Source organism: Noviherbaspirillum sp. (assembly GCF_036846085.1).
In the GTDB taxonomy this organism is placed as follows: Bacteria; Pseudomonadota; Gammaproteobacteria; order Burkholderiales; family Burkholderiaceae_D; genus Noviherbaspirillum.
On record NZ_DAIUCO010000005.1, the window covers coordinates 1 to 46,695 of the forward strand.

Annotated in this window: 51 protein-coding genes and 1 pseudogene; 26 read left to right on the plus strand and 26 right to left on the minus strand. The window is 59.7% G+C overall.

All coding sequences use genetic code 11. From position 1 onward, the window contains the following. The 3 genes from V7080_RS01115 to V7080_RS01125 all read right to left on the minus strand — a co-directional run. Positions 1-197 (minus strand): hypothetical protein (locus tag V7080_RS01115; RefSeq protein WP_334186549.1); only part of this gene is annotated, 197 nt, incomplete at its 3' end. Between the two features lie 71 nt (positions 198-268). Then, complete coding sequence (locus V7080_RS01120) at positions 269-1,030, minus strand: ABC transporter permease (RefSeq protein WP_334186550.1); 762 nt, start codon at positions 1,028-1,030, stop codon at positions 269-271. Continuing rightward, entirely contained in the window at positions 1,027-1,968 is a 942-nt protein-coding gene (locus V7080_RS01125; protein ID WP_334186551.1) for an ABC transporter ATP-binding protein, read from the minus strand. Before V7080_RS01125 ends, V7080_RS01120 begins: the two co-directional genes overlap by 4 nt. A 206-nt stretch (positions 1,969-2,174) precedes the next feature. Here V7080_RS01125 and V7080_RS01130 point away from each other — a divergent pair, with 206 nt between their 5' ends. Continuing rightward, complete coding sequence (locus V7080_RS01130; protein ID WP_334186552.1) at positions 2,175-2,909, plus strand: outer membrane protein; 735 nt, start codon at positions 2,175-2,177, stop codon at positions 2,907-2,909. A gap of 155 nt (positions 2,910-3,064) precedes the next feature. Then, positions 3,065-3,339: pseudogene (locus tag V7080_RS01135) on the plus strand (alanine--glyoxylate aminotransferase family protein); the annotation flags it as partial. 6 nt (positions 3,340-3,345) lie between these two features. Here V7080_RS01135 and V7080_RS01140 read toward each other — a convergent pair. Next, positions 3,346-4,113 carry a hypothetical protein gene (locus V7080_RS01140; RefSeq protein WP_334186553.1) on the minus strand — a complete coding sequence of 256 codons (768 nt, stop codon included), beginning with the start codon at positions 4,111-4,113 and terminating at the stop codon, positions 3,346-3,348. Then, complete coding sequence (locus V7080_RS01145; protein ID WP_334186554.1) at positions 4,079-4,978, minus strand: hypothetical protein; 900 nt, start codon at positions 4,976-4,978, stop codon at positions 4,079-4,081. The genes V7080_RS01140 and V7080_RS01145 overlap by 35 nt, the downstream gene beginning before the upstream one ends. A 967-nt stretch (positions 4,979-5,945) precedes the next feature. Here V7080_RS01145 and V7080_RS01150 point away from each other — a divergent pair. From V7080_RS01150 to V7080_RS01165, 4 genes are all read left to right on the plus strand, one after another. After that, the gene (locus V7080_RS01150) at positions 5,946-6,269 is read left to right on the plus strand and encodes a hypothetical protein (protein ID WP_334186555.1); all 324 of its coding nucleotides are present in this window, start codon (positions 5,946-5,948) and stop codon (positions 6,267-6,269) included. Continuing rightward, the gene (gene zwf / locus V7080_RS01155; protein ID WP_334186556.1) at positions 6,266-7,735 is read left to right on the plus strand and encodes a glucose-6-phosphate dehydrogenase; all 1,470 of its coding nucleotides are present in this window, start codon (positions 6,266-6,268) and stop codon (positions 7,733-7,735) included. The genes V7080_RS01150 and zwf overlap by 4 nt, the downstream gene beginning before the upstream one ends. Before the next feature lie 170 nt (positions 7,736-7,905). Continuing rightward, a complete protein-coding gene (gene clsB / locus V7080_RS01160; protein ID WP_334186557.1) occupies positions 7,906-9,147 on the plus strand; it encodes a cardiolipin synthase ClsB in 1,242 nt (413 codons plus the stop codon). Next, a complete protein-coding gene (locus V7080_RS01165; protein ID WP_334186558.1) occupies positions 9,144-10,136 on the plus strand; it encodes a lysylphosphatidylglycerol synthase domain-containing protein in 993 nt (330 codons plus the stop codon). Before clsB ends, V7080_RS01165 begins: the two co-directional genes overlap by 4 nt. A 53-nt stretch (positions 10,137-10,189) precedes the next feature. Here the strand turns inward: V7080_RS01165 and V7080_RS01170 are convergent, their stop codons facing one another. Continuing rightward, positions 10,190-10,864 carry an alpha/beta hydrolase gene (locus tag V7080_RS01170; protein ID WP_334186559.1) on the minus strand — a complete coding sequence of 225 codons (675 nt, stop codon included), beginning with the start codon at positions 10,862-10,864 and terminating at the stop codon, positions 10,190-10,192. A 255-nt stretch (positions 10,865-11,119) separates the two neighbouring features. Between V7080_RS01170 and V7080_RS01175 the strand changes: the two genes are divergently transcribed. The 3 genes from V7080_RS01175 to V7080_RS01185 all read left to right on the plus strand — a co-directional run bounded on the left by V7080_RS01175 (position 11,120) and on the right by V7080_RS01185 (position 15,021). After that, on the plus strand, positions 11,120-11,884 hold the full coding sequence (locus V7080_RS01175; RefSeq protein ID WP_334186560.1) for an MHYT domain-containing protein: 765 nt from the start codon (positions 11,120-11,122) through the stop codon (positions 11,882-11,884). Between the two features lie 288 nt (positions 11,885-12,172). Beyond that, positions 12,173-13,708: an HD-GYP domain-containing protein gene (locus V7080_RS01180; RefSeq protein ID WP_334186561.1), complete on the plus strand. Its 1,536-nt coding sequence runs from the start codon at positions 12,173-12,175 to the stop codon at positions 13,706-13,708. Continuing rightward, positions 13,705-15,021, plus strand: coding sequence for a putative bifunctional diguanylate cyclase/phosphodiesterase (locus V7080_RS01185; protein ID WP_334186562.1), 1,317 nt, complete (start codon positions 13,705-13,707; stop codon positions 15,019-15,021). Before V7080_RS01180 ends, V7080_RS01185 begins: the two co-directional genes overlap by 4 nt. 20 nt (positions 15,022-15,041) lie before the next feature. Here V7080_RS01185 and V7080_RS01190 read toward each other — a convergent pair whose 3' ends face one another. The 3 genes from V7080_RS01190 to V7080_RS01200 all read right to left on the minus strand — a co-directional run bounded on the left by V7080_RS01190 (position 15,042) and on the right by V7080_RS01200 (position 17,244). Beyond that, positions 15,042-15,887 carry a DUF817 domain-containing protein gene (locus tag V7080_RS01190; protein ID WP_442947165.1) on the minus strand — a complete coding sequence of 282 codons (846 nt, stop codon included), beginning with the start codon at positions 15,885-15,887 and terminating at the stop codon, positions 15,042-15,044. Between the two features lie 240 nt (positions 15,888-16,127). Then, on the minus strand, positions 16,128-16,619 hold the full coding sequence (locus V7080_RS01195) for a VOC family protein (protein WP_334186563.1): 492 nt from the start codon (positions 16,617-16,619) through the stop codon (positions 16,128-16,130). Between the two features lie 178 nt (positions 16,620-16,797). Then, a complete protein-coding gene (locus V7080_RS01200) occupies positions 16,798-17,244 on the minus strand; it encodes a YybH family protein (protein ID WP_334186564.1) in 447 nt (148 codons plus the stop codon). An 86-nt stretch (positions 17,245-17,330) separates the two neighbouring features. On the opposite strand from V7080_RS01200, the gene V7080_RS01205 reads away from it, so the two are divergent. The 8 genes from V7080_RS01205 to V7080_RS01240 all read left to right on the plus strand — a co-directional run bounded on the left by V7080_RS01205 (position 17,331) and on the right by V7080_RS01240 (position 25,636). Next, entirely contained in the window at positions 17,331-17,996 is a 666-nt protein-coding gene (locus V7080_RS01205) for a TetR/AcrR family transcriptional regulator (protein ID WP_334186565.1), read from the plus strand. A 720-nt stretch (positions 17,997-18,716) separates the two neighbouring features. Then, positions 18,717-19,229 (plus strand): SRPBCC family protein, encoded by a 513-nt coding sequence (locus V7080_RS01210; protein WP_334186566.1) that lies wholly within the window; start codon positions 18,717-18,719, stop codon positions 19,227-19,229. Positions 19,230-19,570: 341 nt separating this feature from the next. Further along, positions 19,571-20,239, plus strand: a complete 669-nt coding sequence (locus tag V7080_RS01215) for a response regulator transcription factor (RefSeq protein ID WP_334186567.1) — start codon at positions 19,571-19,573, stop codon at positions 20,237-20,239. Beyond that, positions 20,236-21,528, plus strand: coding sequence for an ATP-binding protein (locus V7080_RS01220; protein ID WP_334186568.1), 1,293 nt, complete (start codon positions 20,236-20,238; stop codon positions 21,526-21,528). Before V7080_RS01215 ends, V7080_RS01220 begins: the two co-directional genes overlap by 4 nt. Positions 21,529-21,666: 138 nt before the next feature. Next, positions 21,667-23,157: a DegQ family serine endoprotease gene (locus tag V7080_RS01225; RefSeq protein ID WP_334186569.1), complete on the plus strand. Its 1,491-nt coding sequence runs from the start codon at positions 21,667-21,669 to the stop codon at positions 23,155-23,157. A gap of 156 nt (positions 23,158-23,313) precedes the next feature. After that, entirely contained in the window at positions 23,314-24,558 is a 1,245-nt protein-coding gene (locus V7080_RS01230; protein ID WP_334186570.1) for a b-glycosidase, read from the plus strand. Positions 24,559-24,594: 36 nt separating this feature from the next. Further along, positions 24,595-24,924, plus strand: coding sequence for a hypothetical protein (locus tag V7080_RS01235; protein ID WP_334186571.1), 330 nt, complete (start codon positions 24,595-24,597; stop codon positions 24,922-24,924). A gap of 355 nt (positions 24,925-25,279) precedes the next feature. Next, positions 25,280-25,636, plus strand: coding sequence for a hypothetical protein (locus V7080_RS01240; RefSeq protein ID WP_334186572.1), 357 nt, complete (start codon positions 25,280-25,282; stop codon positions 25,634-25,636). A gap of 37 nt (positions 25,637-25,673) precedes the next feature. Here the strand turns inward: V7080_RS01240 and V7080_RS01245 are convergent, their stop codons facing one another. The 5 genes from V7080_RS01245 to V7080_RS01265 form a co-directional block, all read right to left on the minus strand. Further along, on the minus strand, positions 25,674-26,252 hold the full coding sequence (locus V7080_RS01245; protein WP_334186573.1) for a DUF2231 domain-containing protein: 579 nt from the start codon (positions 26,250-26,252) through the stop codon (positions 25,674-25,676). Positions 26,253-26,393: 141 nt separating this feature from the next. Continuing rightward, positions 26,394-27,017, minus strand: a complete 624-nt coding sequence (locus V7080_RS01250; protein ID WP_334186574.1) for a hypothetical protein — start codon at positions 27,015-27,017, stop codon at positions 26,394-26,396. Positions 27,018-27,065: 48 nt separating this feature from the next. Continuing rightward, complete coding sequence (locus V7080_RS01255; RefSeq protein ID WP_334186575.1) at positions 27,066-27,707, minus strand: glutathione S-transferase family protein; 642 nt, start codon at positions 27,705-27,707, stop codon at positions 27,066-27,068. 50 nt (positions 27,708-27,757) lie between these two features. Further along, positions 27,758-28,726 (minus strand): MYG1 family protein, encoded by a 969-nt coding sequence (locus V7080_RS01260; protein WP_334186576.1) that lies wholly within the window; start codon positions 28,724-28,726, stop codon positions 27,758-27,760. Positions 28,727-28,825: 99 nt separating this feature from the next. Beyond that, positions 28,826-29,647 carry a nucleotidyltransferase gene (locus tag V7080_RS01265; protein ID WP_334186577.1) on the minus strand — a complete coding sequence of 274 codons (822 nt, stop codon included), beginning with the start codon at positions 29,645-29,647 and terminating at the stop codon, positions 28,826-28,828. Positions 29,648-29,810: 163 nt separating this feature from the next. Here V7080_RS01265 and V7080_RS01270 point away from each other — a divergent pair, with 163 nt between their 5' ends. Beyond that, entirely contained in the window at positions 29,811-30,575 is a 765-nt protein-coding gene (locus V7080_RS01270) for a metallophosphoesterase family protein (RefSeq protein WP_334186578.1), read from the plus strand. A 61-nt stretch (positions 30,576-30,636) separates the two neighbouring features. Here V7080_RS01270 and V7080_RS01275 read toward each other — a convergent pair whose 3' ends face one another. The 3 genes from V7080_RS01275 to V7080_RS01285 all read right to left on the minus strand — a co-directional run bounded on the left by V7080_RS01275 (position 30,637) and on the right by V7080_RS01285 (position 32,462). Further along, positions 30,637-30,789: a hypothetical protein gene (locus V7080_RS01275; RefSeq protein ID WP_334186579.1), complete on the minus strand. Its 153-nt coding sequence runs from the start codon at positions 30,787-30,789 to the stop codon at positions 30,637-30,639. Positions 30,790-30,922: 133 nt separating this feature from the next. Further along, on the minus strand, positions 30,923-31,462 hold the full coding sequence (gene gloA, locus V7080_RS01280; RefSeq protein WP_334186580.1) for a lactoylglutathione lyase: 540 nt from the start codon (positions 31,460-31,462) through the stop codon (positions 30,923-30,925). A 52-nt stretch (positions 31,463-31,514) separates the two neighbouring features. Beyond that, a complete protein-coding gene (locus V7080_RS01285; RefSeq protein ID WP_334186581.1) occupies positions 31,515-32,462 on the minus strand; it encodes a dihydrodipicolinate synthase family protein in 948 nt (315 codons plus the stop codon). 295 nt (positions 32,463-32,757) lie between these two features. On the opposite strand from V7080_RS01285, the gene V7080_RS01290 reads away from it, so the two are divergent. Next, the gene (locus tag V7080_RS01290; RefSeq protein ID WP_334186582.1) at positions 32,758-33,939 is read left to right on the plus strand and encodes a GGDEF domain-containing protein; all 1,182 of its coding nucleotides are present in this window, start codon (positions 32,758-32,760) and stop codon (positions 33,937-33,939) included. A gap of 313 nt (positions 33,940-34,252) precedes the next feature. Here the strand turns inward: V7080_RS01290 and V7080_RS01295 are convergent, their stop codons facing one another. Beyond that, on the minus strand, positions 34,253-34,972 hold the full coding sequence (locus V7080_RS01295; protein ID WP_334186583.1) for a hypothetical protein: 720 nt from the start codon (positions 34,970-34,972) through the stop codon (positions 34,253-34,255). A 44-nt stretch (positions 34,973-35,016) separates the two neighbouring features. Between V7080_RS01295 and V7080_RS01300 the strand changes: the two genes are divergently transcribed. Further along, a complete protein-coding gene (locus V7080_RS01300) occupies positions 35,017-35,139 on the plus strand; it encodes a hypothetical protein (protein ID WP_334186584.1) in 123 nt (40 codons plus the stop codon). Positions 35,140-35,161: 22 nt separating this feature from the next. Here V7080_RS01300 and V7080_RS01305 read toward each other — a convergent pair whose 3' ends face one another. Both V7080_RS01305 and asd read right to left on the minus strand, forming a co-directional pair. Continuing rightward, positions 35,162-35,578: a secondary thiamine-phosphate synthase enzyme YjbQ gene (locus tag V7080_RS01305; protein WP_334186585.1), complete on the minus strand. Its 417-nt coding sequence runs from the start codon at positions 35,576-35,578 to the stop codon at positions 35,162-35,164. Positions 35,579-35,641: 63 nt separating this feature from the next. Beyond that, on the minus strand, positions 35,642-36,490 hold the full coding sequence (gene asd, locus V7080_RS01310) for an archaetidylserine decarboxylase (RefSeq protein ID WP_334186586.1): 849 nt from the start codon (positions 36,488-36,490) through the stop codon (positions 35,642-35,644). Positions 36,491-36,707: 217 nt separating this feature from the next. On the opposite strand from asd, the gene V7080_RS01315 reads away from it, so the two are divergent. Then, complete coding sequence (locus V7080_RS01315) at positions 36,708-37,454, plus strand: sulfite exporter TauE/SafE family protein (protein ID WP_334186587.1); 747 nt, start codon at positions 36,708-36,710, stop codon at positions 37,452-37,454. A gap of 17 nt (positions 37,455-37,471) precedes the next feature. Here the strand turns inward: V7080_RS01315 and V7080_RS01320 are convergent, their stop codons facing one another. Together V7080_RS01320 and V7080_RS01325 are read right to left on the minus strand one after the other, a co-directional pair. Further along, positions 37,472-38,689, minus strand: a complete 1,218-nt coding sequence (locus V7080_RS01320; protein WP_334186588.1) for a DUF2863 family protein — start codon at positions 38,687-38,689, stop codon at positions 37,472-37,474. 151 nt (positions 38,690-38,840) lie between these two features. Next, positions 38,841-39,074 carry a hypothetical protein gene (locus V7080_RS01325; RefSeq protein ID WP_334186589.1) on the minus strand — a complete coding sequence of 78 codons (234 nt, stop codon included), beginning with the start codon at positions 39,072-39,074 and terminating at the stop codon, positions 38,841-38,843. A gap of 320 nt (positions 39,075-39,394) precedes the next feature. Here V7080_RS01325 and V7080_RS01330 point away from each other — a divergent pair, with 320 nt between their 5' ends. Beyond that, positions 39,395-39,919, plus strand: a complete 525-nt coding sequence (locus tag V7080_RS01330; RefSeq protein ID WP_334186590.1) for a hypothetical protein — start codon at positions 39,395-39,397, stop codon at positions 39,917-39,919. 109 nt (positions 39,920-40,028) lie between these two features. After that, on the plus strand, positions 40,029-40,478 hold the full coding sequence (locus V7080_RS01335) for a DUF2846 domain-containing protein (protein ID WP_334186591.1): 450 nt from the start codon (positions 40,029-40,031) through the stop codon (positions 40,476-40,478). A gap of 351 nt (positions 40,479-40,829) precedes the next feature. On the opposite strand, the gene V7080_RS01340 is transcribed toward V7080_RS01335, so the two are convergent. Both V7080_RS01340 and V7080_RS01345 read right to left on the minus strand, forming a co-directional pair. Next, positions 40,830-41,555, minus strand: coding sequence for a formylglycine-generating enzyme family protein (locus V7080_RS01340; RefSeq protein WP_334186592.1), 726 nt, complete (start codon positions 41,553-41,555; stop codon positions 40,830-40,832). A 143-nt stretch (positions 41,556-41,698) separates the two neighbouring features. Then, positions 41,699-41,893 carry a hypothetical protein gene (locus tag V7080_RS01345; RefSeq protein WP_334186593.1) on the minus strand — a complete coding sequence of 65 codons (195 nt, stop codon included), beginning with the start codon at positions 41,891-41,893 and terminating at the stop codon, positions 41,699-41,701. Between the two features lie 191 nt (positions 41,894-42,084). Here V7080_RS01345 and V7080_RS01350 point away from each other — a divergent pair, with 191 nt between their 5' ends. After that, the gene (locus V7080_RS01350; RefSeq protein WP_334186594.1) at positions 42,085-42,300 is read left to right on the plus strand and encodes a hypothetical protein; all 216 of its coding nucleotides are present in this window, start codon (positions 42,085-42,087) and stop codon (positions 42,298-42,300) included. Between the two features lie 174 nt (positions 42,301-42,474). On the opposite strand, the gene V7080_RS01355 is transcribed toward V7080_RS01350, so the two are convergent. Further along, on the minus strand, positions 42,475-42,819 hold the full coding sequence (locus tag V7080_RS01355; RefSeq protein WP_334186595.1) for a CzcE family metal-binding protein: 345 nt from the start codon (positions 42,817-42,819) through the stop codon (positions 42,475-42,477). 283 nt (positions 42,820-43,102) lie between these two features. On the opposite strand from V7080_RS01355, the gene V7080_RS01360 reads away from it, so the two are divergent. Both V7080_RS01360 and V7080_RS01365 read left to right on the plus strand, forming a co-directional pair. Next, positions 43,103-44,332 carry a nucleoside recognition domain-containing protein gene (locus V7080_RS01360; RefSeq protein WP_334186596.1) on the plus strand — a complete coding sequence of 410 codons (1,230 nt, stop codon included), beginning with the start codon at positions 43,103-43,105 and terminating at the stop codon, positions 44,330-44,332. Between the two features lie 226 nt (positions 44,333-44,558). Next, entirely contained in the window at positions 44,559-44,732 is a 174-nt protein-coding gene (locus V7080_RS01365; RefSeq protein ID WP_334186597.1) for an MAE_28990/MAE_18760 family HEPN-like nuclease, read from the plus strand. A 111-nt stretch (positions 44,733-44,843) separates the two neighbouring features. On the opposite strand, the gene V7080_RS01370 is transcribed toward V7080_RS01365, so the two are convergent. Further along, a complete protein-coding gene (locus V7080_RS01370; RefSeq protein ID WP_334186598.1) occupies positions 44,844-46,595 on the minus strand; it encodes a glutamine--tRNA ligase/YqeY domain fusion protein in 1,752 nt (583 codons plus the stop codon). Positions 46,596-46,695 lie beyond the last annotated feature (100 nt).

Below are 46,695 nucleotides of genomic sequence, written 5' to 3' on the forward strand. Positions count from 1 at the left end.
GAAGCGAAATTTGTCTGAGCCGCAGGCGAGTTTATTTCGCTTCCCGTTTTGACCGTGTCGCTTTTGGGCACCCGCGCAGCGGGCGGCGATAACGGGGTCGCCTTTTTTGCCTTCTTTTTTGGCGAAGCAAAAAAGAAGGTGGCCCGCCGGGGCCAGTCCCGGCTAGTCTCTTCGAAGAGCAGAAAGCGTTGCATCATCGGAGAAATCTTTACCCGTAGCTCTGAATTTTCACCTGCACAGAATCGACAGCGCCACCACCCCAAACAGCTCAAACCTTCAACCGGTACCCCGTCCTGAAAATCCACCATATCCCGCCAAGGCACAACAGCATGAACACTACGGTCATGCCGAGACTGATCGCAACACCGACATCCGATACCCCGTAAAAGCTCCAGCGGAATCCGCTGACGAGATACACCACCGGATTGAAAAGCGTTACCTTTTGCCAGAACGGCGGCAGCATGTTGATCGAGTAAAAACTGCCGCCGAGGAAGGTGAGCGGCGTGACGATCATGATCGGAACGATCTGCAGTTTTTCCCAGCCGTCCGCCCAGATGCCGATGATGAAGCCGAACAGGCTGAAGGTGATCGACGTGAGGATGAGGAAGGCCAACATCCAGAATGGATGGGCAATCGAGTAATCGACAAAGAGCCTTGCGGTGACCAGGATGATCAATCCGAGGATCACCGATTTGGTTGCCGCCGCGCCGACATAACCGATCACGATTTCGAATGCGGAAATCGGCGCTGACAACACCTCGTAGATCGTTCCCGCCCACTTCGGCATGTAGATGCCGAACGACGCATTGGAAATACTTTCCGTCAGCACCGACAGCATGATGAGTCCCGGCACGATGTAGGCGCCGTAGCTGATGCCGTCGATCTGCGCCATGCGTGAGCCGATTGCCGACCCGAATACGATGAAGTAAAGCGAGGTGGAAATCACCGGTGACGCGATGCTCTGCAGCAGCGTACGCCAGGTGCGCGCCATTTCGAAAATATAGATGGCCTTGATCGCGTGGATATTCATGCGCGTTCCCCCTTGCCGTTGCCCTTCACCAGGCTGACGAAGATTTCTTCCAGCGAACTTTCGCTGGTCTGCAGGTCCTTGAAGTGGATGCCGTGCTCGTCGAGTTTCTTCAGCAACTCGGGTATGCCCATGCGTTCTCCCTGCGCATCGAATGTATAGACGAGCTGGCCGCCGTCCGCCGACAGCTCGAGCCGATAGCCGGACAGATCGGCCGGCACCGCCTGCAGCGGCTGCTGCAGGTGCAGGGTGAGCTGTTTTTTGCCCAGCTTCTGCATCAGCACCGCCTTGTCTTCGACCAGCAGGATTTCACCCTTGCTGATCACGCCGATGCGGTCGGCCATTTCTTCCGCCTCTTCGATGTAGTGGGTGGTGAGGATGATGGTCACGCCGCTTTCCCGCAACCGCCGCACCATCTCCCACATATCGCGCCGCAACTCGACATCGACTCCCGCGGTGGGTTCGTCGAGAAACAGGATGTTCGGCTCATGGCTCAATGCCTTGGCGATCATCACGCGACGCTTCATGCCGCCGGATAAGGCCATGATTTTCGAACCGCGCTTGTCCCATAGCGACAAGTCCTTCAGCACCTTTTCCAGGTAGGCGGGGTTCGGCGGCTTGCCAAACAGTCCGCGGCTGAATTTCACCGTATCCCAGACAGTCTCGAAGGCATCCGTCGAAAGTTCCTGCGGCACCAGACCGATCTTGGTGCGCGCGGCACGATAGTCGCGGGCAATGTCATGTCCGTCCGCCGTCACGATGCCGCTGCTGGCGTTGACGATGCCGCAGACGATGCTGATCAGGGTGGTTTTGCCGGCGCCGTTGGGGCCGAGCAGGGCGAAGATTTCGCCGCGCCGGATATCGAGGTTGATGTTCCTGAGCGCCTGGAATCCGGACGCGTAAGTTTTGGTGAGCGATTTAACAGAAATAACCGGTTGCACACGGCTTCCTTGATAAAAGAATAAATGGATGCGGCAAGATATCACCGTTTCAGGGAACGGCGCAGGCAGCATCTTCGCGCCGGATGCCGCCGTTATAATTTTGTCAAATCTCAAAAACTTGCGCTAAATCATTATTTACGCGCTTAGTTCTGGCAAGTTTGGTCGGCGAAGCCTATGCTGAAATCCTAACTTTCAGAGAGAGCATCATGCCTGGAAAACATGCGATCGCGCTGTGTGCCATTTCCACTACCGGGCTGCTCTTCCTGCCCGCGCCGGCGTCGGCGAATGGCATGTTCTCGCTGTATGACAGCACCGCTTCCCTACCCGGCAACCCGGCCTTGCGCCAGGGCGGGACCGGCACCGGCCTGACGCTGCGCGGTGTCGAATGGGGCGGTGATCGCTATAATCCTGCATCTTTTTACAACGTTCGCATCAGCCAGTTCGACAGCCGGCATCCGAATTGGGGCGCGGCGCTCGATTTCAGCCATTACGGCACCGGTTACAGCGCGCTCAGCCGTGGCCTCGCTTCGGAAAATTTCTGGCGCGGCCCGGCTAGCGGCACGGCAATTCCGGAAAGGCAGGCCCAGCGCATGGACATTTCCAGCGGCGTCAACATCCTCAGCCTGAACGGCATCTACCGCTGGCAAAGTCCCCGGCTGGCCGGCGGCCGGCTGCTGCCCTATGCGGGTGCCGGACTGGCTTACCGCTTCTCCCAGGCGGATAGCGCCGCCGACCACGATGCGCACGACTTCAACGATCAGGCTTCCGGATTCGGTTATCAGGTGCTCGGCGGCCTCGAGTACCGGATGACGCAGCGCATGGCCGCCTTCGTGGAAGCCAAGTTCAACAGCGGCACCGGCCGTCTCGGTTTTTCGCATCGCGATCACGATGCATCGCCGAACTCCTTCCGCGCGCTGGCGGGGTTCAATTACCAGTTCTGAACCGGCATGCACGGCCCCTCAATTGCATGCAGGGCTATTAACTTCTGATCAACTGTGTTGACTTTGCCAGCTTCAAAGCAAGAAGCGGAAGCGAGGATGCTATTTGGTGGGGTATTGTCTGAACTGCGGGATGTTCGGCGCACGCCGGGCAAGCATTATGCGCTGGAGCCGTTGCTGTGCACGCGGCTGGCGGCATGTTTGTGCTGGACTGCATCGCCTCGGGCGCGATCTGGTTTGACATGGAAGCCATCGGCGTCAGTGTGCTGATCAACGCACGGCAAAAAGGATTGAGCGCCTCCCCCTGCAGTACGCTCGTGATGCTGAGCGCACTGGCGCTGGAAAGAATCGAATCGACCAGAAGCGCCAGTTTCGCGTGCGACTTGCGCAAGGCGCTGCAGATATGGAGGCGTAGGAAAACGGCGGATTCGCGTTAACGCTAATTGATGTCAGACATATGTCGGTGTCTGAGTCGTTTTGGAGCACCGCGCTCAATGTTAATGTCGGCGATGCTATGTGCTTTTATCGGTACTTTTCTGAGCGCTGCGTAATCGGTTCCGGTTTGTTCTTCACTGTAGGAACTTTCGCTTCTTCGGATTGCTCCGCTATGGCTTTCTTCCTCATTTATGGAATTTAAAAAACTCCAATCAATGGGGAAGGCTGACGAAGATTCGGAGGATGACGTAATTTCTCCTTTGCTCTCAGCGCGTATGCCTCTCAGCACTCCCAGGCTTTGCGCGCATGCGGCGAATTTAACATAGGTAAGGGTGGTGCCAAAACCGATAAGGATGTTGTTAAGAATATTATTAGAACCTTTGCCGCCGCTCGATACCTCCATTTTTGTTAATAAATTTGACATGGTATTGGATATCGCATTCGAACATGCATAAACCCCTTCACGCGCAAGCATTGACCCCACATACCTGCGGTGGATATTGCGGAGTGATTCAGCGAAGCTTTGATCCTTGCGGCCTAATTCGTATCCGAATTCGACTTGTTCTGCCACTTCTTTCAGTTGAGCGGGCGTGGGTGGCGGCAGTCCATGGCCCTGATGGTATTCAATGCGTTTTTTCTTATCAAGCTCGGCGGATTTTTTTGTGCGATCCGTGCCGAGGTCTGCCCAGTTAAGCGATTCGCCAATTGCATTGATGAATGCAAATGCGGTCAGAACACTAATCTTTTGCCCCCAAGTATTCTGATGAGTCAAACTCGATCCATTGAGAATGGCTTGTTGCGCTGCAGTTTGCCCCAGATTGACTGCGGCTGATACCCCCCCCATATTTGACTGCCGACCCCTGTGCTTCCGAATGTGTCAGGGTTGCATCTCCTGACTTCGGGCCTGTAAATATTTCTTGGGCTGCTTCCCGCAGGCCGCCATAAATGGATCCACGGACAACTTCCTTGACCATATTTGTTGCTATCGCCATGAAAAGCGGATTGGAAAGGGATGCTGTTGCAGATAATTTTCCGATCAGACACACGGAAAACGCGCCTACCGGCATGACTGCGGCGCCGCCTGCCATCATCAACCAGTCTCGTGTGGTTTTTTCTTCCAGCTTCTTCCTTTCGGCATCCGGCATCGCATCGAACTTTTCCGACGGTATTCCAAAATGGGCGGCTATTACACTCGATTTTTGCTCTGTACTGAGGTCGCGAAGATCCGTACTATTTATGAGCGTTCTAATCCGGTAAATTGCAGTACCGGCCAAAAGTCCCGTAAGCACGAGCGGCATTGTATAGTTGCCCTCTTCAAGGTTATCGGAGGTGGCCTGAGCAGACCATCGTCCCAACGAATCAGATCCGCCGACAATCGGTAACTGATATAAAAAAGATGCAGCTACTCCGCCGCCATAAGTGACAAAGTTTTTCATGAATTCCAAGCCTTTTTCCGATAGCTCCCTTCCATCGGGGGTGAACAAATCCTTCACTGATGTAGGTATCAGCCACTGCGGTAACTTCAGTACGGAATCTGCTCTGCCGGACACTGCACGCCCTTCCACGAACGCTACTCCTCCCATCGATTCTTGAATGAATGTCGCAAGTTGCCTCACCGCCGCAACCGAGGTGTTCATAACCGCCGATCCGGCTGATTTCACAATGTTGTTATATGCTGCGAGACTGATGTCAATCGATCCATGGTACGCCGCCGAGGCGCCTCTCGCTGCACCGCCTGCTGCAGCATAAATAAGCCTCCGCATCGCCGCCCCGCTCCTCGCAAATTTTGCATGGTGACCTGCAAGCGCAGTCTGCCCGGCGGTTTCTGCATAAGACGTGAGGACTGGTACGCTCGTTGATGCAGTAGATAACAACGGTTCGTTAAGATGCGTAGGAAGAGTCGTGGGATATGAGCGTGATACCGGCGAAGTCATAGTATTGGTTCTTTATTATTGTGGATCAATTTGTTGATTAGTCTGCAAAGATTGCCTCATGTACTCCAGGGTTTTTCGGAAGGCAATAAGGATCGTGGTTCTTATGTTCATCAATCTGGTTCTTGTAGTGCTGCTTAGTCTCTCCTGTTCAAGTTTTCTCAATGAGTCTCCTGGAATGCATGGAGAAAATCATTTGTTAGAGTTAACACGCCATGCGGGTATTAATGTGGTCTTACTCCAAGGTGCGGATCTTGGCTGATCCATATTCAATTTCCGAAATTCATAAAGAGGCAGCGTTTGCTTAGGCCGGCGCAGGAATAACTTATGGCGTTTTTCCGTTCTCGCCCTAGGACGAGTGTCCGAAAACTTTACTTATTTTTTCTTGCGCGGCCGCTCACTAACACTTGCAGGCAAAAAATGCCTAATAGGGAGAAATCTGTATGTGCTGACGACCATGTTGGCTACGCTAGAAAGATCGTCTCTGTGGCAATCCAACAAGAAAAGTTCCTTCGAAACAGTCCAGTTGATATAAGCGCTGGAGCCGTTGCGGTGTGCCATGGTGATGTCATGACAGGCGCCGGTTCTCTGCGGGCGATCGAGGTGTTGGGGCCGAGCAGCTGGTGCAGCTGAACGATCTGTTCGACGTGGCAGCGCCTCACGTCTGGACGACTTGGCTGTCCGGCACATCGTGTCGGCCTTTGATCAGCAGGGCCTGATCGTACGTGGCGACGTCGAGGTAGCGGAGAAATTCAACGAAATTCGGGCTGCGCAGGCGCTAATCGAATATTTCGGGCTGCGGGTGCGTGTCTTGAGGATGGATGCGTTGCACTGTAAAAAATTGCTGGCGCTCGCGTTGGAAAGGCAAGCTGACGCCCTGGTGCAGGTCAAGTGCAACCGGCCGACGCTGCTTGCCGCGCTTGTTTTGTCCTTCGTTTGCTTTAAACTGGCGCGGACTTCATCAACACCGGCCGCCGCGCCAGCGACATTTCCATGACCACAACTGCAACATCCTCCGCTCCGTCTCTTCCGCTCGACATGATCATTTTCGGCGGCGCCGGCGACCTTTCGGTCCGCAAGCTGCTGCCGGCGTTGTACATGGCGCATCTGCACGGCAACCTGCCACCTTCAACTCGCATCATTGCCACCGGACGTCATGATTACGATCGCGCCGGTTATCTCGAATTCGTGCAGTCGAAGTCGCAGCCGTTCATCAACGAGCGGAATTTCGAGCAGAAAGCGTGGGATGAATTTCTCCGGATGCTGGAGTATGTATGCCTCGATGCGACGGATACTGCGGGTTTCGCCGCGCTGGCCAAATTGTCGCGGCAAGGCGTGCAGCGCGCCTTCTATCTTGCCACCGCGCCGAGCCTCTTCACCACTATTTGCGAAAATCTCGCCGCCAGCGATCTGATCGACGGCAACAGCCGCGTAGTGCTCGAAAAGCCGCTCGGTCACGACCTGAACTCGGCGCGCGAGATCAATGCCGCAGTGGGCAAGCATTTCAGCGAATCGCAGATTTATCGGATCGACCACTATCTCGGCAAGGAGACCGTGCAGAACCTGATGGTGCTGCGCTTCGGCAATGGCATTCTCGAGCCCCTATGGCGTGCGCCGAATATCGTCAGTGTCCAGATCACCGTTGCGGAAACCGTCGGCGTCGGCAGCCGTGCCGGGTTTTACGACGAGACCGGGGCCTTGCGCGACATGGTGCAGAACCATCTGCTGCAATTGCTTTGCATTATCGCCATGGAGCCGCCGGTATCACTTGATCCGGATGCAGTCCGCGACGAAAAGCTGAAGGTCATACGGTCGTTGCGCCGCATGACGCTCGGCGACATCGCGCGCGACACCGTGCGTGGCCAGTACACGGCCGGCGCCGCCGCCGGCGAGGTCGTCAAGGCGTACCGCGACGAGGCCGGCGTGCCACCGGACAGCCGCACCGAGACCTTCGTCGCGCTGCGCACCTATGTCGACAACTGGCGCTGGGCCAATGTGCCGTTCTTCTTGCGTACCGGCAAGCGCATGCAGAAGCAGCTGTCGCAGATCGTCATTGAATTCGCCGATCCGCCCTTGTCGATTTTTCCCGACGCACCGCGCAGCCGAGCCAATCGTCTCGTGATCCGGCTTCAGCCTGAGGAATCGGTGCAATTGCAGTTGATGGCGAAGCAGCCGGGCAGCGGCATGCACATGCTGCCAGTCAATCTGAACCTCGACCTGCAATCGGCATTTTCGCAGCGGCGCGCCGAAGCCTACGAACGCCTGCTGATCGACGTGGTGCGCGGGCGGCTTACGCACTTCATGCGGCGTGACGAACTCGAAGCGGCATGGTCGTGGGCGGACCCGATCCTGGCAGGATGGAAAGAACTCGGTGAAAAGCCGCAGCTGTATACCGCCGGCAGCTGGGGACCGGATTCATCGGGGGCATTGCTCGCCCGGCAGGGATTTTCCTGGATTGAATAATCCGTCTTTGTTTGTCAGTGGCAAGGCCTGAAAAAGCGCAGTGGTTGAGCGACTGCAACGCGCTTCCGTCAATACGCGACATACTTGTCCACGAACACGCCTGCGGCAGACGACGGCAATCCGGCCGTCGTTGAATTGTTGCCCGCAGGTCAAGGACAAGGAAGCCCGCAGTGAAACAACGTTGGACCAGCGGCAACAAGATCACCCTGCTTGAAAACGGAGAACAGTTTTTTCCACGGGTATTTGAGGTGATCGCCGCCGCACGGCAGGAAGTGGTGCTGGAAACCTTCATCCTTTACGAGGACAAGGTCGGCATGGCGCTGCATGCGGCATTGCTCGCGGCGGCGGTCAATGGCGCGCGGGTCGATGTGACAGTGGACGCGTTCGGCTCGCCGGACCTGTCGGATGAATACATTGCCTCGCTGACCGCAGCCGGCGTGAAGATACATGTATTCGATCCGGCGCCGAAGCTTTTCCGCCGCATCAACTACTTTCGCCGCATGCACCGCAAGATCGTGGTGGTGGACGGGGTGCGAGGCTTCGTCGGTGGCATCAATTACTCGGCCGATCACCTGGGCGACTTCGGGCCGGAGGCGAAGCAGGATTACTCGATCGAAATCGAAGGACCGATCGTCGCGCAAATCCGCAAGTTCGCTTACGATGCCATCGCCGAAGGCAATCCCGCGCGGCGCTGGTATCAGCGCCTTCGCACATCGATAGCATCCGGCGTTCCCAAGGAGCCGGCGGTGGCGGGTTTGGCGGACGCCATGTTCGTCTTTCGCGACAATCGCCAGCACAAGCGCGATATCGAACGGCATTACCGCGTCGCCATCCGCCTTGCGCGCCGGCGCGTCATCATCGCCAATGCCTATTTCTTTCCGGGCTACGCCTTCCTCAGGGATTTGCGCAAGGCGGCCCGGCGCGGCGTCGAGGTGACACTCATCCTGCAGGGCAATCCCGACATGCGCATCGTGCAGATCGCGGCCGCCATGCTGTACCACCACCTGCTGCGCGCCGGCGTGCGCATCTACGAGTACTGCGACCGGCCGCTGCACGGCAAGGTGGCGCTGGTGGACGAGGAATGGTCGACCGTCGGATCGAGCAATCTCGATCCGCTGAGCCTGACACTCAACCTGGAAGCGAACGTGATGATCCGCGATCGCACATTCAACCAGCAGTTGGCCGACAACCTGCAGAAGCTGATGCGGCACAGTTGCAAGAAGATCGAGACTGCCGACCTCCAGGAATCCAGCACATTGCGCCAGTTGCGCAGCTTTATTTTATTTCCGCTGCTGCGGCGGTTTCCGGCATGGGCCGGCTGGCTGCCTGCCCATGCGCCGAAGCTGACGCCGCTCCAGGCCGAGCAGATTCGCAACGGGGCCGACAGGCTGGACGAAAAGGCGTGGTCGTGAACGACTCATCCGACGCGGCGCGACGTCCCGCTGGCAACGGATTGACGTCGAGGCCCTGGTGGCCGTGGGTAAAGCGCGCGGTGAAAATCGCGTTCTTCGGCGTCGTCGCCTATCTCCTCGTGACACAGGCACGTTCAGTGGAATGGGAGGAGGTCGTTGCCGCAATCGGCCGTCGATCGGCCCAGGGATTGTGGCTGGCGGCCGCCCTTGCGGCGGCGAGCCATGCACTCTATAGCTGCTTCGATCTGCTTGGCCGGCACGTCACCGGCCATTCGCTGACAACGCGGCAGGTGGTCACCGTTACCTTCATCAGTTACACCTTCAATCTCAACATGGGCTCGCTGATCGGCGGCGTCGCGTTCCGCTATCGCCTGTATTCGCGGCTGGGACTGGAAGCCGACGTCATCACCCGCGTGCTTGGCATGAGCATGCTGACCAATTGGCTCGGATATTTGCTGATCGCCGGCCTGGTCTTCTGGTGGTGGCCGATTGCGCCGCCGCCTGACTGGAAACTGGATACCACCGGATTGCGGGTGCTGGGCGCCGGCCTGTTCGCGGTCGCCATCGCCTACATGCTGCTGTGCACGTTTTCCCGCCGGCGCACCTGGACGATACGGGGGCATGACATCACGCTTCCGTCGTTAAAGCTTGCGCTGGTGCAGCTGGCGATGTCCTCCGTCAACTGGATGCTGATAGGCGGCATCGTCTACATGCTGCTGGAACAGAAAATCGCCTATCCGACGGTGCTCGGCGTGCTGCTGGTCGCCGCCATCGCCGGTGTGATCACCCATGTACCGGCAGGCCTCGGCGTCATCGAGACGGTATTCGTCACATTGCTGTCGCATGAGATGCCAAGACATGAATTGCTGGCGGCCCTGCTTGCCTATCGCGCCCTCTACTACCTGATCCCGCTGGTCTTGGCCACGCTGGTGTATTTCGTGGTGGAAGCCCGTGCCAAGCGGAAGCAAGCGGGCAGCGGCGCACGTTGAATCGCGCCGCCTGCCGCTGCGGTGCGGCGGCAGGCCGGCGATATCGGCGATACTCAAATCCGTCCGAGAAACCAATTCACTGCGAACTGCGCCACTTCCCCCGGAATGGTGTGACCGCCGTCGAACTCGTCATACATCACTTCATATTCCGCACGCCGCAGCCGCGCTACGATTTTCCTGCTGCACGGTTCGATCGGAAGGACTTCGTCCCGGTTGCCGTGCGAGATAAATACCTTCGGCTGCCCACGCGGTGTAATCGGCGCGATGAATCCGGGCGAGAAGGCGATGACGTGGGTGAATAAATCCCCGTTCGCCAATCCCAGGGTCAGCGCATACGACGCGCCGTCGGAAAAGCCGCCGATCGCCAGGCGGCCCGGGTCCACCGCATAGTGGGCAAAGACATGCTTCAGCGCCTGATCCACCATGGTCACGTCCACGCCGTATGCCCGGTTGGCTATCACATCCCAGGTATGGGAAGTGGAAGCGGGAGCGATCAGGATCAGGCCGTTGTCGTCCGCAAGGTGTTGCAACACATCCAGTCCATGCCGGGAATGACCGCCCGCGCCGTGCAGCAGCAGCACCAGCGGCGCCGGGACAACGGGGTCATAGCGTGGCGGTACATAAAAATAGCTATCGCGCGCTCCGCCGACATCGAGTTTCTGCAAACCCGGCGTGGCCGGGCCGTCGGGTTGGGAAGGGCGCGCCTGCAAGCGTGCATCAATGGACATTGCCGGCTCCGGAATGATCAAAAGACATTAGAGCGTCGTTTCGCATCGTGTTCCCCGGGCGCGCCCTGAGCAGACCGGTTCTGGCACGGCTGCCGCCCAAGGGATGACGGCATGTTATGCAAATGAAAACCTTAGTGCCACTTAATCGTGGCGATTGAAATATGTCATGGACAATGTGTTGATTAAAATATTCCTATGGGCAATAATTGCGTCACGTTAAGTTTTTGTCTTGGACAATATAATTAAAGGAAAAGCATGGAACCCGTCGCCGGTCAAATATTGACGCCCGAGTACAGGGAAAACCTGGTCGCTTTGTCGTACGTGATATCCGTTCTTGGTTCGTTTGCGGCACTGCAGTGCGCACGGTGGATGATCCGCCCCGACGGGCGGACCGACTGGGCGATGGTGGCAGGCGCGGCCGTGTCGCTCGGCGGGGTGGGGATATGGGCCATGCATTTCATCGGCATGCTTGCCTATCGGGTCGGTGTGAATGTCAGCTATGAGGTTATTCCCACGGTCGCGTCACTGGTTGCCGCGATCGGCTTGTCCGGCCTGGCACTCTACCTTACCGGCGGACGCGGCAAATTCCGGATTTCCGGATGGCTGGCCGGAAGCTTCCTGGCAGGCCTCGGTGTTGCTGCAATGCATTACATCGGCATGTACGCGATGAACATGCGGGCGACCATGTCGCTGGATGCCTTCACCGTCGCGCTGTCGGTACTGATCGCGGTCGGCGCAGCTTCCGCCGCACTGTGGATGGCGTTCAACCTGTCCCGGTGGACTTACCGGCTGATCGCAGCGTTTGTCATGGGCGTCGCGGTCTGCATGATGCACTACGTCGGCATGACCGCCGCGACGCTCATCTGCACCAGCGCCGAACCGGCGGGCTTTTTGACACTGCGTGCATGGCGCATGGAGTTCTGGGTGGTGCTTGTTTCGATTGTCGTTTTGAGCTACGTGTTCTGGATTTCCACGTCACGCCTGGTGGACAAGGCGCTGACGACGCCCTCGCCAACCTGAAACCATGACCTGAAACCGGCTTTTTGCCTTCCTGCCGGCATTCCGCATGCCGGCAGCGTCGCGTCTCCAGACGCTTCAAACCCTTCTTCCACCTTGTTGCAAATCGCCATCTTGCGATCGGTTCACGGTTCCGGTGCGTATATAATTGCCGACAGGCTTTGCATTTCCTTTCAGACATGTTTCTGGTTGAGCCATCAACCGTCCTGACAGACCGTAGAGCCACACCTATCATTGGTTGCGCCACGCTCCTCTTGCTGCCGGAGTTAGTGTTGCTTTTTGGCGATGCACATGTTGAAACCGGGTCAACCTTTAAGAAAACCACTGGCATACGATGTCTGCCTGCCGGTGTACGACCTGCGCGTGGGGATGTTCGTATCCGACGTGGACTGCGGCTGGAAAAAAACGCCGTTCATGCTCGAAGGCGTCCTGATCACCGAAAAGCGGCAGATCGAGATCCTTCAAAAGGTCGCCCGGTATGTCAATGTCGACCCGACCCGCAGCCAGGATGCCGCACTCAAGGAATACCTCGATCGCATTCTCAGCAGCGGTAAATATTTCGGCCTGCAGGAGGTCGACACGCTCGGCGGCATGACAATCGCCGAAAAAAATCTGCCTCCCGGCGTCAGTGATCCATCCCTCGCAGTCCACATTGCCGTCGCAGCCGGCGAAGCGTCATCACCGGCATCTTCTTCCGGCTTCAGCATGGGTCGCGAATCCGCCAAGGCCGAAACGTCATGGTGGAAACGCTTTATACCCGGCACGCGGCCGAAAGTAACAGCGCCATCGCGCGAGGCGTTGCCGCCGCCGCCCAGGCCCGCATATGTGCCGCCGGAGATACCGCTGGTGTCCTATCCGCAGCCGGAATTCAACTGGCTTGCCGTTCCGGCGTCGCTGGATGCCTGCAAGACCACGGTGCGGCTGCTGGACGACATCACGACCGGCATCTCATTGCGCCATACCACCGACATACGCAAGGTGGAACGGGCGGCCGAATCCCTGGCCCTGCACATGATCGCCCACCCGAGCGCGATGATGTGGGCGGCGAAAATCCACCAGACCGACAACCGGCTTTACCAGCGTAGCCTGGAGGCCGGCATCTACCTGACAGCGATGGGGCGGCATCTCGGTTTCGGCCGCGAGCCGCTCGCGGACCTCGCGATGATCGGCATACTGCTCGATCTCGGCAAGACGCAGCTCACGCCGTCCCTGCTGGAAAAGCAGGGACGCTACAACAACAGCGAAATGCAGCGCGCCCGCCAGCACGTGGATCTCGGCGTCGCCATGCTGTCCGAGTCGGAATCCGACATGCTTCCGCCCGCCGTGCTGCGTGCCATCGCCGAACATCATGAGCAGGTCGATGGCAAGGGTTATCCGAAGGGCCTGTCTGCGCCGGAAATATCCATCTACGGCCGCATGGCCGCCGTGGTCGATGGCTATGTCGCGATGATCAACCCGCGTCCCTATGCCGAAACCTATTCACCCTTCGACGCCATCAAGCAGCTTTTCGCAGGTGCCGACAATCGATGGTTCGGTCCGCTCATCGAGCAGTTCGTGCAATCGATCGGCGTCTTTCCGATCGGATCGCTGGTCGAACTGAACAGCGGCCATGTCGCCATCGTCATCCAGCACAATCCGCTGCGGCGGCTGGAACCGCGCATATTGCTGGTGACCCACAAGGACAAAACCCGCCGCACGCCACCGATGCAGATCGACATGTTCAAGCACAATGCGCGCAGCAAGCGCCGTAACCTGCAGATACGTAAAGGACTGACTGACGGTAGCTACGGAATCGACGCGCGCGACTTCTATTTCGGTACGCAATGACATTGCGCCAGCGTTATCTCAAATGGCGCCAGGCGAATTCGGTTGCCGACGCAGTTGCGCTCATGCCGAAGGCGTTCGTCGTTCGGCTGGACGCAAACATCGAACAGCGAAACCCGTCGGCGACGATTGCCCTGCTCGCGATATCGCTCGCCCGCAGCGACCGGCTGGAAGCCATTCTCGACGAGGCCGGCAGCGCGGCCGTGCAGGAAGAGTTATTGCGGCGGGTCCGGTCCGTGCTCAGGGAAAACGACTATGTCGCCGTGGCTTCCAGCGATGAAGTATGGGTCGCATTGACACAGCTCTCGTCGCCCGCGATCGCGGACCTTGCGGCAACCAACCTGATCCGCACGCTGGAAAAGCCGATTCCCGATTGCGACCCGGTGGTGACGGTGCGTCCCGTGATTGGTGTCGCACTGTGCGGCCACATCGGTGGCTCCGCGACGCGCATGCTGAAGGCCGCGCTCGGCGCGCAGCAGGAAGCCCGTGCTGCCAACCGCCGCTACTGCGTCGCCGCGACCGGAACGGAAATCGGCGAGCTGAGCCGCACCGTCATGGTGGCCCTGCAATCGGCGTTGGCGCAAAACCGGCTGTCGCTGGTGTACCAGCCCAAGGTGGATTTGCAAACCGGACAGGTGGCCGGGGTCGAAGCGCTGGTACGCTGGCCGGCGGATGCGCGTTCCGGCTGGACGCCCACCCTGCTGGTCGATACTGCCGAAAAATACGGCATGATCGGCGAACTGACCCGTTTCGTTCTTCATACCGCGCTCAGGGAATATGTGACGGTACTTGCGGCGGCGGGTGTCGGCATACTGTGGGTCAATCTGTCCGCATCCATGCTGAACGAACCCGGACTCCCCGCCTTGTTGCAGCAGGCCGCCAATGTGTGGGGGGTGGGGTGTGACCAGATCGGACTGGAAGTGACCGAGAGCACCCTGCTCAACGACGCCGAGCTGTCCATCAAGACCCTGCATGCGCTCGCCAAACTGGGATTCAGCCTGGCGATCGACGATTTCGGTACGGGCTATTCGTCGCTGCTCTACCTCAGGCGTTTTCCGTTGGTCGAACTCAAGATCGACAAGTTGTTTGTCGAACACATGGCCTCGTCGGTGGTCGATGCCCAGATCGTCCGGGCGGTCATCGATCTTGCGCATAACTTCAAGCTCAAGGTGGTGGCGGAGGGGGCCGAGGATGAGGCGACCCTCGCCATCCTGCGGCAGATGGGGTGCGACCAGGTGCAGGGCTATGTGTATTCGAGACCGCTTCCGGCCGATGAACTGGCCAGATGGGTAAACCGGCGAACAGCTCCGGATTGATCGCGCTGGTCGAATGCGCTTCACGGCGCCAGTTGTATCCGTGCCTTGATGTGCTTGAGCTCCACCACGATGATGAAGGTCATCATCGTCAACAGCGACCATGAACTCCATTTTCCTACATGCACAAGCGCCCACGCGCCGATCTGGTTCGGGTAACGCCAGGCGCCAAGGAAGGTCGACAGGTTTTCCGCGATCCAGATGAAGAAGCCGATCAGCACGAATGCCAGCACCAGCGGCATCCTGCGGTCGCGGTCGAGCGGGCGAAATACCACCATCGTGCGCGCATACAATCCGCAGGCAAGCGCGATCAGATACCAGCGATAGTCGCCGATGAAGTGATGGGTGTAAAAGTTTGCGTAGATCACGACCGCCAGCGCGCCTGCCATCCAGTATGGCGGATGCCGCTCGATCCGCAGGTCGAACAGGCGCCATGCCTGTATGACGTAGCTCGCCACCGCCGCATGCATGAAGCCGGCATAGAGCGGCACACCCAGTATCTTGGTGTAGGCGAATTCCGGATATGACCATGATCCCATCGACGTCTTGTACACCTCGAGCGCGATGCCGATGGCGTGGAACACGAGGATGGCCTTGAACTCGTCCATCGTTTCCAGCCTGGCATGGAGCATCCATGCCTGAATGCCGATCGCGATGAGCAGCAGCAGGTCATAGCGGGGAATGCCGTAGCCCTTGAGCTTGTGGGACAGGAAGAGGGCGCAGAAAAACAGGCCGGCGAACAGGCATGCACGCGCCTCCTTGATCCCGAACATCAGAAATTCCGCGAGAAAGCGGCGAAACCCTTCACGCTTGCTCGGGGCAGGTGCCAGCAAACGCTCGTCGATGCGCCGAACCAGCGCGGTCAGCACCGGCGCTCCCGCAGCACCTGCATTCGGTTCGAATGAATGAAAAATGGTTCAAGGATATGGGACACGCTTCCCCGCTGCACAATGTCGATCGACAAGTCCGGCTTTTGGCACATGGTGTGCACGCCGGAACGTCGCCACTATAGGCGAATTATCCTGGTTTGTGCAACGCAGGGAGGAGAGCGGAGGTCGATCGGCGGCGAACCGGAAGCGAGGTCCCGGTTCGGCCGGAACAGCAGGCCTTCAGGCGGTCGCGTCGGTGCACATCTGCGTCATCGGCTGCTGCATCGCCTGCATGATTTCTTCCGGCGTCACGTCGCGCACATGCGTGGCGACTGACCATTGATGGCCGAACGGATCTTCCAGCCTGCCGTAGCGATCACCCCAGAATGTTTCATCGATCGCCATCACTACTTTCGCACCGGCATCGACCGCGCGCTGGAACAGCGCATCGGCGTTCTCCACATAGAGATGGATGGTGACCGGCGATCCCTTGAGCGCCTTGGGCCCGAACGAACCCCACTCCGGAAACTCGTCCACCAGCATGATCGGGGAATCGCCGATACGGATCATCGCATGCATGAGTTTGTCCTGCGGACCGGGCAGGCGGTCGATTTCCACCGCGCCGAAAGCCTTCTTGTAAAACTCGATTGCGTCGGCCGCGCCGTCGCATACCAGGTGCGGCGCGACAGTATGCATGCCTTCCGGCACCGGCTTGACTTGGGCTTGTGTCATTTGCTATCTCCTCGTAGTGTAAGAGCGCCAGACAAAATGCCTCTGGCTGCGTTGCGTCTCCTTGTCGTACGTCAGTACTGCCTGCGTCGACGCGCCTTGCCAGAGAGCGCGAAGCTGGCGCTTCGCTCATTTTGTTAGACGCTCTCAATAACCCGGGTTTGCAGGCAGGTGCCGCAAATCAGGGCTGCAGTTCAAACAGCGCTTTTCCACTTTCCATATCGAATGGCGCCGAAAAATGCTCATGCACGACCAGCCATTTGCCGCCGCGCTTGCGGTAGCCGGTACTCATCCGCATCCACGACGCCTTTTCCCCGCCGTCTTCCATCTTCTCGCCGCACCGGATGAGTCCATGTGCAAAGGCGACATCATCGCCCGCGGTAATGTTCAACTCGGGCGCTTCAAAAATCATCGGTCCCGGGCACATCGCCATGCAAGCGGTCCAATGCTGCTTGTAGGCATCGACCCCAATGAATCGCAACTGAGAAACGGCATCGTAGGCGACGATATCCGGCGCGTAATGCGCTGCGACACCTTCAACGTCGCGCGTCTGCGCCGCTTTAAGCCACGCAGCGATCAGTTCCCGGATTTCCGCTTCGGCCACCATATTTGAAGAATTGGCATTCATTGCTTTACTCCTTGGTAAGAAGTGTGGATATTGTGTACAGTGTCCATATTAGTACAGCTTGTGTACGTCGTCCACAATTAAAATCGATGAAGAATCCAGGGGTTGCAACAGTTCAAGAAGAGTCCCGGCCGCCGCGCCGCAGCACTTATCGTCACGGGGACTTGTACCGGGCGCTGCTGGAAGCAGGCGTGGAACTGGCGCGCACCGGCGGGCCGGATGCTGTGGTACTGCGGGAAGTGACCCGCCAGGCAGGCGTCGTTCCGAATGCGGCCTACCGCCATTTCGCCGACCGGCAGGCATTGCTCGAAGCGGTGTGCGATGCCGCGCAGGCACGGCTTGCCCTGGCAATCGAAACTGAGCTCGCCGCCTTGCCGAAGAAGAAGGACCCGGTGAAGGCGGCGCATGGGCGCCTGCGCGCCATTGGTGCGGCCTATGTGAAGTTTGCGCGCGCCGAACCCGGATTGTTCCGTACCGCATTCTCGGTGCCGCCCAATCTCGACCAATCCGCAAGTCCGGCCAAGGCAGGAAGCAGCGGCCTGTCGCCGTTTCAGCATTTGTCTGCGGCACTCGACGCCATGGCCGATGCCGGCGCGCTTCCGGCGGAACGGCGCAAGGGCGCGGAGTTTCTCGCCTGGTCGGCGGTGCACGGGTTGGCCATGCTGCTGCTCGACGGACCGCTGCGCCAACTCGACGATGCGCATGCGGCAGCCACCAGGGAACGTCTGCTCGATATGGTCGTGCAAGGACTGTAACTGCGCGCCCGATCAGGGTGCGCAACAATATATTCATCCGCTGACCCGCAGGCATAGTGCTTCGGGCTGCTTCACGGCGTCAATGTGCTCAGCGATAAAAGCATGTCCCGCTAGCGCAACCCGGGATTTTCCGGCGGCAGTCAGCCGTGGTTTCAAACCAGTCCGGATAGCATTTCCTCCATGCATCTTCCTGAATGACATCAACAGGCAGCAGTGCAGTCCGCTTTGATAGCTATCAAAAGCGGCACGATGCAATGCGCGGAACGCGTACCGGCACGGCGGCTCTTATTGATCTGAGAGTTTGAAATGCGGCTCGGGTCCGTCGCCGTCATGCCGCGCATCACTGCGAATGACTCTGCCTGCAGTGAATGCGCATGCGCAGGCGGACTGCAATCCAGCGACCACTGTGTACCTTCGGCAAAGGAAAACGAATATGGAAGGCATCAAAGCGACGATTAAAGGAAAGGGCGTGGACAGTTCGGTCGAGTTCTCCGTCGAGGAACTGATTGCACGCCACCAGGGAAACCCTGGGCGGAAATGAACGACGATGACCGGGATACGGCAATGAAAGACTACGCCTTATCGCTCTATTCCCGGCAGAGTGGCCAGGTAAGCGATGACGACCTGCGGGTCGATCTCGAACGCGGGACGTTCTCGAACACACGCGGATCGGACGTTTAAGCCATCGCGAGCAATCCCGCCAGTACAAGGAAATGCATCATGCCAAGAATTCAGCAATCAGTGGAAGTCAATCTTCCGGTACATGTCATTTACAACCAGCTTACCCGGTTCGAGGACTACCCGCGCTTCATGCGGGATGTCGAACTGGTGCAGCAGCTCGACGACACCCACCTGCACTGGAAAGCGAAAATGGCGGACCGGGACATGGAATGGGACGCGGAAATCACCGAACAGATACCGGACCAGTGCATCGCCTGGCACAACATGAGCGGTCCGAAAAATGCGGGGCGCATCGAGGTGCAGCCGGCCGGAGCGGATACATCCCGCGTGACGATGACCATGGATGCGGAACAGGGCCAGGTGCCGGGATCCTCCGCCGGCGGCGGAGACAACGAGATGTCGCAGCGGCTGGCCGATAACCTGACGCGCCTGAAGGAATTCATTGAAACCCGCGGCTCGGAAACCGGCGAATGGCGTGGCGAAATCCATGACGCGCAAGCGACCGGTGCCGATGGCGATCCGGTAGGCAAGCCGTCCACCGACGACCGCTGAAGCATCCCGGCGCAGTCCTCGAAATACATCGATAAGAAAAAGGCGCTGCGCAGCAATTGCTGCCCATAAACTTGCAGTTCCAAGGCGGCAAGGCATCCGCATTCCTGGGCGCTTGAAGGAACTGCCGCGCAGGCCGAGCGTCATTACATACAAGAAAGCGCTCCGGCATCATTCCGCCATCCGGCTTCGCTCTACCTTTTGTGCGAGTCCGGTAATGCAACATCCGGCCAGCCGCAGACGTCATGACGGCACGGTCCGGGTCGGCATCAATGGAGCATTCCAACCCATGCGATCGGGTAAAGGCCCTGTGCCCGTCTTGCCAAACTGCCGGGAGATACGACATGCGTGTGCTTCTCGTGGAAGATGATGCGATGATCGGCGAAGGCGTTCGCACTTCGCTCCGCCAGGACGGTTATGCGGTGGACTGGGTACGAAACGGCCAGCTCGCCGATACGGCATTGATGAACGAGCACTTCGACATCGTTCTGCTCGATCTCGGGCTGCCCGGCAAGGATGGCTTGCAGGTGTTGCGGAGCATGCGGGCACGGAAGAAGAAAACGCCGGTCATCGTAATCACCGCAAGAGACGATGTCGAAGACCGCATCAAGGGCCTCGATGCGGGCGCGGACGACTATGTCATCAAGCCGTTCGACCTCGACGAGCTGTCCGCCCGTATCCGCTCCGGGCTGCGCCGCAGCGCCGGTCATGCCGAACCCGAGATGGAAGTGATGGGCGTACGGCTGAACCCCGCTACCAGGGCGGTATCGCGAAACGGCCAGCCGATCCAGCTTTCGGCACGCGAGTATGCGATCGTCGAAGCGCTGATGCTGCGGCCGGGGCAGATCCTGTCCCGCGCGCAGATCGAGGAAAGAATGTACGGCTGGGGCGACGAGGTCGGCAGCAATACCGTCGAGGTCTATATCCATGCGATCCGGCGCAAGCTCGGGGCGGAATTTATCCAGAACGTGCGCGGCGTCGGCTACTTCATTCCCAAGCAGGACAGCGCATGACGTCGATCCGCGTCAGGCTGTCGGTCTATCTGCTTCTTGCCGCGATGTTCACCGCGATGGTCGTCGGCGTGTTCACCTATCGGCAAACCCTGAAGCAGAACGAGGATCTCTTCGATTACCAGTTGCGCCAGATCGCGCTGTCATTGCGGGACCATGGCTTCGCAGAACGTCCCGCATCCACCTCCGGCGACAGGCCCGATGTGGTCGTGCAAATCTGGACCATGCGGGGCACCATCGCCTACCTGTCCGACCCGAGCAATCCCGTGCCGGACCGGGCAACGCCGGGCTTCACCGATATGGATTCGAAAGGTCGGCGCTGGCGTGTCTATGCACTGGCGGGAGAGGATCGCGTCATCCAGGTGGCGCAACCCTTCGAGCAGCGGCGCGACCTTGCCGCGCGGGCGGCATTGCGCAGCCTGCTGCCGCTGCTGGCCTTCGCGCCTGTGATGGCGATCCTGATCTGGTGGCTGGTCGGGCAATCGCTGTCGACGCTGACCCGCCTGTCGAATGAATTGCGGCAACGCGATGCGGCATCGCTGAGCCAGGTATCCGTCGGTGATGTGCCGGCAGAAATCTCGCCCCTGGTGGCCTCGCTCAACATGCTGCTCGACAAGCTGAAGCGGGCGCTGTCGACCCAGCGCGCATTCGTCGCCGACGCAGCGCATGAGCTGCGTTCGCCGCTTACCGCGTTGAAGCTGCAGCTGCAACTGCTGGAGCGCGCGCCGGACAACGCTCACCGTGCAAGTGCGTTCAGCGAGCTCAACCAGGGTGTCGACCGGGCCACCCACCTGATCGAGCAGCTGCTTGCGGCGGCGCGCACCGATCCCGGCGATACCGCGGTCGCGCGCCTGCCGATCGACCTGGCCGAGCTGCTCCGCCGCGCGATCGGCGATGTGTTCGCCATGGCACAGGCGAAGGCGATCGACATTGAACTCGACGCACCGGAGCAGGCGATCATCGAAGCGGACGCAACGGCGCTGCGCATCCTTGCGCGCAACCTGCTGGACAACGCCATCCGCTACACGCCGCGCGGGGGCAGGGTGCTCCTCTCGATATCGCCATCCGGCGACGGCATGCTGCTCATCGTCGATGATTCCGGCCCCGGCATTCCTGCACCGGAAAGGGAACGCGTGTTTGATCGTTTCTATCGCCGCGAAGTCGATGGACAGACCGGCACCGGCCTCGGCCTGTCCATCGTCAGGAACATCGTCGACCAGCACCGCGGCCGCATCGACCTTGCCGACTCGCCGCTCGGCGGGCTTCGGGTGGTTGTTCTGTTTCGACCGTAACGCCGCCTTGCCCGGCCAATAACAATGCTTTCATGGCAACGCAATCCGTCTTCATGCATTAAGTCTGGTTTAATTTTCGGTCCCTAATCTCACCTCCGTACCGAGTTATCGGCTCATTGATGGGAAAAGGAAATCGACATGAAACTCAAATCACTGACGTTGGCCCTCATCGCTACTGGCGCCATTGCCACTGGAACTGCGAATGCAGTGGGATGGAGCCCGGCGACGTGGTTTAAGCACACCGCCGCATCGGCGGAAAGCGCGTCCGGCGCGTCGGCGCCATCGGCAACCAGCGCATCAGGCGCCCCAATACCGGCGACCGCCGTGCCCAACTATCGCGCCATCGTGGAACAGTACGGCCCGGCGGTGGTCGGCATCCGGACGGAAGGCACTTCCAAAACCGGCAGCAGGGGCATCCCGGAAGGACTTGAAAATCATCCTTTCTTCGAACAATTCGGCGGCATGCCGGGATTCAGGGGACAGATGCCGCGCGGCGACGCGCCGGTACGCGGGCAGGGTTCCGGATTCATCGTCAGCAAGGATGGCCTTATTCTCACCAATGCCCACGTCGTGCAAGGTGCGGATGAAGTCAGTGTCAAGCTGAGCGACCGGCGCGAATACAAGGCCAAGGTGCTTGGCAGCGATCCGGTCACCGACGTCGCGGTACTCAAGATCGATGCGGACAATTTGCCGGTGGTCAATCTAGGTGACCCGGCGAAGCTTGGTGTCGGTGACTACGTTTTGGCCATCGGCTCGCCCTTCGGGTTCGAGCAGAGCGCCACCGCGGGCATCGTCAGCGCGAAGGGCCGCTCGCTGCCGGGCGACGGGCATGTGCCGTTCATCCAGACCGACGTCGCGGTGAATCCCGGCAACTCGGGTGGCCCGCTGTTCGACACCAGCGGTGCGGTCGTGGGCATCAACTCGCAAATCTACAGCCGCACCGGCGGCTACCAGGGCGTGTCGTTCGCCATCCCGATCAACGTCGCCCTGCAGATCAAGGACCAGATCGTATCCACCGGCAAGGTGATCCATCCGCGCCTTGGCGTGACGATCCAGGAACTCAACCAGACGCTGGCGGAATCGTTCAAGCTGAAGCAGCCCGACGGCGCGCTGGTATCGTCCGTCGCCCCGGGTAGCGCAGCGGCCAAGGCCGGCCTGGAGCCGGGCGATGTGATCCTTCGATACAACGGCCGGCCGATCGCCAGCTCGACGGACCTGCCCGCCATGGTCTCGCTCGGAAAGCCCGGCGACAAGGTGTCGCTCGGCGTATGGCGCGGCGGCAAGCAGGTCGAACTATCGACGGTACTTGGCACGGCAACCGACACGCTGGCGTCCGGAGATACTGCGGAGAAAGACCTGCAGCAAGGCCGGCTGGGACTGGCGGTTCGTCCGCTGACGCCAGAGGAGAAGAGCGCGGGCGCCGCCGTTTCCGGCGTGCTGGTGGAGCGCAGCACCGGGCCGGCGGCCAAGGCCGGCATCGAAGCGGGCGACATCATCCTGTCGGTGAACGGCACCCCGGTGAAGTCGGTCGGGGAGCTGAAGTCAATGGTGGAGAAACAGGATAAGCAGCTTGCGATACTGGTGCAGCGGGGGGATACCAAACTCTTCGTTCCGGTCACGGTCGGCTGATCCTGCATTGCACATTGCCGGACAATCGCGGGCAGGGCGATCATCGCCCTGCCCGCGATTGTCCGCCCGTTCGCGTCGTTGCGTTGTCCGCCGGCATGCCGGCCCTTGCCCGCCAGCATTGCAGGAACCACCCTGCCGCCATGGCGTCATAACACAATGACAAACCGCTCCGGCATCTTCCCCACCTTCTTCCTCTCCGGCTTCGAGTGCTCCACCTTCCTGTGGAAGGAAGGACAGCGCCGCGATCTCTGCGAAGAGACACAGCATCGACGCCACGCGCTTGAGGATTACCAAATACTGCGCAGCCTCGGCATCGCAGTCGCTCGCGAAGGCATTCCCTGGCCGATGGTGGATCGCGGCGGCCGTTATGATTTTTCATCCATCGACCCGATGATTGCCGCGATGCGCGAAACCAAGGTGATGCCGATCTGGGACCTGTGCCACTACGGCTATCCCGATGGCCTCGACCCGTTCTCGGAAGAATTCACGCAGCGCTTCGCCGCCTATTGCCGCGCCGCGGCGCAGTACGTATCGGCACGCCTGCCCGGACCGTACTACTTCACGCCCATCAACGAAATCACTTTCTTTGCGTTCAGCGGCGGCGAGTGGGGATGGATCGCGCCGTACCGAAAAACACGCACCGACCGGGAAGCGCTGCGGCTGGCGCTCTGCAAGGCATCCATCGCCGGCGTCAAGGCAATCCGGGAGATACTGCCGGAATCCCGCATGGTGCATGTCGATCCGCTGGTCGAGGTCGTGGCACCGCCGGACCGCCCCGACCTCATCGACGACGCTGCGCGCGAAACCCATGTCGACACCTTCCTGGCCTGGGATATCCTGTACGGCAAGGAACATCCGGAACTCGGCGGCGCACCCGACATCCTTGACATCGTCGGTGCGAACAACTATTCGTTCGGCCAGATGGAGTACCGCGAACAGGGGCCGCATGCGGCACTGGAACCGGGGCATGCGGGCATCGAGCCGTTATGCGTGCTGCTGCAGCGCATCTGGGAACGCTATCGCCGTCCGATGGTCATCGGTGAAACCAGCGGCATGGGCAAGGGGCGTCCCGAATGGCTCCGGGATGTGATGGAAGAATCGCTCGCGGCGGTCAACCAGGGCATGGACCTGCACGGGGTGTGCCTGTTTCCAGCGGTGGACATGCCGGACTGGCATACCGGCGAATGGCTGCACAACGGTATCTGCGACCTTGTCGATGGCGATGGAAGCCTGAAGCGCATTCCGCATCAGCCGTATGTCGATGAACTGCGCCGGTGGCAGAAGGAATTGAACCGCAGTACCGAGCTGGACGACGATCCGTTCAGCGATCCGGTCGAATTGCAGGATGTGATCGATGCGGCGCGCAGGCTGAAGCCGCAGCCCGACCAGAACTGGCATTAGCAGGACGGGTATGGCAATGAATGCAGGAGTGTGGGGATGAAGGCAACCATACGCCCGAGCGTGGCCGGCGCCCGATTGCGTGACAGCGTGCCGCCGCCTTACCGCATGGAAGTGGTGAAGGGCATCAAGGCCGACGGGCAGTACACCGTCATCCTGTGCGCGCATGCGGAACGCGATGTGGTGTCTCCCCCCGAACTCGACCGCGCATTCCGGAGAATGGATGCACCCGCGCCCGACGGCATCATCGTGGTGGGTACAGTCTTCACCGAGGAAGCGAGGAAACTGGCCGAGGAACGCGGTGCGCGAATCGTTGCCTTGCGTAATGCAAAATGGACGGACGAGTCGGCGCGCCAGAGGCAGCTCTGACGCAAGTGCAATGCCGCATCGTCGTGCTATGCCGCTTTAGCTTTGATCATGGTGTCCTGCCCGATCACCACAATCCGAAAAACTTCAATACGGCTGCGATAACGACGATCAGGCCGACGATATAAATGATTTGATTCATGTATTCCCCCTTTTCTTCAACAGTTGTTTGTCATGTGTTTGCGTTGCGATTGCTGTCGCGCTTGTTAGGTAGAGTAAAAGGTTGAAAGTTCGTCAACTTGTTCCTGGTCAATTTACCTGGGATCGTCACGCCGAAAACCAATTCGGCGGAAACAATGCGCTCATGCGGCAGGAAATCCTCGAAAGGCCGGTACGATCGAGCACGGAAGCGTTCACCATGTTTGCCAAAGCGGTACAGGAATTCGAGACGGCTTACCGCAAGGCGATCGCCGCCTGCATGAAGCCGGCGCTGCCGCTCGTCATCTGCACCATCTATAACGGACGCTTTCCCGACCCCGCCTACCAGCAGCGGGTAGGTGTTGCCATCGCTGGATCCGACGATGCCATTATTCGGATTGGCGTGGAGAAGCAACTCAAGACGATCGAGTTGCGCCAGGTATGCACCATGCCCGAGGACTATGCCAATCCCATAGAGCCTTCCAGCGTGGGCGGTGAAAAGATCGCCAGAGCGATCGTGAGGGCGGTGACCGAACCTGCCGGCACGCGCCGCGGCGCACAGGTCGTGGCGGGATGATGAGGCCGACCCGGCGCCATGCGCCGGCTTTTTGCGCTTAATGCAGCATCGGCCCCGATGCCGGTGCAATCTTCTCCTGAGCCATCAATGCCTGATGGATGGAATCGTCGAGCGGCAGTTTTGCTTCCGGCTCCCGCGCGACCGGGCTCACGCCTTCCACCCGCATTCCCTGCTCGTACACCATGCGCGCGCCGAACCATCCCGATACCGCCACGCCCAGCGCCGACAGCGCGGAAAGCGCGAGCGAGCCGCCCTGATGATCCGGCTGGTTCCTGCGGCCCAGCACGTTCACCGCAGTCAACACCAGTGCGGCGCCGTTCAGGCTTGCATGCACGTTGGCAGTGCGCTTGATGTCGGTTTCCGGCTCGATGGTAAGGTAATCCATTGCGCCGGCAATGCCGGCGGCGACACCGCCGGCCAGCCCGCCCACCAAACTATAGTACGCAGCGTTTGCGTAAGACTCTTTACCGGTCGAGCGATACATCGCATCGAGAACGAAGCCGAACGGGATGAGGGCGGCCGGAACGACGATCAGCATCGGATGCAGCGGATGGCCGGCGAGGGTGACTTGGGCATGGCGATCTCCAGTAATCAAATACGGATAGGCGACCTGCACGGTGTAAAAGTTCCCGATATGACAACTCGTTCTTCTTCTCAAGGGACAGAGCCGAGAATGCGCATCAGGCGTACTGCAGCGCAAACCCGCAGTGTCGCGCCGCATCGGATCATGGAGCAGTTCCATCAACCGTGATCGCGATCAACCGACCGGCGGAAGCCTGTTCTCCGCTTGCGCTTCCGCAGGACTCAGGTATCCATCGCCCGGATGTTGTGCGGCGCCTTCGTCGAGGTCGTCGACTGTGTCGTCGCGGTTGGCCAGCTCGGGCGCGATGCGCCGCATCAATTCGTCCGGCACCGATTCGGCGCATGCCTTGACGACGTCATAGAGCGGCAATGACGACGGTTCCCGGCCGGACTCGACTTCCCTTGCAAGCGGCTCGAAACGCTCCCGCGCCAATCCCATCAGGGTTGCGCGCATCCGTGCCGACGACGGATTGGTTTCCGCCGCCTCCGCCAGGCTTGCGTGATCGATGACCGGTACCGCATCCAGGGCGTCACCGGTGGATGCGGTCCTGAAGGGATCGAATCCTGCTTCCAGCAGGAAGGCAAGGAAGCGTTCGTGCAAATCGCTGTGCCGCATGCCATCCAGGGCGAGCGAAGGAAACGACGGACCCGTGCCTTCGTTGTAGGCAAGCGCGCCTCTCTGTGCGAGCGCCTGCAATGCGTCCCAGTCGAACCGTTCCTGATCTTGGTTCCAGGCTTCCTGCATGTCCATGAACTCAGTGATCAGGCGGTTGATTTCGTCAGGATGATGTTGCGCCATGGTGCCTCCCAAATCACGATTGGGCGCACATTCTCCGAAAACGTTCAGTCAGGCTGCGCCTTGTGCCTGCGCCGCCGCGAGTTCGGCATCCTTTGCACGCATCCGCGCAACAGACGGACGGGCGTTGATGCGGTCCGTGTAGGCTTTTATTTCCGGCAGTTCCGGCACCAGCTTGAACATCATGGTCCAGGTCAGCGCCGTTCCCCAAAGCACGTCCGCCGCCGAAAAATTTTCACCGAGCATGTACGGCCCCCTTGCGAGCTGGGCGGCGAGGGTATTCAGAACCGTGTCATAGTCGCCGTAGGGGCTGGTGGAAGCCGGGGCCGGTTCACGCTGCATCGCACGGTCGACGATCGCCGGTTCGAAGCAGGACCCGTAGTACACCATCCACCGCAAGTAAGGGCCGCGCAGCGGATCGCCGATCGCCGGCGCAAGCCCCGCTTGCGGAAAGACGTCCGCCAGATAAAGGAAGATCGCCGCCTGCTCGGTCACCAAAGCACCGCCATGCACGATTGCCGGAACCTTTCCCATCGGATTGATGGCCAGATAAGCCGGCTCGCGATTCTCGCCGGCCTTCATGTTGAGCACTCGCAATTCATAATCGACGCCCAGTTCGTCGAGCAGGATCATTGTTCCTGCCGAGCGGGTGTTGGGGGAATGAAAGAATTGGATTTTATGTTCCGGTGTCATGCCGTGTGCCCCTTCCAGGTCGCAGCAACTTCAGGATATCCTGCGCACTCCTATTCATTCGCGGTCCGTCTGGCGCCTGGCAATTCATCGGCCAGCGCCAGGCGTGCCATCGCCATGATGCCGTCGAAGGATTTGGCCGCGGCAATGAAGCGGCCGTTATGGCAAAACACCGCATCCGCCACGCCAGTTACGGCGGCAAGGTCCGCGTCCCGCAGGCCCGCCCATGCTTCGGGCAGATCCTTGCGCGCTTCGAAGTTCTCGGTGTTCGCCGGCACGGTGTTGATCATGTAGCGCTGTTCGCCGAGGTGATAGCCGATCACGAACAGCACTTTCGGCATCTCCCTGCGCACGACCGTCGACCATGGCATCGCACCATTCTTCAGCAGCAGGAGCCGGCCATCTTCCAGACGCTCCGACTGCCTCACAAGTTCCACGGCGCGCATGCTGCCGACGCGATATGTCACGGCGTTCGCAATGATGTCGGCCATGAAATCCATGGCGCGGCGAAAGCGTTGCAGCCGAAGCGCATCGGCTGCCGCTACGTCGCCTGCCTGCTGCTCGTCGATCCAGGTCGGATTGAAGCCGGACACGACTGCCGACAAGCCATATCCGCCGGGCGCGTTCCGTGCCGCCCCGGTGTCGGCCATGTCGAGATATTGCACAAGGTCGTTGTCGATCGCATAGGCGATATCACGTGCCTGTTCCGGTGAAATGTCGTACCCGGCGTGCGCCCGCGCAACGATTTCCACGCAGCGAGCGCCATGTTCCTTCCACACCAGGCCGGCGCTCGCATACACCACGCCCGACAGACGCGCGCCATCGAATCCTTTCTGGTGATGATCGAAGCGGCCGGATTGCGGGTCCCAGATGCCGCCGACATCTACTGCAAAATCGGCGGCCCGGATTTTTTCCGGATCGCGGGTACGGATCAGGTCGCAGCCGGGAAACACGATGTCAAGCACCGCCACGGCCCAGACATCGTCTGCATGAAATTTTCCAGAGTGGGTAGCAATCAGCATCGTGAACAGAGCAAAAGGTCAGGGTGGCGCCATGCTGGCGAAGGAAGCGGGTTGAGCAGTGCATTGTAGAGCCCGTTGCCGCGCAGACCCTGGCGATGACTAATTCGGATCGTGATCGCCCGCGATGGCATCCGTCCATCTCTTGGTGTCCTTCGGCGTCATGTTGCCGAAGGGGATGACGCGGCCGTCCTTCAATCCCTGTTGATGTATGTCGGTCAGATATTGTTCGCGCGACAGAAGCGTTCCCTGGCAGATATCGATTTCCGGGGGATCGGTATGTACCTCATGCTCCAGGCGTTCGAGAAGATTATCCATGATCCATGTCGGAATCAGGTTACGGTGGGCAGGGTAGATAAACCCGAAGAGAATGAAGTGGCTCAACAGTATCCGCCAATGGGGTTCGAAACGTTCCAGCAGGCGCTGCCAATCCATTTCACCGGCCCGCGTCAGCAGCAGGTGAATGACGTCGGCGCCGTCAAAACGCTCCCTTTCCATGATGAAGGCCTTGGACCAGATCATTTCCTCCACCGGGCAGAACTTCGTCGGAATGCCCATTACCTCCGCATCGGTCGCATGGTCAAACCACGCGTCGTCCACTTCAGCGATCGCGTTGCCCGAACTGAAGATCAGGTCGATGTAGGTATCGCGAAAACGTATCTTGCCAAGCCAGTGCGGAAAGGTAAGTTCGGTTTCGAATCCGGCGGGCAACACCGCCGCGCTGATCCGCTCGTAGTCGCGGCGGCAGATGAAGAGATCGAGGTCCCTGGTTTGCCGATTCACTCCGGTGTAATGGTTGAACGCATACGCACCGCCCACGAGGAACGGCACGCCGGATTCATTCAGGGTTTCCAGCACCCGCCGATAAAAATCCATCGTATCCGGATCGATGTCATGGTCTTGATTCGAAGTGGTCGTTTGCATACCCGCCTTTGTAGAAAGTAATACTCAAAATCAGCAAAACTTATGCCATCGGATCACTGTCAGTATGAAAGAAGCAACAGCAGGTCGCCGATGATCGATTCTGGCATTGGTACCCTATTGCATGTTGTGATTTCCAACAATTGACGCAACGAAGGAGTGCAACGTGTCCTTGCAAGAAAAAATTCGCTTTGCCGCAGTCGGCGACCTGCATTGCACCAAGGAATCGGCCGGCACGCTCCGTTCTTTGTTCGCCCAGGCCAACGAATCCGCTGATGCATTATTGCTGTGCGGCGACCTGACCGACTATGGGTTGCCGGAAGAGACCAATGTTCTCGCCGAAGAGTTGTCGGTCGTCCGGATTCCGATCGTGGCGGTGCTCGGCAACCATGATTTCGAATCGGGCATGCAGGAGGAGGTCAGTCGCATCCTGACCGCTGCGGGGGTAAGGGTGCTCGATGGCGAGGCCTGCGAGGTACATGGCGTCGGCATCGCGGGGGTGAAGGGCTTTGCCGGTGGTTATGGCCGCGGCGCGCTGGGCCCGTGGGGCGAAGGTCCGATCAAGCAATTCGTCAACGAAGCCATACAGGAGGCGCTGAAACTGGAATCCGCGCTGGCGAAACTGCGCACCGCGCAACGCATCGCCTTGCTGCATTATTCCCCGATCGTCGGCACGGTGCAGGGCGAACCGCTCGAAATCTTTCCCTTCCTCGGCACCAGCAGACTGGAAGACCCGCTCATCCGCTACCCGGTATCGGTCGTGTTTCACGGACATGCGCATCGCGGCTATCCGGAAGGAAAGACCGCCAACAATATTCCTGTCTATAACGTCGCCAAACCCTTGCTGCAACGCACCTTCCCCGACCGGCCGCCGTTTCACATTTTTGAGGTGCCGGTTTCATTGGAAGAGCAGATGGAACGGGCACTGTAAACGGGGTTGTAATTTGGTCGTTCCGCCATTGCAAAATCGGTGATGCCGCGATGGCAAACTATCACTTGCGCCCACCCAAACCCATTTGTCCGCTACCGGACCGGATTGCGGTGAGAGTCATGCAAGCTTCGATGCCACCCAGCCCGACTTTGCCCGGCATCCGCGCGAGCGGGGTACGCAATTCATACTCAAGGTCGTCTTCGACGCGTTTCATTCCAATGCCGGAAAGCGCGCTGGGACTCGCTGGTGAAGAGCGAAAACATCCTGCACTGGCGGTACATGCACAGAGGCCGCCGGACCAAGCGCCCGGAGGGCATGAGCCTGGCGTTTCCAGTTAACTCTGTGCGCTACGTCCGACCCAGCCCACCAAGCAGCGATGGCTGCACGATCTCGATCCAATACCCGTCCGGGTCCTTGATGAACGCCACATCCTTCATCTTCCCCTGGTCCGGCCGTTTCACATAGGCGACGTTGTTGTCGTCGAACCAGCGCACCGCGGCGGCAAGGTCCGACACCGAGAAGCAGATATGGCCGAAGCCTTGCGGCTGCGCGTTGCCGTCGTGATACTTGAATCCGGGATCGTTTTCGGTACCCCAGTTGTGCGTCAGCTCCAGGATGCCGCGCTGGCTGAATGTCCATGAGGTCCGCTCGCCTTCGTCCTCGGGAACGGTCTCCCCGTCCGCGAGCCGCGCGAGGAAATACAGCGAAAATTTCATCTCGGGGAAGTCGAGCTTGCGCAACAGGCGCATGCCCATGACCTTCGTATAGAAAGCCAGCGACACCGCCGGGTCCTTCACCCGCAGCATCGAGTGGTTCAATGTGAATCCGTGTGTATCCGCCGGCGGATTTGCCTCCACGCCGGGGTGCATTTCGGTGGTGAATGCCATGAAAATATCCTTGTAATGAAAAAGCTTGCTGCCCGCCGTGCGGGCGCTTCGCTTACTTGCCTGATGCGCCAATCTCGTCCAATCGTTTCGCCTGGCGTCTTGTGAGCCGGTCAATATCGGCCAGGTCTGCGGCCGACAGCTTCGGTCCCGGCTTGCGCACCATGGCCGAGGCGATCGCGCCGCGTTCCTTCAGCAGGTGCTTGCGTACCGCAAGCCCGATGCCGGCTTGCTGCTCATAGCGGGCAAGCGGCAGATAGGCGTCGAAAATATCGTGGGCTTTCTCAATGTCGCCGGCGACATGCGCCTTGCACACGTCCACCATCATTTCGGGATAGGCGAAACCGGTCATCGCGCCGTCGGCGCCGCGCGTCAGTTCTTCCGGCAGGAACAGGCCGCCGCCGTTGCCGGTCAGGATCGACACCCGCCGCACATCGCCGCGCGCGCTCGCCGCGCGGATAGCCGACAGCTTCGCCAGTCCGGGGCTGTCCTCGTGCTTGAGCATCACGCAACCGGGCGAGTTCCGGATGATATTCAGTTCCACCGCCGCCGACATCTGCACGCCGGTGGAAACCGGATGATCTTGCAGCACCCACGGCACATCGGCACCCAGTGTTTCGTTCACCATGTCGAAGTAGGCAAGGATCTGGTCGTCGGTGCGGACGGACGAGGCTGGCGCGATCATCACGCCCGACGCGCCCATGTCCATCACGCTCCTGGTCAATTCCTGCATTGAGGCGAATCCGGCCGAGGACGCGCCGACGACCACCGGCACCTGCCCGTCCACACGCCGCAGCACCTGGCGGGTGAACGCGCGCGATTCTTCCGCGGTCAGTTTCGTCGCTTCGCCGAGAATGCCGAGGATCGTCAACCCGGTAGCGCCCCGGTCCAGGTAGAAATCGACCATGCGGTCGGTGCTGTCGAGATCGAGCGCACCGCTGTCGGTGAATGGCGTGACGGCGATCAGGTAAACCCCTTTGGCGCTGGCATCAAGTGTGTTCATCGGCATCTCTCTTAGTCGGTAGGGTCGGGTATGGACCCGCAAGGCGGGGTTGGGTTCTGTAGCCACCTGGGGACAGGATGGCATCGGCAGCCAGTTTACTGCCGAACGCGAAATCCGGCTTGATGCGGGGTTGCTGCAGTTCCGCCGGCTGTTCCGGGGCGCCATGTGCTGTCGGTCCCGGCTCGGGTGGAAGAATTCCGTTTTCGCTTGGCGTGGAAATCAGCGTTCGTGATAACCTACGTTTCACTCCGGAAATACGGTTTATCCGACTCACCTATGTTGGCTAGAGATTGATATGCTGGGCGCGAAACAGACTTTGCTTATCGCAGCATTGCTATGCTTTGTCATGTTTCTCGTGCTGTATTCCGCAAAAGAGAACAGGGTTCGCGGCATCAATGAACTGCTCCTGGCCAACGTGCTCGGTCTCTGTGCATACGTCATGTATGCATTCGGCAAGGAACTCCCGGAAATTTTTGCGTATGAAGGCGCAAACACGCTGTACGCCGCGTCGTCGATGGCGGCCCTGATCGGCTATCGCCGCCTCTTCGGCCGCCCGGCTTCCATCCCCATCGCCTCCGCATCGGTCGCCTTGCTGACAGTGTTGATCGCCATTTTCCATTTCGGCTTCGACTCGTTTGCCTGGAGGACCTTCGTCGTATCGGTCTTTCAGTCGGCGGTAGCGATGGCGATCGCCCAGACGATTATCGCCGCCAGGGGCGAATGGAAATCTTCCCGCTACCCGCTGGGATTCGTGCTCGCCATGTGCACCATCATCGGCATGGGCCACCTGTATCGCGCCGCGCGGCAATTCCTGAGCGCCGATGCGCCCAAATCGTTACTGGAGCCGAACGGCTGGAATCTGTTCTTCTTCGCCGTCGGGGCATTCGCATTGCCGGTGCTGACGCTCGGCGGCCTGCTGCTTGCCCATCGCGCCGTGGTCGCGCATGCGCAGCATGCGGCCAGCCGCGACTTTCTGACCGGCGCCTGGTCCCGGCGCGCTTTCCATGACATCAGCGACCGCGAGATCGCACGTGCCGAACGTACGCAACGAACCCTTTCGCTGTTGCTGATCGATATCGACAATCTCAAAAGCATCAATGACAAATTCGGGCATGCCGCCGGCGACGATGCGTTGAGCAACTTTGTGCGCAGGACCAACGGCGGCTTGCGCGCCATCGACTCGCTTGCGCGCATCGGCGGTGACGAGTTCGCCGTCCTGATGCCGGAAACCGACCTGTCGAGCGCCGTAATCGCCGCCGAGCGTCTGCAGCGGCAAAATGCCGACCCTGATGCGTCTGCACCGGAGCCGGCGACCTGCAGCATCGGCATCGCCACATTCCGGGAAGGCGATACCCTGGAATCCCTGCTGACCCGCGCCGACGAAGCGCTGTACAAGGCGAAGGCCATGGGACGAAATCGGGCCGTCGTGGAAGGCTCCGCCTCGATCGTATTGCATGAGCAGGTAAAGACTGCTTGACCGCCGACTCGGCATGGATGCACGTCAGCACATCCGCGCAGATCCAGAACTAATCTTCCTGCAGACCGTCAACAAGTAACAGAAACATAACTTGATGGTTGCTGCGACCGCCAAACGGCGTGCGGACGGCGGGTTCACGGCGGCACCATCAGACGCAAAGGGCGGACCATGTTTTTCTTCTTTTCCAGCAAGCTGGGTTGCCTCGGATCGATCGTCGTCTCGCTGGTGCTGACGCTGCTTCTGCTCCTGCTTTTCGGCGTGATCTGACCTGCCGCGGCGGTATGCGCCTCGATGCACCTCGACGCCCCCCAGGTCATTCGGCGGCGCGTCGCACAAGGAAGTAGTTGACATCATCACTCTCGGCGGCGCGTGGCGTAATCACCGTCTGCAATGCGTCGATGTTCAGCTGATGCGCGTCGCTCACCGAAGCGCGATATTGTTCGATGTCTTCGCGTTCGGCTTCGTTCGGGCCCGGCATTTCCACCAGCTTGCCGGCCGGCTGTGCAAGATGGACTGCCGCGACCTCTGGCTCGAAACCCTCCGCGAAGGCGTGATGCCCGGAAGCGAGGTGGGCAAATGCATTGGCGATCCCGTATTGACTCGACACATACAGGCCCGGACCGGCCAGCGAGCTGCCGCCGGTGTTTTCTCCGGCGCGGCTGAAATCGACGCCGTGCGCCGCCATCCCGTCAAAGCTTTTCTTCGTTGCGCCGTGGTAGCCGACCAGGCGTGTATCGCTGCCTTCGGGCAGGGCATCAACCACGGTGATTTTGTCCCGCATCTGTATTTGCTGCGCGGCAGGCGCTTCTTGTGCCGCCCTGGAGCCCAGCGGGGTCATGCGCGGAACCAGGTGCAGGAAGCGTCCGCGATCACGTCTTCCCGGTGCGTGATCCCCAAGTGGAACCGTATGCGATGGCGACGTTGGCGTGATGCGGCCGCGATCATGGATGACTGCCGGCAAGGCCGCACGCGCCGCTTGTCGGGAAAGGGGAATGAGCGCGGCGGTCTGGCCGCCGGATAGTCTGGAGAACATGGCGTCTGCAAATGGGGTAGAGGGAATGATTCCGGACATCGTGCGTGCAGCCTGATGAGATGTCCGGTGCGACCCGCATGCCGGTCGGGGCCAGGACCAGCATGGGTGGCTATTGCGCGGCGAAAGTTCCGGCGCCGGACAGCGTGATTCTGGAAGAGGGGTTGTGAAAGGCAGGCGCTGCGACGATGTTCAGCCGCCCAGCACCGTCACCACCACGCGACGCACTTGCGGGTCGGTGCGGTGTTCCCAAAGGAAAATGCCTTGCCATGTTCCGAGCAGCAGACGTCCCCTGCCGATGGGAATGGTGAGTCCTGTGTCGGTCAGGACGCTGCGTGCATGCGCGGCCATGTCATCCGGGCCTTCCAGGTCATGGCGGTAGGCCGGGTCGCCGTCCGGCGCAAGGCGTCCGAGGACGGTGTCGAGATCCCGCCGCACATCGGGGTCGGCGTTCTCCGTAATCGTCAGCGAACAGCTGGTGTGCTGCACGAACACATGGGCCAGGCCGGTCTGCACACCGGATTGGGCGACCGCCCCTGCCACCGCGTCGGTAATGTTGCGCGTCCCGCGGCCGGGCGTCCGGAATTCCAGGGTCGATTGGTGGCTCATACAGAAGTTGTCATGAGATGCGGTCCATGTGGAGCAATGCGCGGCAACCGGGCTATGCCGTCGTCAGCCGGCCGGCTTGTGCCCCATGGCCTCGCCCATGCGGATGGTGCGCGTCGCCGTCCACTCCGGATTGAACTCCATCACGCCGCGCGGAAACAGCATCACGACGGTGGAGCCGAGCAGGAAGCGCCCCATCTCCTCGCCTTTTTTCAGCACGATATCCTTGTCGTGATACTGCCACTCCCGCACCGTGCCGGCCCGCGATGCATTCACCACGCCATGCCAGACCGTGGCCATGCTGCCGACGATCGTCGCCCCCACCAGCACCAGCACGAAGGGACCATGCAAGGATTCGAAGACGCAGACCACGCGCTCATTGCGCGCGAACAGTCCCGGGACACCGCGGGCGGTGACGGGATTGACGGAGAACAGCGCGCCCGGCACGTAGATCATCCGCGTCAGCTTTGCGTCGCAGGGCATGTGGATGCGATGATAGTCGCGCGGACTGAGGTACAGCGTGGCGAAAGTGCCGTGATCGAACTGCGCCGCCAGCACGCTGTCGCCGCCGACCAGCGCGGTGGTGGAATAGCGGTGGCCTTTTGCCTGGAAGATCTGGTCGTGCTCGATGGTGCCGAATTGGCTAATTGCCCCGTCGACCGGGCAGACGAAGTCGCGGTCGGCCAGCGGGCGGGCGCCTTCACGCAATGCGCGGGTGAAAAAGTCGTTGAAGCTCTGGTAACTGGCCAGGTCGGGATTGTGTGCCTCATCCATGTTGACGCCATACTTCTGCACGAACCAGCGGATCAGATGCGGCGTAAATCGTCCGCCTTGCCCGCTGGCGATGCGGCCTGCAAGACGGGTAAGCGCCTGCTTCGGCAATAGGTATTGGTGCAATACGGAAAAACGGGACACGTTGGCACTCGCGAAAATGAGGTGTCCCGATTATAGCTTCATGCGTTCGAAGTCCGATGCGGCAGGGCGGGGATTGCCGCAGGTATATCATGTCGGGCATTGCCGGCAACATCCGGAAGGTACGGGTTCATCCGGTTTCCCCGCAAGCTTCCGAACGCCGCCCGTACAGCGGCTGTCTGCTTCAAATTTTTTTCAATCCATTTCCGGAGGGTTTTGAATGGACATGACTGTCCTTGTGATTGTGCTGGGCGCCGTGGTCGCCGGCTTCGTGCAGGGGTTGTCCGGCTTCGCCTTCGGGCTTGTCGCCATGTCGTTCTGGGCATGGGTGGTGGATCCGAAGCTGGCGGCGGCATTGGCGGTATTCGGCGCGCTGACCGGGCAGGTGATCGCCGCCGTGACCGTGCGGCGCGGCCTCAACATGCAAACCCTGCTGCCCTTCATCGCCGGAGGATTGGCCGGCGTGCCGATCGGCGTCTATGTGCTTCCCCATCTGAACATCGACCTGTTCAAGGCTTGTCTCGGGACCTTGCTGGTGGTCTGGTGCCCGGTCATGCTGGTGGCCCACCGCCTGCCCCGGATCCGTGCCGGCGGACGCGCCGCAGACGGCATGGCCGGCATCATCGGCGGAATCATGGGCGGAATCGGCGGCTTCGCCGGCGCGATCCCCACGCTCTGGTGCACGCTGCGCGGCATGGAGAAGGACACGCAACGTTCCGTGATCCAGAACTTCAATCTCGCCACGCTCTCCGTCACGATGGCGACCTACCTGTTCACCGGGGTGATCAACCGCGACATGCTGCCGATGTTCGCCATCGTCGCGCCGGCCATCCTCATTCCATCGCTGCTCGGCGCTCGGCTGTACATCGGCATCTCCGAAGCGAATTTCCGCAAGCTCGTCCTCAGCCTGCTGACCGCATCGGGTATCGCCTTGCTCGCATCCTCGCTGCCCAAACTGCTGGCCTGAAGCGCTTTGTTTGCCCCTTACCCGCCGTGCGATGCATAAGGCCGCACATCCACCGGCTGGCCATCGGTATCGAAACGCATCGCCAGCGATAGCGATTTCACTCCCAACGTCGCCAGCGCGTCATGCACATCGTCCGCCTCGGCCTGCAGGTCGCGCGCCACTGCGATCGGCTTGTCCGACGACACGATGAGCGCGCCATCCGCCTCCGCGTACAGGTTCACCCGCAGCACCATGCCGTCGTCGATATCGGTCGGGCCGATGATGGCTTTCGTCGCGTCCGGTGAAATCCCGCTTTCACCCAGCGCCTGGTGCAGCTCGGACATCATCTGCAGCATGTAGTACTCGCTCAGAGCGGTCGCCCTGCCGCCATGGAACAGATCTTGGTAAAGAAAATCGATCTCCACCTCGCGGCCGTCCGTCACCAGGCAGCGCTTGACCAATGGTGCGTTATCCGCGGCCCACTGGCGGAAACGCGCTGCGCCCGTGTCGAAGTAGCGGTCGGCCGCCGCTTCCTTTTCCGGCACCTTGTAAAACGGATCCTCCAGCGTCTTGATCGCAAATCCGAGCAGGAAGCGCAATTCCACCGCGCTGTCGTCCGGCGCGAACTCATTGGCCGGCCAGCCGCTCATGCTGCGCGCGATTGCCGGGGCCGCCGTCGCCTTCCTGCGGGCGACCGAATCATAGGCTTCCTGCACCATCTCGTTCAACTGGCTGTAGCCGATGCGGTCGATCTCGTTCAGATGAAAGGCATGGCTCACCAGTACGACATTCGCCTTCTTGCTCTCGAGCTCCCCTTTCTGGAAGCTGTCGCGCAGCCGTTCGAAAGCCTCTTCGTCCTGGAAACACTGCTCGATGCGCAAGCCGCCGACGGTATGCACGAACATCGGAACGACAAAGGCATTGACCTCAAGTGCCGGTTCCTCCTCGCGACGGATCACGATCGTCCCCGACAGCTCCTCGAGGTTCGCTTTCAGGAGATCGAAGGCATAACCGTCTTCTTCGTAGGTGCGTTCGAGCGCCTCGTTCAATGCACCGTCCTTCTTCTGGCGCAGGCACTTCCGGATGAGCTTGTCGAAGTCGCTTTTCTTCTTCTTCAGGTCATCCGGCAAAGTCGCATACGCATCCAGGTCTTTGAGATCGATCGCCAGTTCGACCAGGTTGTGCGCCACGGCATCATCCGTCAGCTCGGCGGCAGGAGCGGATTTCGAAGGACTGGACGGCTTGGGTTTTTTCATGATGGGATGCTCAAAGAGTAGGGTGCGCCCTGCGCACCGGATCGACGAAGGGGAATGCGCAAGTATACCGGGGGACGCAAACACCATGGCGCTGGCGCGGGCATTGCGTTCATTCCATGAAGCGATCATCCATGCCCGCCATGCATGCGCTTCACAGGCTGGAACTGAATTCCGCCGCTGCCTTTGCCGCCCACAAGGCCTGGTTATAGCTCGGGTACGGCTCATCGTAGGTATCGCTCGCGCCATCCTCGCCGACGAAATGCACCCACCAGCCGCCTTTCTCCTCAACAAGGGCAATATCATCCGGCTTGCAGTGAGCGGCAATGGATTCGCCGGAAGTGAGCGTGACGATGTTGGTGCGGCGGTGAGTGATGGTCGTTGGCATGGTGTATGAATGGCGTTATCTCATTAATTGTGAAATGGAGGTGGTGCTGCGATCCCGCGTCCTTCATTGCATCGTCGTGTAACTTCCAGGGTAATAGGACCGACGTGATGCTAAACCATTCCTTTGCAAATGGACTTGGTCGAGTGGTGAATAGGCTCGTAGTGGACAAAATCAATGCTTTTATGGAACAAGGTGCGATCCTTCATTGCATCCATAAAACCACAGTTCCTTCCTTTTTAATCAATATTTCCTGCAATCATCTGCCGGTCCAAGTCTATGCCATAGACATGGTATTTCTATCTTGCAATTTTTGCGGTTAAATGACGCACAGCACCGAAAGCGTTTCAAGTGGGAATTTGCATGCCATCACAACATGGGAAAAAATGAATAATTCAAAAAACGCCGCAGCGATCGCCATCGCCGTGGCCGCATTACTTAGTGGATGTGCATCGATCGTCAATGGCAACAATCAGGTGATTTCAGTTGACGCTCGCCATAAAGGCCAACAGGTAGCGGATGCTTCTTGTGAACTCAATAATGGCAAAGGCACATTTTTCGTGAAGGCGCCTGGCACAGTTACCGTTCTACGGGCATATGACGACCTAAACGTGAAGTGCGTCAAAGAAGGACAGCTTTCGGGTCTGGCATCGGTAAAGTCGAGCACCAAACCAATGGCATTTGGGAACATCATTTTTGGCGGAGTCATCGGCGCGGCAATCGATGCGGGCTCCGGCGCCGCTTATGATTACCCCACCCTCATTACCGTCATCATGGAAGAGGCTGCAGCACTGCCTCCAGCGGCAACCGCGCCATTGACTGTCGCCGCGCCCGCCGCGCAGAACTAACGGACCTCGTAAGACCAACAAGAACAAACCGGGCCGCGAGCTTGCAATGAGGTCTTTCATGATCACATGCCCGGTCACTTCCACAACTCAAACCAATAAAGGGATCATCATGTTTACACGCGTGCTTTGCAACGCTGCCATCGCGGCCGCCGTCGTATTGTCGGTCGGATGCGCATCTGTACAAATGGCCAGTCCGGAAAAAGACGCCGCGGCCAAGAGCTTCGCCGTCAAAGCAGACAAAGCCAACATCTATGTCTATCGCAACGAGACGATGGGGGCTGCGGTGAAGATGCCGGTAGCATTGAACGGCAAGCTCATCGGCGATACCGCGGCAAATACCTACATCAAGCTGGAAGTGCCTCCCGGCGAACACACAATCGTATCCAAGACGGAGAACGACTCCGTTCTGCCACTCAAAGCAGTCGCCGGCAAAAATTATTTTGTCTGGCAGGAAGTGAAGATGGGCATGTTCGCTGCGCGCTCCGCATTGCAACTCGTCGACGAGTCGACAGGAAAAGCCGGCGTGCAGGAGTGCAAGCTGATTCAGGAGTCGTATTAATCCCGTCCATCCACCGGGCCTCGCTAAATGTTAGTGCGAAAGCCATCGATGACAGGTTGCGCATTCCGCGACATGCGGGATTGCGGAATCCGCTCCCGGTGGTTTTTTCCGTTTTTCCAGAGAACGAGGCCAGATCCCACTTTATAGTTTGCTCATGCGATGTTGTGTCTTTCGCGTGAAAGTTAAGACAGGGTCTTCATGGGACCAAGCTCCTTGCAGAAATGCGCTAGATATACAAGTGAGTAACCTGACGCATCTCTGGGCCCTCGCCGCCGCTTGCCTTTCAGTGGCGAAGCCGGGGGCAGGGACGATGAACTGTTAATGATGAAATTCGTATGAGTTCGCTTGCGGCTACTTGCGATAGACGCACCGAAATCCAACATACACCGCATAAAAATCCGCCGGCTTGAACTGCATGCCCTCGGCTTTCATCTTCGCGGCGTCATACCACCATGATCCGCCTGCCGTGAGTCTCTCGCCGCCGCTGGCATCGGCCAGCCATTCCCACACATTCGCGCCCATGTCGTGCAGGCCGTTCACGCCGGGCCGGGTGCGTCCTGCCGGAGCGTGCCGCTCCCAGCCATCCGCCGCACCCGTGACATTCGCGCCGTCCGGTGTGTCGCCGGTGGGATAGGGATAGGTACGCTTGCTGACGAATGGCGCAGGAGGCGAAGCGCGCGCTTCGGTGTAAGCCGCTGCGCGCCATTGCGTCTGCGTCGGCAGGCCGCCGCCAGCGTCTTCACAATAGGTTTTCGCTTCATGCCAGCTCAGATGCACAGCCGGTTCATCATTGGCGGCGGACTTGCCATAGGGTGTCCTGTAGGTCCAGCCTGGACGGCGCTCCCATCCGGCGCCGTATTCGAAGCCGCCGCCCTCCCGTTCGGCGGTGGTCGTCATGCGGCGTCGTTCCGCGAACCGTGCGAACTGGCCAACCGTCACCTCGATGGCATCAATCATGAAAGGGCCGATGTCGATGCGCTTTCCGATGACTGAACCTGCCGCATCCGGAGCAGCGGATGTTGCTGGGGCGGATAATGCCAATGCGGCGGCAATGCAGGCGGCGCTACGCAAGCTCATTTCTTTTTCTCCGGACGCTTATCAGGGGACCTCCATCGATGCGCGACACAGCCGTACGCGCGGGAGGCGGGTCTGGCAATCATACCCATGTTGCGCCGAGGGACGCGCCGCGGCCGGCGAAGCGCAGCTAGCGTGCTTGCCTGCTAAAGATGATGCTTGATCGACGCCGGCATCCATTCCTTGATGTCTTCGAACCTGCATCGGCGCTCATCATCGGTAATGGCAATGAACGACCACTCCGGGACACTCCACCTCACCTTCCGTTTTTCACCATTTTTAAAAAGCACGACACAGGATTCGCCATCCTTCAGGTGAGAAAGGGCACTATCTTCTCTCATGGTATTTCCTCGATATGGGCATCCCGGCGGCACGGGATGCATGACATCATTCTAAAAATATACGAACAGAAAATTGCCGGTTTGCAGCATGGCGCTGATGACCGTTACATCGCATAGATGTGGGATCGCCAAAATCGTTCGGCATGACCGCGTGTCGGTCCCGCACGCATCACCTGGTGAGAGAGAAGATGATGACTATCAATAGATCGACAAGATTCAAGCCAGCCGCCTTCGCCCTCTGTGCGATGTGCCTGGTCGCCTGCGGCAGCGGTTCTTCAGGCGCCGCAATGCAGACGGCAGCATCAGCCGCACCTGCCAGGACCGAGGCGCAGATCAGCGCGGAGATGCAAACCGTCTGGATCTCGTTCGCTCAGCACCTGTTCAATGGTGATGCCACCGGCGATTGAACTTGCCGCAGGGCGGTGTCAGGGAAGGTGGATTGCAGGTGCGTGGCAGATCTGCGTAATGGAAAGTTGTGAGAAAGCTGTGGCATCGAAGCAGGAAAGTTAGCGAGCCGGTCGCGGCAGGAAAGGAGCGGATGACGATCTTGCGCATCGCGTCCATCTCTCCATCAAGTCGTCTTACCTTTCCGGCCCGTCGCCACCACCGATATAGCGCGGGTCGCGCGACACATACGCATGCACGGGCTGGCTCAGCAAGCCCGGGGGCGCAACAGCATTCAGGCTGAATGAATTGATCGACAACGCATTGTTGAAGCTCCAGCCAAATTCCTTGCCCCCGGCGACGAATCGGATAATCTCGCCGCCTTCCACGTTCACATGCCTGGTGTCGGGTCCAATCACAATGGTGCGTTGCGCGGCTGATGGGGGAGCCGGTTCACCGTAGAGCTCAACTGGGGCACGGGTGGCGCATCCGATGAGTGCCAAAGTGGCAGCGAATAGTGGAAAGTGTGAGAAAAGGTTCATGGTCGTAACTCGATCAATGCCGGCAGAATGCAAAATGCCGCACTGCGAATGATTGTTAACGGAAATATGACATCCTTGTATGACGGAAGTTTTAGTTCTCTGCCAAAGATTGAAGTGTTGCGGAGAACAAGACAATACGGCGATATGTACTTTTGATTCATCACTCCGACCCCAAAGCCGCCGTTCCTTTGACGTTCCTCTTGCCGTATGGATAATCTCGATTACCGAGAGGATGCTGCGCCCCGGTACAATCTCCCGCACAAAATTTCACAAGGGATGGGTCATGCTGAACGGCTTATGGCTGGGCTTTTTCGTGGTTGCCGCCGTGAGCGCGTTCGCGCGCTGGCTCATCGGCGGCGATGCCGGCGTATTCAGCGCCATGGTGGAAAGCCTGTTCACGATGGCGAGGCTGTCGGTGGATGTGATGATCCTGCTATTCGGCACGCTGACCCTGTGGCTGGGATTTTTGCGCATCGCTGAAAAAGCCGGCCTGGTCGATATCCTGGCACGCTGGCTCACGCCGCTGTTCCGCCGGCTGATGCCGGAGGTGCCCGCCGGTCATCCGGCGCTTGGCCTGATCACCCTGAACTTCACCGCCAACGGCCTCGGCCTCGACAATGCCGCCACGCCTATCGGCATCAAGGCGATGCGTGCGCTGCAGGAGCTCAATCCCAAACCGGATACGGCCAGCAATGCACAAATCCTGTTCCTGGTGCTCAACGCCTCGTCGCTGACGCTGCTGCCGGTGTCGATTTTCATGTACCGCCTGCAGCAAGGCGCGGCCGATCCTACCCTGGTGTTCCTGCCTATTCTGATCGCCACCAGCGCATCGACCCTGGCCGGCTTCCTGTCGGTCGCGGCGGTGCAGCGGCTGAAGCTGTGGGACCCGGTCGTGCTGGCATGGATCGCCGGCATCGGACTGGCGCTCGGCGCGCTGATGGCCACGCTCGCCGGCCTGTCGGCGGCGGCGCTGGCTGCCCTATCCTCGCTGCTGGGCAGCCTCGTGTTGTTCGGCCTGATCCTGCTGTTTCTCCTGTACGGGGCGATGCGGCGGGTACCGGTGTATGAAAGCTTCGTCGAAGGCGCCAGGGAGGGTTTCGAGGTTGCGAAGAACCTCTTGCCCTACCTCGTCGCGATGCTGTGCGCCGTTGGTGTGCTGCGCGCGTCCGGCGCGCTGGATGCGCTCTTGAGCGGTATCCGCGCTCTTGTGGAAACGGCAGGTTGGGACAGCCGCTTTGTCGATGCACTCCCCACCGCCCTGGTCAAGCCGTTTTCCGGCAGCGCCGCACGCGCCATGCTGATCGAATTGATGAAGACGTCCGGCGTCGACAGTTTCCCTGCACTGGTGGCCGCAACGGTACAGGGCAGCACCGAAACCACGTTCTATGTGCTGGCCGTCTATTTCGGCGCGGTCGGCATTCAGCGGGCGCGCCATGCCGTCGGCTGTGCGCTGTTGGCGGATGCGGCGGGAGTGCTGGCGTCGATCGGGGTATGCTATTGGTTTTTTGGGTAATCACAGTAGGGTGCGCTTCGCGCACCGGCACACCACTCATTCTCCACCAACCGCCACGTCACCTGAATTCGCTACGGCCAATCCCCAATCCATTGGATAAACGCCCTCGCGCACAAACCGGTGAAAGGTCGAATATGGCCAATCCCCGCTACGCGCAACAAGGCCGTGTTTGACCGGGTTCCAATGGACGTATTCCACATGCCGGGCGAAATCGGCGTCATCGCGAATGTTCATTGACGTAATTTTGCTAAAAAGACGGAATTCAATCGCTCATGGCGAAGAGGCAATAGTGACCATTGATGAGATCGATGGTTTAGTAGATGGTACGACCAGTTTGATGCGGGCTTTCAAAAACGAAGTTGAAAACAAAATTTACCAAAAAGCCTATCTGGCTACTTAAATACTTCAGGACGGTTTCTTAACTCTTTATAAGCAGTTCGTGACTGGAATATTTTTTGTAGCTCGTCGGGTAACTTATCGTTGCAGGACTTCGTCTCGATGCGAGAGCTTGTTACTTTCCCCACGAATCCTTCAAGGTCACTGCCCGATTAAACACCGGTTTCCCTGGTGTCGAATCCACCCGGTCTGCCACAAAGTATCCATGCCGCTCAAACTGGAACTTGTCATCCGGCAGCGCAGCGCGCATGCCGTGTTCGAGATATGCGGTGATCACTTCCTTCGATGTTGGATTCAGCACCTGCTTGAAATCCTTACCGCCGGCATCAGGGTTCGGGTCGGTGAACAGGCGGTCATACAAGCGCACTTCCGCTTCGAGCGAATGCTGTGCGCTGACCCAGTGGATCGTTCCCTTGACCTTGTAGTTGTTCGCGCCGTCGGTGCCGCTCTTGGAGTCGGCGAAATAGTTGCAGTGCACCGCGACGACCTTGCCGCTGTCGTCCTTGTCGCAGCCGGTGCATTCCACGACGTAACCGTATTTGAGACGCACCTTGTTGCCGGGGAAGAGGCGGAAGTAGCCCTTGCTCGGCGTCTCCATGAAGTCTTCTTCCTCGATCCACAGTTCCCGCGTGATGGGGAAGCTGCGCTGCCCGCGTTCCGGATGGTGCGGGTGAACCGGAGCGCTGCAGTCGTCGGAGAGGTTCTCCGGGAAATTGTCGATGATGAGCTTGAGCGGGCGCAGGACGGCGATGGCGCGGGCGGCCTTGTCATCGAGGTCGTCGCGCAGCGCGCCTTCGAGCGTGCCCATGTCGATCCAGCTGTCGGACTTCGCGACGCCGGCGCGTTCGCAGAAGAGGCGGATGGATTCCGGCGTATAGCCGCGGCGGCGCAAGCCCACAATCGTGGAGTTGCGCGGATCGTCCCAGCCGTCGATGATGTTTTCTTCGATGAGCTCCCGCAACTTGCGCTTGCTGGTCACGGAGTAGGTCAGGTTGAGGCGGGCAAATTCGGTTTGCTCCGGCAGCGGGCGCTGGAAGAAGCCGCCTTCGGCGAGACGCTCGAGCACCCAGTCATAGAACGGCCTGTGGTCCATGAATTCCAGCGTGCAGAAGGAGTGGCTGACCTGCTCGATCGCGTCTTCAATCGGATGCGCGTAGTCGTACATCGGATAAATGCACCATTTATCGCCGGTGCGGTGGTGGTGCGCATGGCGGATGCGGTAGATCGCCGGGTCGCGCAGGTTCATGTTGGGCGAAGCCATGTCGATCTTTGCGCGCAGGATGTGTTCGCCGTCCTTGAAGTCGCCGGCCTTCATGCGTCGGAAGAGGTCGAGCGATTCCGCGGCGGCACGGTCGCGGAAGGGCGAGTTCTTGCCGGGTTCACCGAAGTTGCCGCGGTTCTTGGCCATGTCTTCCGCGCTTTGGCTGTCAACATACGCGTGGCCGGCGGTGATCAGGTATTCCGCCATTTCGTAGAGCTTGTCGAAGTAGTCGCTGGCGAAGTAGAGATGCTCGCCAGTGTCGTCCTTCCAGTCGAATCCGAGCCATTTCACGCTGTCGAGGATGGTGTCGACGTATTCCTGTTCTTCCTTGGTCGGGTTGGTATCGTCGAAGCGCATGTTGCAGCGGCCGCCGAAATCGCGGGCCATGCCGAAGTTGAGGCAGATGGATTTGGCGTGGCCGATGTGGAGGTAACCGTTCGGCTCCGGTGGAAAGCGGGTGATGATCGGCGGCAGCGGCCGGCCCATGCTGTCCTTGCGGTTGGCGTATTTGCCCGAAGCGATATCGGCGTCGATGAGGTTGCGCAGGAAATTCGCAGCCGGCGCATTGTCTGCCGGAGCGGCGGGGGTTTTCGGGTTGGTGCTCATGGATGGGCTTTTCAGAATGCGGTGGGGATAATCGGGTAGCGGGCATTTTACCGTAGCAGGGGTGGGGCAGGGCGGCAGGGCAATGCCGTGCAGGAATGGG

Coding starts and splice junctions, on each gene's coding strand:
- V7080_RS01120 (WP_334186550.1), bottom strand. CDS start 1,030: ATGAATATCCACGCGATCAAGGCCATCTATATTTTCGAAATGGCGCGC.
- V7080_RS01130 (WP_334186552.1), top strand. CDS start 2,175: ATGCCTGGAAAACATGCGATCGCGCTGTGTGCCATTTCCACTACCGGG.
- V7080_RS01145 (WP_334186554.1), bottom strand. CDS start 4,978: ATGAACACCTCGGTTGCGGCGGTGAGGCAACTTGCGACATTCATTCAA.
- zwf (WP_334186556.1), top strand. CDS start 6,266: ATGACCACAACTGCAACATCCTCCGCTCCGTCTCTTCCGCTCGACATG.
- V7080_RS01170 (WP_334186559.1), bottom strand. CDS start 10,864: ATGTCCATTGATGCACGCTTGCAGGCGCGCCCTTCCCAACCCGACGGC.
- V7080_RS01175 (WP_334186560.1), top strand. CDS start 11,120: ATGGAACCCGTCGCCGGTCAAATATTGACGCCCGAGTACAGGGAAAAC.
- V7080_RS01180 (WP_334186561.1), top strand. CDS start 12,173: ATGTTGAAACCGGGTCAACCTTTAAGAAAACCACTGGCATACGATGTC.
- V7080_RS01185 (WP_334186562.1), top strand. CDS start 13,705: ATGACATTGCGCCAGCGTTATCTCAAATGGCGCCAGGCGAATTCGGTT.
- V7080_RS01195 (WP_334186563.1), bottom strand. CDS start 16,619: ATGACACAAGCCCAAGTCAAGCCGGTGCCGGAAGGCATGCATACTGTC.
- V7080_RS01200 (WP_334186564.1), bottom strand. CDS start 17,244: ATGAATGCCAATTCTTCAAATATGGTGGCCGAAGCGGAAATCCGGGAA.
- V7080_RS01205 (WP_334186565.1), top strand. CDS start 17,331: ATGAAGAATCCAGGGGTTGCAACAGTTCAAGAAGAGTCCCGGCCGCCG.
- V7080_RS01210 (WP_334186566.1), top strand. CDS start 18,717: ATGCCAAGAATTCAGCAATCAGTGGAAGTCAATCTTCCGGTACATGTC.
- V7080_RS01215 (WP_334186567.1), top strand. CDS start 19,571: ATGCGTGTGCTTCTCGTGGAAGATGATGCGATGATCGGCGAAGGCGTT.
- V7080_RS01220 (WP_334186568.1), top strand. CDS start 20,236: ATGACGTCGATCCGCGTCAGGCTGTCGGTCTATCTGCTTCTTGCCGCG.
- V7080_RS01225 (WP_334186569.1), top strand. CDS start 21,667: ATGAAACTCAAATCACTGACGTTGGCCCTCATCGCTACTGGCGCCATT.
- V7080_RS01230 (WP_334186570.1), top strand. CDS start 23,314: ATGACAAACCGCTCCGGCATCTTCCCCACCTTCTTCCTCTCCGGCTTC.
- V7080_RS01235 (WP_334186571.1), top strand. CDS start 24,595: ATGAAGGCAACCATACGCCCGAGCGTGGCCGGCGCCCGATTGCGTGAC.
- V7080_RS01240 (WP_334186572.1), top strand. CDS start 25,280: ATGTTTGCCAAAGCGGTACAGGAATTCGAGACGGCTTACCGCAAGGCG.
- V7080_RS01250 (WP_334186574.1), bottom strand. CDS start 27,017: ATGGCGCAACATCATCCTGACGAAATCAACCGCCTGATCACTGAGTTC.
- V7080_RS01255 (WP_334186575.1), bottom strand. CDS start 27,707: ATGACACCGGAACATAAAATCCAATTCTTTCATTCCCCCAACACCCGC.
- V7080_RS01260 (WP_334186576.1), bottom strand. CDS start 28,726: ATGCTGATTGCTACCCACTCTGGAAAATTTCATGCAGACGATGTCTGG.
- V7080_RS01265 (WP_334186577.1), bottom strand. CDS start 29,647: ATGCAAACGACCACTTCGAATCAAGACCATGACATCGATCCGGATACG.
- V7080_RS01275 (WP_334186579.1), bottom strand. CDS start 30,789: ATGAAACGCGTCGAAGACGACCTTGAGTATGAATTGCGTACCCCGCTC.
- gloA (WP_334186580.1), bottom strand. CDS start 31,462: ATGGCATTCACCACCGAAATGCACCCCGGCGTGGAGGCAAATCCGCCG.
- V7080_RS01285 (WP_334186581.1), bottom strand. CDS start 32,462: ATGAACACACTTGATGCCAGCGCCAAAGGGGTTTACCTGATCGCCGTC.
- V7080_RS01290 (WP_334186582.1), top strand. CDS start 32,758: ATGCTGGGCGCGAAACAGACTTTGCTTATCGCAGCATTGCTATGCTTT.
- V7080_RS01295 (WP_334186583.1), bottom strand. CDS start 34,972: ATGTTCTCCAGACTATCCGGCGGCCAGACCGCCGCGCTCATTCCCCTT.
- V7080_RS01305 (WP_334186585.1), bottom strand. CDS start 35,578: ATGAGCCACCAATCGACCCTGGAATTCCGGACGCCCGGCCGCGGGACG.
- V7080_RS01315 (WP_334186587.1), top strand. CDS start 36,708: ATGGACATGACTGTCCTTGTGATTGTGCTGGGCGCCGTGGTCGCCGGC.
- V7080_RS01320 (WP_334186588.1), bottom strand. CDS start 38,689: ATGAAAAAACCCAAGCCGTCCAGTCCTTCGAAATCCGCTCCTGCCGCC.
- V7080_RS01325 (WP_334186589.1), bottom strand. CDS start 39,074: ATGCCAACGACCATCACTCACCGCCGCACCAACATCGTCACGCTCACT.
- V7080_RS01330 (WP_334186590.1), top strand. CDS start 39,395: ATGACGCACAGCACCGAAAGCGTTTCAAGTGGGAATTTGCATGCCATC.
- V7080_RS01335 (WP_334186591.1), top strand. CDS start 40,029: ATGTTTACACGCGTGCTTTGCAACGCTGCCATCGCGGCCGCCGTCGTA.
- V7080_RS01340 (WP_334186592.1), bottom strand. CDS start 41,555: ATGAGCTTGCGTAGCGCCGCCTGCATTGCCGCCGCATTGGCATTATCC.
- V7080_RS01345 (WP_334186593.1), bottom strand. CDS start 41,893: ATGAGAGAAGATAGTGCCCTTTCTCACCTGAAGGATGGCGAATCCTGT.
- V7080_RS01350 (WP_334186594.1), top strand. CDS start 42,085: ATGACTATCAATAGATCGACAAGATTCAAGCCAGCCGCCTTCGCCCTC.
- V7080_RS01355 (WP_334186595.1), bottom strand. CDS start 42,819: ATGAACCTTTTCTCACACTTTCCACTATTCGCTGCCACTTTGGCACTC.
- V7080_RS01360 (WP_334186596.1), top strand. CDS start 43,103: ATGCTGAACGGCTTATGGCTGGGCTTTTTCGTGGTTGCCGCCGTGAGC.
- V7080_RS01365 (WP_334186597.1), top strand. CDS start 44,559: ATGTTCATTGACGTAATTTTGCTAAAAAGACGGAATTCAATCGCTCAT.
- V7080_RS01370 (WP_334186598.1), bottom strand. CDS start 46,595: ATGAGCACCAACCCGAAAACCCCCGCCGCTCCGGCAGACAATGCGCCG.